Source organism: Rhodococcus sp. P3_B8 (genome assembly GCF_056402775.1).
The window spans coordinates 1-41,134 of record NZ_JBFUGT010000044.1 but is presented as its reverse complement, the minus strand read 5'-3'; the positions used below and the strand labels follow the sequence as shown (position 1 = coordinate 41,134).

Sequence of the window (41,134 nt, the reverse complement as noted above, 5' to 3'; positions counted from 1 at the left end):
GTTCACATCCCCCGGAACGTAGGCCAGTCGCCGATGCACAGGAACGGAATCCTGCCACGGATCGGAACCGAGAACGGACGCCGAACCGCCGTCGGCGCGCAGGAGGCCGAGGAGCACCCGGATGGTCGTGGACTTGCCCGAGCCGTTGGGTCCGAGGAATCCGTGCACCTCGCCCGACTTCACCTCCAGATCGAGGCCGTCGAGGGCGAGGACTTCGCCGAACTTCTTGGTGAGTCCGCGGACTGAGATCGCAAGGTCCATCGGTCGAGCATAGGTGCGCACCCCGTCGCTGTCCGACTCAGTGCGCGGCCGCGGTTCAGGGGCGCGAATCGCGGATCCGCCCCAGTGCCTTACGCACGACTTCCGGATCGGACGTCTCCCAGAACGGAGGCAGCGAGGCGCGAAGGTACCCGGCGTAGCGGGCCGTGGCGAGCCGCGGATCGAGGACGGCCACCACACCCTTGTCGTCGACGCTGCGCAGCAGACGTCCCACACCCTGTGCGAGCAGCAGCGCCGCGTGATTGGCTGCGACGGAGAGGAACCCGTTTCCGCCGCGCGACTCGACGGCCTTCTGCCGGGCGACCAGCAACGGGTCGTCGGGGCGGGGGAAGGGGATGCGGTCGAGAATTACGAGGCTGAGGGACGGGCCCGGCACGTCGACACCCTGCCACAGCGACAGCGTGCCGAACAGCGATGTCGGCTCGTCGCCGGCGAACGCCCGGACGAGGGCGCCCGTCGAGTCGTCGCCCTGGCACAGGATCGGGGTGTCGAGCCGGTCGCGCATGGCCTCGGACGCGGCCTTGGCGGCCCGCATCGACGAGAACAATCCCAGCGTGCGCCCGCCCGCCGCCTCGACGAGTTCGGCGATCTCGTCGAGATACGCGGGGGAGAGGCCGTCCCGGCCCGGCGGCGGAAGCTGCTTCGCGATGTAGATGATGCCGGCGCGGGCGTGGTCGAACGGCGACCCGACGTCGAGGGCGTTCCATTTGAGCGTGCCCGAATCGGACGGCGCCTCGGAGCCGGTGGCCATCGCCGGATCGATCACGACTGACGATTCGGCAGGAAGTCCCCAGTTGACCGCGAGACCGTCGAACGACCCGCCCACAGTCAGCGTCGCCGACGTCAGGACCACGGTCGATTCGGCGAACAGCCGGGAACGCAGCAGCCCGCCGACCGACAGCGGCGCCATCCGCACCACCCGGCGGATCGAACCGCGATTGTCGTCGGCGGCCAGCCACACCACGTCGTGACGCTTGGCCGGATCCGGCTCGTCGAAGGCGCTGAGAACGCGGACGGCGCTGTCGTGGACTTCCTCGACCGACGCGAGTGCGGTGTTGCGCGCGGCGGCGGCCTCGGGATCGCTCAACGCCATGCCGGGACGGGACGGGCCGATGGCCGTGCGCAGCGACCACGCGGCGTCGCGGACAGCGGCGAGTGCGGGGGCGGCGCCGGGCGGCAGTGCCTCCCACCGTTCCGGCCGCAATTCCTTGAGCAGTGCCGCCCAGCCCTCACCCGCGGCCTCGAGACGGTCCGCGTCCTGCTCCTCGACGAGCTTCGCGCAGCGCCGCGCCGCGGCACTGATCGTCGACGCCGCCAGCTCCGCGGTGGCGACGTTGGTGACCCGGTCGACCAGTTCGTGCGCCTCGTCGATGACCACGACGTCGTGTTCGGGGAGGATCGCGATTCCGGTGATGGCGTCGATGGCGAGCAGGGCGTGGTTGGTGACCACGACGTCGACCTGAGAGGCCTCCGCGCGGGCGCGCTCGGCGAAGCAGTCCTCGCCGACCGGGCACCGGGACTTGCCGAGGCATTCCCGGGCGGTGACGCTGACCTGGCGCCACGCCTTGTCGCTGACTCCGGGGGCCAGGTCGTCGCGGTCGCCGGTCTCGGTGTCCGAGGACCACTCGGTGAGGCGCTGGACCTCGCGTCCGAGCCGCGACACCGCGAACGGGTCGAACAACTCGTCCGTGGGAGGCTCTTCGGCGGATCCGGTGTGGATTTTGTTCATGCACAGATAGTTGTTGCGGCCCTTGAGGATCGCGAAGTGCGGTCGCCGTCCGAGTGAACCCTCGAGCGCGTCCGCGAGCCGCGGCATGTCGCGGTCGATCAGCTGACGCTGCAGTGCGATGGTGGCCGTCGAGACGACGACAGTCTTCCCGCTCTGCACCGCGTGCCGGACGCTCGGCACCAGATAGGCGAGGGACTTGCCGGTGCCCGTCCCGGCCTGGACGKCCAGATGCTCCCCGGTATCGATCGAATGCGCGACGGCGGAAGCCATGGTCAGCTGGTTGGACCGCTCGGCACCGCCCAGCGACCGCACCGCCGTGCGCAACAGCTCGGGGACGTTGGGGAGGTTTTCAGGCACCCGAGCAGGTTACTCGGGACCTACGTCAGAAATCGTCACGCGGTCCGAGGGGGTGTCCGAGTCGCGGCCCACGAGGTGYACCCCGGCGGCCCGCATCGCGGTGATCGCGGCCTCGACGGTCGCGGGGGCGACACCGGCGGTGAGGGGGAGGTGGACGCGCGTCGGGAACCCGGCGGCCACGGCGTCGAGCGCCGTCGCGACCACGCAGTGATCGGTGGCGATCCCCACCACGTCGACCTCGGTGACTCCGGCCGCACGCAGCCATTTCTCCAGGCTCTGGCCGTCGGAGTTCCTGCCTTCGAAGCCCGAGTAGGCCGCCGAGAACTCGCCCTTGGAGAACACCGATTCGATGCCGCTCAGGTCGAGGTCGGGGTGGAAGTCCGCGCCGGACGTTCCCGATTTGCAGTGCACCGRCCACGTGTCGACGTAGTCCGGTTCGTCGGAGAAATGGTGGCCCGGGTCGATGTGGTGGTCGATCGTGGCCGCGACGGCGTCGTACTCGTTCGACGCCAGGAAGCGGCTGATCGCGGCCGCGACCGCGGAACCGCCGTCGACGGCGAGGGAGCCGCCCTCGCAGAAGTCGTTCTGGACGTCGACCACGAGCAGCGCCCGCCGGAGGTCGGTGTTCTCGATGTCGGTCATGGTGCCCTCCTGGGTTCGGGTTCGGCGAAGCGCACCGGGATCGCGGGCTCGCCGTGGGAGAGCTTCAGGCCCTCCCAGGGCAGGCTGACGAGGCCCGCCGCCAAGAGGGATCTGCTGTCCTCCAGGGTAGTCGTGTCGCAGACGGTCTCACCGCCCCGCACCAGCGGGACCAGCAGTTCCCGCGCCTCGAGGCCAGCCGAGCCGGGTGCGTCCGAGTGGGCCGAGTACACGACCTCCTCGACCAGGGTTCCGGTGTCCCGGGCGAATCGCAACGCCCGCTTGGTGCCGCCCCGCGACGCCTTGTTGCTGCTTCTCTTCTCGACGGGGATGCCGTCCACCTCGACGAGTTTGTAGACCATTCCGGCGGTCGGCGCGCCGGAGCCGACGACGACGGACGTGCCGACGCCGTAGACGTCAACCGGTTCGGCGCGCAACGCGGCGATGGCGTATTCGTCGAGGTCGCCGGAGACGACGATCTTCGTCCCGGTCGCACCGAGGTCGTCGAGTTGCCTGCGGACCTGCCGGGCCAGCACACCCAGATCGCCGGAGTCGATCCGGACACCCCCGAGTCCGGGGCCCGCCACCTCGACGGCGGTCCTGACGCCCTCGGTGATGTCGTACGTGTCGACGAGAAGCGTGGTCCCGACTCCGAGTGCCGCGACCTGCGCGCGGAACGCCGCCGCCTCGTCCGGCCCGTCCGGGGTGGTGTGCAACAGGGTGAACGCGTGCGCGCTGGTACCTGCACCGGGCACTCCGTGCCTGCGGACCGCCTCCAGATTCGACGTGGCCGTGAAACCCGCCAGATAGGCGGCGCGGGAGGCCGCCACCGCGGATTCCTCGTGGGTGCGCCGCGAACCCATCTCGATCATGGGGCGTCCGTCGGCGGCGCTGACCATGCGGGCGGCGGCGGACGCGATCGCGCTGTCGTGGTTGAGGATCGACAGGCTCAGAGTCTCGAGCAGGACGCATTCGGCGAACGTTCCACGGACGGAGAGGATCGGGGAACCGGGAAAGTAGAAGTCGCCCTCGCGGTAGCCGTCGATGTCCCCGCTGAAGCGATAGTCACGCAGCCACGCGACCGTCGCCTCGTCGAGGAAGCGGGACACGATCGCGAGTTCCTGCTCGCCGAAGCGGAAGTTCGACAGCGCGGCAACCAGACGGGCGGTGCCGCCGACGACTCCGTACCGGCGGCCGTCGGGGAGCCGGCGGGCGAACACCTCGAAACTGCAGCGCCGGTGGGCGGAACCRTCGGCGAGGGCCGCCGACAGCATCGTCAACTCGTACTGGTCGGTGAACAAGGCGGTGCTGTCTCTGGACACCCGGCCACTGTAAGCCGCGGTGTCGCCCAGTGGAGGAGCGTCGTACCCTGGTGTCATGGCTCATTGCTCGACGACAGCTCCATTCGTGGATGCCATGCCGGCATCGCCGCAGGTCACCCCTGCAGAGTCGGAGGTCGCCGAGATCGATGAAGCCAATGATCGTCCCTGGGTCACCGTCGTGTGGGACGATCCGGTGAATTTGATGCACTACGTCACCTACATTTTCCAGAAGCTCTTCGGGTACAGCAAAGCCAAGGCCACGGAATTGATGATGCAGGTCCATTCCGAGGGGAAGGCCGTGGTGTCGAGCGGCTCCCGGGACAAGGTCGAAAACGATGTACGCAAGCTGCACGCGGCCGGCCTGTGGGCCACGATGCAGCGCGACGGCAGCTAACTTTCCGTTCGGACAGTAAGGAACTCGGTACACGACGTGCGGATGTGGAGCAGGAAGAACTCGCTCGGCGGTGTGAAGCTGCGTTCGGAGATGGACGCGCACGAGGCCACGGTGCTGCGATCGCTGGTCGCCTCCGTCCTCGGTCTCCTCGAGGAGCGGGCCGCGTCCGCCCCGGAGGACGAACTCGCGGCGCTCACCGGGATGCGGACCGGCAACACGGCGGCGCCCGACGAGGAGGTCCTCGCGCGGCTGCTGCCCGACTTCCACCGTCCCGACATGGACGCGCCGGACGACGACGAGATCCGCGCCGAATCGAAGGCCGACATCAACGGTGCGCTGCGCGGACTCCACGAACCGGAGATCATCGACGCCAAACTGGCGGCAGGCTCGGTCATTCTCCACACGGTGCCCGAGAACGGCGGCAAGGTACTGCTCACGCGGGAACAGGCCGACGCCTGGCTCAGCGGTCTCAACGACGTGCGGCTGGCACTGGGCACCAACCTGGGCATCGACGCCGACACGCCCGACGAACTCGATCCCGCCGATCCCCGCGCACCGCACCTCGACATCTACCACTGGCTGACCTGGATGCAGGACTCGCTCGTTCAGGCGCTCGCACCGTGACGGCCACGACGCCGGGCCGCACCGATTCGCTCGTCGATGTGGTGGGCCTGAGCGTCGGGCACCACCACGAACTCGACGCGGACGCCGCGCTCGGACGCGGCGCCGCCACCGGATGCACCGTGGTCCTCGCGCCGCACGGCGCGACCGGTGCGGTCGACGTCCGTGGCGGGGGACCGGGCACCCGGGAAACGGACCTCCTCGACCCCAGTCACAGCGTCCGGAAGGTGCACGCGATCGTCCTGACCGGCGGCAGCGCGTACGGACTCGCCGCCGCCGACGGCGTCATGCGGTGGCTCGAGGAGCACGGTCACGGAATCGCCATGGGGGAGCCCGATCAGGTGGTCCCGATCGTTCCCGCTGCCGTGATCTTCGATCTGCCGGTCGGTGACTGGCGCAGGCGTCCCACCGCCGAATTCGGTTACCGGGCAGCAGATTCTGCGTCGCACACCGTGCTCTCCGGTTCGGTGGGCGCCGGGGTCGGGGCGCGTGCGGGCGCGCTCAAAGGCGGTGTCGGAACGGCGAGCGTCGTCGTCACGGACGGTCCGGCGAAGGGCATCACGGTGTCCGCGCTGATGGTGGCCAATCCCGTCGGAACCGTGTTCGATCCGGCGACCGGACTGCCGTGGGGTGTCGCCACCGTGGGTGCAGCCGCTTTCGGGCTCAGACCCCCCGTCGCCGCCGAGGTGTCGGCGGCGCGCGAACTGATCGCCAAGAGCACCGTCCTCAACACCACCATCGGGGTCGTCGCGACCGACGCCGTCCTGGGCAAGGCGGCGCTACGCCGCGTCGCCGTCGCCGGTCACGACGGGCTGGCCCGCGCGATCCGGCCGGCGCATTCGCCGCTCGACGGCGACACGATCTTCGCGCTCTCCACCGGCATCCACCCGGTCCACCACCCGGCGGGAGTGCCCGACGCGTTCCCGCCCGATCTGCCCGTCGTCGACGCCGTCTGCACCGCGGCCGCCGAAGTGGTGGAGAAGGCCATCGTCGACGCCGTCCTCAGCGCCACCCCCGTCGCGGGAATTCCCACCTACCGCGAACTGTTCCCTTCAGCACTGCGTTCCTGAGGTACGCGTTCCTGAGGTACCGGCCGGTCGGTGGCCGACTCGCCGGTGCGCACCTAGGATGGCGCTCACGGAGGTGGATGACGTGCTGGTGATTCGATCGGACTTCGTCGAGGCGATGGTCGCGCACGCGCGCGCCGACCACCCGGACGAGGCGTGCGGGGTCATCGCCGGGCCGGACGGCTCCGACCGCCCCGAACGGCACATCCCGATGATCAACGCCGAGCGTTCGCCCACGTTCTACCGTTTCGACTCGGGTGAGCAACTGAAGGTGTGGCGGGCGATGGACGACGCTGACGAGGTGCCGGTCGTGATCTACCACTCGCACACCGCCACCGAGGCGTACCCGAGCCGGACCGACATCTCCTTCGCATCCGAACCGGACGCCCACTACGTGCTGATCTCCACCCGCGACCCCGAAGTCCACGAACTGCGCAGCTACCGCATCGTCGACGGTGTCGTCACCGAGGAACCCGTCGACGTGGTCCAGAGCTACAAGTTTGCCCACACGTCCGTGGCAGACGTCCCCGACAAGTGACGGTGCCGTCCCTCGCGACGGGCCCGCGGCAGGTAAGACACCCACATCCCGAGGAGCCGACCATGGCTGTCACAGTTTCGATCCCCACCATCCTGCGTACCCACACCGGCGGTGAAAAGCGGGTGGAGGCAACAGGTCCCACACTCTCCGCCGTCATCGACGACCTCGACGGCAACTACGGCGGCATCAAGGACCGCCTGATCAACGACGGCCGCCTGCACCGCTTCGTCAACGTGTACGTCAACGACGAGGACGTCCGATTCTCCGGCGGACTCGACACCGAGGTGGCCGACGGGGACTCCGTGACGATCCTGCCCGCCGTCGCCGGAGGCTGATCGCGGCCGTGGCGCGGTTCGATTCGCTGATCGACACCCTCGGCGACACACCCCTCGTCGGGCTGCCCCGCCTGTCTCCCAGCTGGAACGGTGCTGCGCCGGTCCGCCTGTGGGCCAAGCTCGAGGACCGCAACCCCACCGGTTCGGTGAAGGACCGGCCCGCCCTCCGCATGATCGAGCAGGCCGAGAACGACGGCACCCTGACACCCGGCGCCACGATCCTCGAACCGACCAGCGGGAACACCGGGATCTCGCTCGCGATGGCCGCGAAACTCAAGGGCTACCACCTGATCTGCGTGATGCCCGAGAACACGTCCGTGGAACGCAGGCAACTGCTGACGATGTTCGGTGCGCAGATCATCGACTCGCCCGCGCGCGGTGGCTCGAATCAGGCTGTGGCCGTGGCCAAGGAGCTGTCCGCGGAGCATCCCGACTGGGTGATGCTGTACCAATACGGCAATCCCGCGAATGCGCTGGCGCACTACGAGACCACCGGCCCCGAGATCCTGCGCGACCTTCCCGAGATCACCCACTTCGTCGCGGGCCTCGGCACCACCGGCACCCTGATGGGTGTGGGGCGCTACCTCCGCGAACACGTCGACGGCATCGAGATCGTGGCCGCCGAGCCCCGCTACGGCGAACTCGTCTACGGCCTCCGCAACATCGACGAGGGCTTCGTCCCCGAGTTGTACGACGAATCCGTCCTCACCTCGCGGTTCTCCGTCGGCCCCGCCGACGCCGTCCGCCGCACCCGGCAACTGATCGACAACGAAGGCATCTTCGCGGGCATCTCGACCGGCGCGATCCTCCACGCCGCGCTGGGGGTGGCGCGCAAGGCCGTCAAGGCCGAACGCGCGGCGAACATCGCGTTCATCGTCGCCGACGGCGGATGGAAATATCTGTCGACCGGCGCATACGGCGGTACGGTCGAGGAAGCAGAAGAAGCACTGGAAGGGCAGTTGTGGGCATGACGGCAGGGGTGTGTGGATCATGACGTCGTCGTTCGACTCCTCGCGATTCGACTCGCCGGTGCCGAGGGGTGGCGCGAAGCCGGCGCCCGCGTCGAAGTCGAAGCCGCTGTGGCTGCAGTCCGCAATCCTCATCGGCACCTTCACGATGCTGCTGTACGTCATCGAGATCGTCGACGTGGCGTCCGACGAGCGACTGGAAGAGAACGGCGTCGGGCCGCGCTCCATCGACGGGCTGTGGGGGATTCTGTTCGCCCCGGTCCTGCACGACGACTGGGCGCACCTGTTCGCGAACACCGTCCCGCTGCTGGTCCTCGGGTTCCTCGTGCTGCTGTCGGGCATCGCCCGCGGCCTCGCCGCCACCGGGATCGTCTGGGTGGTCGGAGGTCTGGGCACCTGGTTGACCGGCGGATCCTATTCCAACCACATCGGCGCCTCCGTCCTGATCTTCGGCTGGCTCGCCTACCTGCTGGTCCGGGGAATCTTCGCCCGCAGCCTCGGCCAGATCCTCGTGGGTGTGGTGGTGTTCGTCGTCTACGGCAGCCTGCTGTGGGGTGTGCTCCCCAGCGCTCCCGGTGTGTCCTGGCAGGGCCATCTGTTCGGCGCCGTCGGCGGTGTCGTCGCAGCCTGGCTGCTCTCCGCGGACGCCAGGAAGCAGCGGGCACGGAAAGCGGTGGGGCCACAATCGTTCGGGTGATCCCCCCGGGGTGAGGCGCGTGCGATGCACCGGCGTGTACCGCGCATCCGACCGCTGCGAGTAGGGCCTGCTGGTAGGCTCCACCCGAGATTCGGGCACCCAGGTACTGCCTAGTTCAGAGCTGTCGACAGTGTCGTCACGGAGGGCCGGTGGAGGTGGTCGAACTCGCGGTTCGCGCACACGCCGTGCCGCCGAGGTCCGGGCGTCCCCAGCGGCGGATCTCCGTCGCCGCACCCCACCGCACCCTCAGGAGTTGATCATGGCTGTCACAGTTTCGACCCCCGACGTCGACGGTGAGTGTCCGTCCGTTCGCTGTGTAGTCACGGGAGGCTGATCGCTGCCGTGGCAAGGTTCGATTCGTACATCGACACTCTCGGGAACACACCTCTGGTCGGCCTGCCCCGGCTGTCGCCACGCTGGAACGGCAGCAGCCCGGTGCGGTTGTGGGCCAAACTCGAGGATCACAATCCCACCGGTTCGATCAAGGATCGCCCGGCGCTACGCATGATCGAGCAAGCAGAACGGGACGGCCGTCTCACTCCCGGTGCGACGATACTCGAATCGACCAGCGGCAACACCGGTATCTCGCTGGCGATGACCGCCAAACTGAAGGGCTACCAGCTGATCTGCGTGATGCCCGAGAACACGTCGATGGAGCGCCGCCAGCTGCTGACGATGTTCGGCGCCCGGATCATCGACTCTCCCGCCGCCGGTGGTTCCAACGAGGCCGTCGCCGTCGCGAGGCGACTGTCGGACGAGAATCCGGACTGGGTACTGCTCTACCAGTACGGCAACCCGGCCAACGCGATGGCGCACTACGAGACCACGGGGCCGGAGATCCTGAGGGATCTTCCCGAGATCACCCACTTCGTGGCCGGGCTCGGCACCACCGGGACACTGATGGGTACGGGCCGGTTTCTCCGCGAGCACGTCGACGGCATCGAGATCGTGGCCGCGGAACCACGCTTCGGCGAAATGGTGTGTGGCCTCCGCAACATCGAAGAGGGATTCGTTCCGGAACTGTACGACGAATCGGTACTCACCCGGCGATTCCGGGTACGCCACACCGAGGCGATCCAGCGCACCCGCGAACTGATCGACGTCGAGGGAATCTTCGCCGGCACCTCCACCGGCGCCAATCTCCATGCTGCACTCGACGTGGCGCGGTACGCCCTCGAGACGGGACAGCGGGCCGACATCGCGTTCGTGGTCGCCGACGCCGGATGGAAGTACCTCTCGACCGGCACCTACGACCCACAGGTCCAAGTCCTCGAAGAGGCATGGGAACGGTAACGGCGGCGGATCCGCGGTAGATCGCCATGGTCAGGTCACAGTTCCCCATCGGTTGTGAGGTCGACGCGCCAATTCCGTCGGAAGCTTTTTCCGAAACGGGTCGTCGTGGCAGCATGGCGGGTATGCGCATTACCGTCCTGGGGTGTTCAGGGAGCGTCTCCGGACCAGACTCACCTGCATCGGGTTATCTGTTGACCGCGCCGGACACACCGCCGCTGGTACTCGACTTCGGACCCGGTGTCCTCGGTGCGCTCCAGCGGTTCGCCGATCCCGGCGAGGTCTCCGTCCTCCTCAGCCACCTGCACGCGGACCACTGCCTGGACCTCCCAGGACTGCTCGTCTGGCGTCGCTATCATCCGCACCCGCCGAAGGGGCGCGCACTCGTCTACGGCCCGTCCGACACCGCCCGCCGGATCGGCGTCGCGTCCGCGGAGTGCGGCGGCGACATCGACGACATCTCCGACACGATCGACCTGCACCACTGGACCGACGGCGAACCGGTCACGTTCGGCGACCTCACCATCACCGCGCGCCGGGTCAACCACCCGCCCGAGGCGTACGGGTTCCGGCTGACCAACGGCGCCGGGCGCACCCTCGTCTACACCGGCGACACCGGCATGTGTGACGAAGTGATCGACCTCGCCCGCGCGGCCGACGTCCTGCTCGCCGAGGCGTCGTGGACGCACAGCCCGGACCGGCCCGAAGGGATCCACCTCTCGGGGACCGAGGCCGGTCAGGTCGCACACCGCGCCGGTGTCGCCGAACTGCTGCTCACCCACATACCGCCGTGGACGTCCCGCGAAGACGTCATCGCCGAGGCCAAGGCCGAATTCTCCGGCCCCRTGCACGCGGTGTCCGCGGGCGGCGTCTACACCGTCTGAAGCCGTGTGCCCGCGCCCCGGGCGGGGGCGACTAGGCTCTCTGCCGTGACCACACGAGAAGACGGTAGGGCGGACGACGAACTCCGCGAGGTCAAGATCACCCGGGGCTTCACCACACATCCCGCGGGATCGGTGCTGGTGGAATTCGGAAACACCAGGGTGATGTGCACAGCCAGCGTCGAGGACGGTGTTCCCCGTTGGCGTCAGGGCTCCGGACTCGGCTGGCTGACGGCCGAATACGCCATGCTGCCCGCCGCCACCCACACCCGCAGCGGCCGAGAGTCCGTCAAGGGCAAGGTCGGTGGACGAACCCAGGAGATCAGCCGGCTGGTCGGACGCTCCCTCCGCGCCTGCATCGACCTCGCCGCCATCGGTGAGAACACCATCGCCCTCGACTGCGACGTGCTGCAGGCCGACGGCGGAACCCGCACTGCCGCCATCACCGGCGCCTATGTGGCCCTCGTCGACGCGGTGACCTACCTCCGCGCCGCCGGCCGCCTCGCCGACCCCCAGCCGATCTCCTGTGGCATCGCCGCGGTGAGCGTGGGCGTCGTCGACGGCCGTGTGCGCCTCGACCTGCCGTACGAGGAGGACTCGCGCGCCGAGGTCGACATGAACGTCGTGGCCACCGACACGGGCACCCTCGTCGAGATCCAGGGCACCGGCGAAGGCGCGACGTTCCCGCGGAGCACGCTCGACAAACTGCTGGACTCCGCGCTCGCAGGGTGCGAGCAGCTGTTCGAGATCCAGAAGGCCGCACTCGAACTGCCCTACCCCGGTGCGCTTCCGGAGCCGAAGGTCCCGGAGACGTCGAAGAAGAAGTTCGGGGGCTAGATCGGTGCGGGAAACCACACGGGTGCTGGTGGCCAGCCGCAACGCGAAGAAACTCCGGGAACTGCATCGGGTGCTCGCGGCGGCCGGTGTCGACGGGATCGAACTGGTCGGGCTCGATGCCGTACCCGAGTACCCCGAGGCCCCCGAAACGGGTGCGACGTTCGAGGAGAACGCCCTGGCGAAAGCGCGCGACGGTGCCGCCGCAACCGGTATGCCCTGTGTGGCAGACGATTCCGGAATCGAGGTGGATGCGCTGAACGGCATGCCCGGAGTCCTGTCCGCCCGGTGGGCGGGCGCGCACGGAAACGATCCCGCGAACACCGCCCTGGTCCTGGCTCAGCTCGGTGACGTGCCCGACGACCGCAGGGGAGCGGCGTTCGTCTCGGCGTGCGCGCTCGTGGTGCCCGGCGGCGAGGAATCGGTGGTCCGCGGCGAATGGCGGGGAAGCATCGCCCGTGAGCCCGTCGGCGACGGCGGATTCGGTTACGACCCGGTCTTCGTGCCGGATGGAGATACCCGCTCGGCCGCCCAGCTGTCACCCGAGGAGAAGGACGCGTCCTCGCACCGAGGGCGGGCGCTCGTTCAGCTCGTCCCCGACCTGGCGGCGCTCACCGGGCACTGACAGTCGCTACGTTTCACGGGAGGAGGTTCACATGTCGCCGATGATGGTGCCTCAGACACCGCTCGGCTGGCTGACCTACGTGATCGCGATGATCACCGGGCAGCCGGTCATCATGTGAGAGAGCCGACCGGTTCGGTCAGAGACCGAAGTCGCGGCGGACCTGCTTGGTCCGCTGGTGCTCCACGTAGAACGACAGGAACGGAATGGTGCCCGCGAGTAGCGTTCCGACCGTCCGGCCCGCGGGCCAGCGCACCTTGACCGCCAGGTCGAGCGTCACCAGCAGGTAGACGAAGTACACCCAGCCGTGGACCACGGCGATCCAGCTGGGCAGGTTGTCGACTTTGAAGATGTACTTGGCCACCATCTCTGCGGTGAGGACCAGCAGCCACACACCGGTGGCGTAGGCGAGGACGCGGTAGCGCAGGAGCGCGGGGGCGATCTTCTTCTGCTTCGCGGTGTCTGCGACCGAACCGGCAGTCGTTTCGTCTTGGCCCGTGCTCACGTGGTGCTCCTATCGGTCTCGCGAGCAGACAGCTCGGCGAGGTACTGGTTGTACTGCGAAATCTGCCGGCTCTCGAGGTCGTCCGGGTCGTCCTCGGCCACCGAGGGGCGAGGGGGCAAGACGTCGGCCGGGATCTCCCGCAGTTCGGTGGGAGCATCCGGGACGTCGGCGGGGTCGGCCGGTTCGGCGTCCTCGAGCTGCACGAATCGCCGATAGGCGTAGACGAGGAACGCCGCAAACAGGGGCCACTGGAATGCGTAGCCGAGATTTTGGCCGGTCCCGCCCACCGCTTCGAAACGTGTCCACTGCCACCAGCCGAGTGCGAGGCATCCGACAGCCCCGACGACCACCAACAGGATCAGCGCGGGGCGGCGTTGCTTACGGTTACCGGACACGTAACGACGGTACCTGAATCGCTGAATGCGCTGCTAGGAGAGGTTGCCGCTATGGTGGCGGTCACAGCCGCCGGAGGCGCCCGACGAGCCGTCGATCTAAGCGAAACAGGGCCGCCGAATCGGCAGGGAAACCCGAGAAGTGCGCGAGGGGGGACTTGAACCCCCACGTCCGTTGGACACCACATCCTAAGTGTGGCGCGTCTGCCATTCCGCCACTCGCGCGCGAGGACAGACTACGCCACACCTCGACAGGAGCCCATCCTCGGATCAGCCTGTGTGCTCACCACCCTGTGTCCAGCGATTTCGGCCGGCCCACGTCGGTGTCTGACTGTGACAATTGGGGCAGAGGAACCGGATCTGATGCAAACGTGAGTCGAGGGGATCACCGTCAATGTGGTCGACGTGCAGAGTCAAGGGGCTTCCGCACCAGTCGTCGCCGAGGCCGCAGAGAACACATTTGTATTCGACCCCGGCCTCGATCAGGGCCCGGCGCAACAGATGTGGTTTCACTCGTGCGCTACCTGGTGGTCGTTCCACGAGAATCTCCTCCCACGACATGCGATTGCGAGCCGGCTTGCCCTTGGTGTGTGCGCTCCCGGTGAAGTGCGTCGTATCGATTCCGAACCTCTTGATCTGTCGACTCAGGTGAGCCTGTGTCCCACCCGCGGGTTTCAGGCCGAGGTAGCGCATGACGCCGGCCACGCTCGTCGATTCCGCGACCGCCTGCTCGAGCGCTTCTCGCGTGTACTTCATCTCGCACTTGCCACCCGCCGCTGCGCGCGCTGGTGCCGCCAGACGGCGTGGGTGAAGGTGGCGGGCGTGATCTCGAGCCGCACTGCTGCGGAGGCGACGAGGTGTTCGGCGTCTGCCGTCGATGGGGGTGCTTCGAGATCGAGCGCCTCGCCGAGGAACTCGCACACCAGGCGGTGAGATTCGGCGGTGCGGATGCCGAGTTGCATGGCGAGGCACTCCCAGGTGGCGGCACCGAACCCGGGTACCCCGACGATCGCGTTCCGCTGGGCCTCGTCGTCGCGGAGATCCGCCGAGGTGGTGCAGCCCAGCTCGGTGAGCGAGCGTGCCGCCGAGGCGACGGCCTCGGCCTTGGTGGTGTAGTTCCCCGGTACTCGCTGCCGGTTGTTCAGGACGGCCAGGAGGCCTTCGGGTTCGTCGGCGTGTGCGGCGAGCGCCGTGRGGTCGTCGAGAGGTGCGGCCCGGTGATCGCGCCAGCGGGTGATGACGGCGCGGACCCCCGTGGTGGGCGTGCCGTACGTGGCGCGGGCGGAGAACGCGGCATCGAGCAGACCGGCTTCGATCTCGTGCGGCCAGCCCTCCGTCCAGTGCGGCCACGACTCTCGTGGCAGCTTCGCGTCGACATGATCGAGTAGGGCGCGGACGTGGGCTGTGCTCATTTCTTCCCCCCGGAGAATGGCTGTCGGCTGTTCCTGGATTCGAATATTAGTGCGAGGGTCCGACAGGTTCGGTTTCGCTGGTCGCGGACCCGGGTTCGGGGGCGCGGACCTGCATGAACCTGGGACTTCGTCAAGGTGGTAACAGATTGATAACGATTAATATGAGGCTTTCCTCAGGTTCTTGGACGTCCTCGCACCGCCCTCGTCCAGCACGGACGCGATCTACTCACCGGTCACTTCACGGGAGGGCTGTGAGAGACATCACGCGATATTTCTCCGATGCACGCCTGTGACACCCCGGCGGCATTTGAACGTGAGGAAATCCTCATGATTCTGTGTCAACCTTGAACAGCCCGGAAGAGCTGATCAGAGCCGATACAGCTGGCACACGATGCCGAGGGCGGCAGACACTATCCCCACCTCCCCCTAGAGGGGACCAGGAGAGGACATACGCGTGACGATTGACGACACGACACCCGCAGGAAACGGAAAAAACTCGAAGGGTTCGCGGCGCATCGGCGTAGACCGGGACGACACTCGGTCGTCGAGCAAGGGCACCCTCGTGGATCGTCTGCTCGGAGGTGAGCCGTACGCGCTCGCCTTCGGTGGTCAGGGCGCGCCCTGGCTGAGCTCGCTGGAGGAACTGAGCCGCGACAACGGACTCGAGCCGGCACTCACCACCATCGTCAACGACGCGGCCGACCACCTGGCCCCCGTGGCGCAGGAACTCCTCGTCGTGCGCCCGGTCGGATTCGACCCCATCGCCTGGATCCTCGAGCAGGAACTCGCCGACGAAGAGGACGGCGCCCAGGCGGCCGGACCCTCCGCGGCAGCGCTCACCTCGGCGGCGGTGTCTCTCCCCGGCGTCTTCCTCACCCAGATCGCAGCGCTGCGTGCGCTGGCAGCTCAGGGCCTCGATCCCGCGGTTACGGCTCCCGTGTCGGTGATCGGCCACTCCCAGGGACTCCTCGCCGCGGAGGCCGTTGCCTCCTCGGGTCAGAAGGACGGCGAACTCCTCGCCCTCGCTCAGCTCATCGGTGCGGCTGCCGGCCTCGTCGGCCGTCGTCGCGGAGTGATCGCCGCCGCCGACTCCACCCCKATGCTCGCTGTCTCCAACGTCGACCCGGAACGACTCCGTCAGATCGTCGAGGAGCTCGCCGAAGGCCTCGAGCCCGAGCGCGCAGCCGTCCTCGGCATCCGTAACGCCCGTCGCCGCGTCGTACTGTCCGGCCCGCCCGCCCAGCTGGCACGCGTTCAGCAGCGGTGCGAGCAGATCGAGGCCGACGAGGCCCGTGAGCGCGACGCCAAGAAGCGTGGCGGCTCCATCTTCGCGCCCGTCTTCGAGCCCCTCGCGGTCGAGATCGGCTTCCACCACCCCGCACTCGCGGAGACGATCGACATCGTCGGCCAGTGGGCCGTGCGCTGCGGTCTCGACGAGGAGAAGGCCCGCGCTCTCACGAGCGCCTGCCTCGTCGATCCCGTCGACTGGGTCGCCGCCGTCGACAGCACCCTCGAAGCCGGTGCCGCGTGGATCCTCGACCTCGGACCCGGTGACCTCCTCACCCGCATGACGTCGGCCAGTGTCCGCGGCCAGGGCGTCGGCATCGTTGCCGCCGCGACCCGTGGCGGTCACCGCAACCTCCTCACCCCCGGCGCAACCCCCGAGGTTCCCGCCGCGTGGACCGAGTTCCTCCCGAAGCCGGTGTCGCTGCCGGGCGGCCGCATCGGCGTCGAGACCGCGTTCACGAAGCTGACCGGTCGTTCGCCGATCCTGCTCGCCGGCATGACCCCGACCACGGTCGACCCGAAGATCGTCGCCGCAGCAGCCAACGCAGGCCACTGGGCCGAGCTCGCCGGCGGTGGCCAGGTCACCGAGCAGATCTTCGCCGACAACGTCGAGAAGCTCACCGGGCTGCTCGAGCCGGGCCGCGCCGTGCAGTTCAACTCGATGTTCCTCGACCCCTACCTGTGGAAGCTCCACGTCGGTGGCAAGCGCCTCGTGCCGAAGGCCCGTGCCGCGGGTGCCCCGTTCGACGGTGTCGTCGTCACCGCCGGTATCCCCGAGCTCGAGGACGCCGTCTCGATCATCGGAGACCTCACCGACGCCGGCTTCAGCTACGTCGCGTTCAAGCCGGGCACGGTCGCGCAGATCCGCTCGGTCATCCGCATCGCCAACGAGGTTCCCTCGTTCCCCGTCATCGCCCACATCGAGGGCGGCCGCGCCGGTGGCCACCACTCGTGGGAAGACCTGGACGACCTCCTCCTCGACACCTACGCCGAGCTGCGCACCCGGCCGAACCTGGTCCTGTGCGTCGGTGGCGGCATCGGCACGCCCGAGCGGGCTGCCGACTACCTGACCGGCCGCTGGTCCGTTGCACACGGCTTCCCGGCCATGCCGCTGGACGGCATCCTGGTCGGCACCGCCGCCATGGCCACCCTCGAGGCGACCACCTCTGCCGAGGTGAAGCAGCTCCTCGTCGACACCCCCGGTACTCCGGACTGGGTCGGAGCAGGCACCGCCGAGGGCGGCATGGCCTCCGGCCGCAGCCAGCTCGGCGCCGACATCCACGAGATCGACAACGCAGCGTCCCGCACCGGCCGTCTGCTCGACGAGGTCGCCGGTGACGCCGACGCCGTCGCCGAGCGTCGCGACGAGATCATCGAGGCACTGAACATCACGGCGAAGCCGTACTTCGGCGACGTCGCGACCATGACGTACGAGCAGTGGCTGCGCCGCTACCTCGAGCTGGCCGTCGGCATCGACGCGGCGAAGGCATTCGACTGCGGCACCGACCTCCAGGACGCCATCACCGAGGCCACCGAGAGCCCGTGGCTCGACATCACCTGGCGTGCGCGCTTCGGTGAGATGCTGCAGCGCACCGAGTCGCGTCTGCACCCGGTCGACCGTGGCCCCATCCCCACCCTGTTCGCCGACGACGCGATTCTCGAGCGTCCCGAGGCGGCCGTCTGCGCCCTGCAGGCGCAGTACCCCGACTACGCCACCACGGTTCTGCACCCCGCGGACGTCTCCTTCTTCGTCTCGCTGTGCAAGACCCCCGGCAAGCCGGTCAACTTCGTGCCCGTCGTCGACGGTGACGTCCGCCGCTGGTGGCGTTCCGACTCGCTGTGGCAGGCACACGATCCTCGCTACACGGCCGACCAGGTTTGCGTCATCCCCGGCACCGTCGCCGTCGCCGGCATCACGCGCGTCGACGAGCCTGTCGGCGAGCTGCTGGACCGCTTCGAGAAGGCCACGTACGACGAGCTGGTCACCGCCGGTGTCGCGCCGCTGTCGCTGCCCGCACGCCGTCACGCGGACATTGCCCGCGGCCTCCTCGACACCGTGCTGTCGGCTCCCGACATCCAGTGGGCCTCGCGCCTCACCCTGAACCCGGTTCGCCGGCTCGGTGACCTCGACAAGTGGTCGATCGAGTCCGACACCCTCGCGGTGCACGAGACCACCGGTGCCGAGCTGTCCGTCATCGACGACCAGCAGGTGCTCCTCACTGTCCCGCTGGTGGCAGCCAAGTCCGTCCAGATCACCATCACCGTCCCCGCGTCCGTCGCGGACGGTGGCGCTCCCGTGGTCACCGAGGCCGACGCCGAGAAGTCGATGACCGCGCTCCTCGCGGTCGCGGCCGGTCAGGAACTGCCCGCCGTCAAGAACGGTGTCGCACGCCTCAACCTCGCCTGGACGCCCGACCTGGTCGCCGACCACGCCGGTGTCACCGGCTCGGGTCTGCCCACGACGCTGAGCGTCAGCGGCAAGGCCGTCCCGGACGTGGTCGTCGGCGCTTGCTGGCCGGCCGTGTTCGCCGTGCTCGGTGCTGCCAAGACCGAGGACTCGCTGTCCGTCATCGAAGGCATGCTCGACCTGGTCCACCTGGACCACAGCGTCGATTTCGTCGGCGAACTGCCTTCGGAGACCAGCATTCTCGTCGTCAAGGCCGAGGTCGCCTCGGTTCTCGACACCGACCTGGGCCGCGTCGTCGAGGTCAAGGTCGAGGTCGGCGCCATGCTCGGCGAGGGCCTGGACGCGCCTGCCGTCGTCACCCTGTCGGAGCGCTTCGCGATCCGCGGCCGCACCGGCAAGGGCGAACTGTCCGACCCGGCCCGCGCCGGTGGCTCGCTGAGTGACGAGGCCGTCGACACCCCGCGTCGTCGTCGCCGCGACACCACGATCGTCGCTCCCCGCAACATGGGCTCCTTCGCCCAGGTGTCGGGCGACCACAACCCGATCCACACCTCCGACAACGCGGCACTGCTCGCCGGCCTCGGCAGCCCGATCGTGCACGGCATGTGGCTCTCCGCCGCCGCCCAGCAGGTCGTCACCGCCGTGGATCCGGCCGAGACCAAGACGCCGCCGCGTCGTCTCACCGCCTGGACCGCACGCTTCCTGGGCATGGTTCGCCCGGGCGCCGAGATCGACGTCCGCGTCGACCGCATCGCCGTGGACCGGGGCGCCGAGATCGTCGAGGTCGGCTGCCGCATCGACGGTGAACTGGTGATGGTCGCAACGGGTCGCACCGCCGCCCCGAAGACCGTCTACGCGTTCCCCGGACAGGGCATCCAGCGTCCCGGCATGGGCCTCGACGCCCGCGCCCGCTCCAAGGCCGCCCGTGAGATCTGGGACCGCGCCGACAAGCACACCCGCAAGGCCCTCGGCTTCTCGATCCTCGCCGTGGTCCGCGACAACCCGACGGTCGTCAAGGCCCGTGGTGTCGAGCACAAGCACCCGGACGGTGTCCTGCACCTGACCCAGTTCACCCAGGTCGCGATGGCGACGCTCGGTGTGGCTCAGGTCGCCGAGCTCCGCGAATCCGGTGCCTTCGTCGAGGGCGCCCTGCTCGCAGGCCACTCGGTCGGTGAGTACAACGCTCTCGCCGCCGTCGCCGGTGTGCTGCCTCTCGAAGCTGTTCTCGAGGTGGTCTTCCAGCGTGGCTCCGCGATGCACGCACTCGTTCCCCGCGACGAGGCCGGCCGTTCCGACTACCGGATGGCTGCCATCCGCCCGTCGCAGATCGGTCTGGCCGACGACGACGTCGAGGCGTTCGTCGCCGGTGTCGCCGAGGCGACCGGTGAGTTCCTGCAGATCGTGAACCTGAACCTGCGTGGCTCGCAGTACGCCATCGCCGGTACGGTCGCCGGACTCAACGCGCTGGAGGTCGAAATCGACATCCGCCGTGAGGCTTTCGGTGGCAAGCGCGCGTACATCATGGTCCCGGGCATCGACGTCCCGTTCCACTCGACGGTGCTGCGTGGCGGCGTCGACGACTTCCGTGGACGTCTCGAGGAACTGCTTCCGCAGGACATCGACCCGGCCATCCTGATCGGGCGCTACATCCCGAACCTGGTCCCCAAGCCGTTCTCCCTGAAGAAGGAGTTCGTGCAGGAGATCGCCGACCTGGTGCCGTCGAAGCCCCTCGACAAGGTGCTGAAGGACTTCGACTCCTGGGCGAAGAAGCCGGTTCAGCTCACCCGCGTGGTCCTCACCGAGCTCCTGGCCTGGCAGTTCGCCAGCCCGGTGCGCTGGATCGAGACGCAGGACCTGCTGTTCGCCGACGAGTCCGAGGGTGGACTGGGTGTCGAGCGGTTCGTGGAGATCGGTCTGGGCTCCGTCCCGACCGTCGCGAACCTCGCATCGCAGACCCTGAAGCTGCCGGGCCGCTTCGGCTACCCGGTCGAGGTCCTCAACATCGAGCGTGAAGCGTCCAACGTGTACTCCACCGACGTCGATCCGGCGCCGGTCGAGGACGACGAGCCCGCAGCACCCGCAGCCGAGGCGCCCGCCGCATCGGCCGCACCCGCCGCGGCTCCGGCCCCGGCCGCTGCACCGTCCGGTGGACCGCGTCCCGACGACATCGCGTTCAAGGCCGCAGACGCCACCAAGGTCCTGATCAGCCTGTGGACCAAGCTCCGTCCCGATCAGGTCGGCCCCGTCGACACGATCGAGGCGCTGTGCGACGGCGTGTCCTCACGGCGTAACCAGCTGCTCGTCGACCTCGGCTCCGAGCTCTCGCTCGGCGCGATCGACGGTGCGGCGGACGCCGACATGGGTTCGCTCGCCGGCACGGTCGACTCCCTGGCCCGTACGTACAAGCCGTTCGGCCCGGTGCTGTCCGACTCGATCAACGATCACCTCCGCAAGGTCTTCGGCCCCTCGGGTCGTCGTCCGGCGGCCATCGCAGACCGCGTGAAGAAGGTCTGGGAACTCGGCGACGGCTGGGCGTACCACGTCACCGCCGAGGTGGCGCTCGGAACCCGCGACGGTTCCAGCATCCGTGGTGGTGACCTCGGTGGCCTGGCCGGCGGCGGTCTCGCCGACGGCGCCGCAGTGGACGCCGTCATCGACAGCGCAGTGGCCGCAGTGGCCTCGCGCCGTGGGATCAGCGTCTCCCTCCCGTCCTCGGGTGGCGGAGCCGGTGGCACCGTCGACGCCGCGGCGCTGGGCGAGTTCACCGAGCACATCACGGGCCGCGACGGCGTGCTGGCCTCGGCCGCCCGCCTCGTGCTCGAGCAGCTCGGCTTCGCAGGCGACACGGCGACGGCAGCGCAGCCGACCGACACCGAACTCGTCGACCTCGTGTCGGCGGAACTCGGTTCCGACTGGCCGCGACTGGTCGCTCCCGCGTTCGACGCCAAGCGGGCGGTGCTGCTCGACGACCGCTGGGCCAGCGCACGTGAGGATCTGGCTCGTCTGTGGATCGACGCGGCAGGCGTGGAGTCTCTCGAGATCGAAGGGTTCGCCGGTGCAGGCAAGTCCGTTGCGGCGCAGGCCGCATGGTGGCAGGCCCGCGCAACCGACGAGGGTCGCACGGCTCTGGCCGAGAAGTACGGACGCATCGCGGAGGCGGCAGTCGTCGTCACCGACGAGACCCCGGAATGGGCAGACCAGGTCGCCGTCGTCACCGGTGCCAGCAAGGGTTCCATCGCGGCCTCGGTCGCAGGCAAGCTCCTCGCCGGCGGCGCGACGGTCTTCGTGACCACCTCGCGTCTCGACGACAAGCGTCTCGGCTTCTACCGCGACCTCTACCGCCGCAATGCTCGCGCCGGTGCCGCCCTGTGGGTGGTCCCCGCGAACATGGCGTCCTACACGGACATCGACGCGCTCATCGAGTGGATCGGTGAAGCCCAGTACGAGACGGCCGGTGGATCGAAGAAGCTCGTCAAGGAAGCGGTCACCCCGACGCTGCTGTTCCCGTTCGCCGCGCCCCGCGTGGCAGGCGACCTCGCCGACGCCGGCGCCCGCGCCGAAATGGAGATGCGCGTTCTCCTGTGGTCGGTGGAGCGTCTGATCGGCGGACTGTCGAAGATCGGTTACGACCGTGACGTCGACACCCACCTGCACGTCGTCCTGCCCGGTTCCCCGAACCGCGGCCTGTTCGGTGGCGACGGTGCGTACGGCGAGGCCAAGGCCGCGCTGGACGCTGTGGTCGGCCGCTGGAAGGCCGAGCGCAACTGGGCCGAGCGCGTCACCCTGGTGCACGCTCTCATCGGCTGGGTCCGCGGAACCGGCCTCATGGGCGGCAACGACCCGCTGGTCGAGGCCGTCGAAGGTGCCGGAGTCCGTACCTGGTCCACCCTGGAAATGGCCACCGAGCTGCTGCAGTGGTGCGAGCCCGAGGCACGTCGCCTCGCCTCCACCGAGCCGCTCGCGGCCGATCTGACCGGTGGGCTCGCCCAGGCGAACCTGGACCTGCCCGCGCTGGCGAAGCAGGCTCAGGAAGCTGCGACCGCTGCTGCCGAGGCCGACGCGGATGCGGACGAGCTCGACACCATCGCGGCTCTGCCCGCCCCGCCGCGGGTCTCCGAGTCGGTGGCACCGGCTTGGGCCGGCGTCACGGCGGCTCCGGAAGACCTCGTCGTCATCGTCGGCGCCGGTGAGCTCGGACCGTTCGGTTCCTCGCGTACCCGCTTCGAGATGGAGGTCGACGAAGAGCTTTCGGCGGCAGGCGTTCTCGAACTCGCCTGGAACACCGGACTCGTCGTGTGGGAGACCACGCCGTCCGCAGGCTGGTACGACGCCGAGACCGGGGAACTGGTTCCGGAGGCCGAGATCGCGGACAAGTACCACGACGCAGTCGTCGAGCGCTGCGGCATCCGCCGCTACGCGGACGACGGCGCGATGGTCGAGAACACCGCACCGCTCCTCACGTCGGTCTTCCTCGACAAGGACCTGAGCTTCGTGGTCAGCACCGAGGCGGAAGCACTGGCCTTCGTCGAGGCCGACCCGGAGAACACGGTCGCGACGCCGGTTCCGGACAGCGGTGACTGGCAGGTCACCCGCCGTGCGGGCACCGAGATCCGCGTCCCCCGCAAGATGAAGCTCACGCGCAGCGTGGGTGGTCAGATCCCGACCGGATTCGACGTCACCAAGTGGGGCATCCCCGCTGACATGGCCGACTCCGTCGACCGCGTGGGCCTGTGGAACATCGTCGCCACGGTGGACGCGTTCCTCACCGGTGGATTCACGCCCAGCGAACTGCTGCGGTGGGTGCACCCCTCGCTGGTCGCCAACACCCAGGGCACCGGCATGGGCGGCATGACCTCCATGAGGTCGCTGTACATCGACACGCTGCTCGGCGAGAACCGGCCGAACGACATCCTGCAGGAAGCCCTGCCGAATGTGATTGCGGCGCACGTGGTCCAGTCCTACGTCGGCGGTTACGGCGCCATGGTCCACCCGGTTGCGGCGTGCGCCACGGCCGCGGTGTCCGTCGAAGAGGGCGTCGACAAGATCAAGCTCGGCAAGGCCCAGCTCGTGGTCGCCGGCGGGTTCGACGACCTCAGCGCGGAGGGCRTCATCGGATTCGGTGACATGTCCGCCACGGCCAAGACCGACGACATGCGGGCCAAGGGCATCGACGACCGTCGATTCTCCCGGGCCAACGACCGTCGTCGCGGCGGGTTCGTCGAGTCGCAGGGTGGTGGCACGATCCTGCTGGCCCGCGGTGACCTGGCACTGGAGATGGGCCTGCCCGTCCTCGGTGTGGTCGCCTACGCCGGCTCGTTCGCGGACGGTGTCCACACGTCGATCCCGGCTCCCGGAATCGGTGCGCTCGGCGCGGGACGTGGGGGAGCGGATTCGCAGCTCGCCCAGTCCCTCGGCAAGCTCGGTGTCAGTGCCGACGACATCTCGGTGATCTCCAAGCACGACACGTCCACCGCGGCCAACGATCCCAACGAGGCGGAGCTGCACGAGCGCCTCGCCGGGGCACTCGGCCGCAGCGAAGGTGCGCCGCTGTTCGTGGTCTCGCAGAAGAGCCTCACCGGACACGCCAAGGGTGGTGCCGCAGCATTCCAGCTGATCGGTCTCTGCCAGGTGCTGGACCAGGGCATCGTGCCGCCGAACCGCAGCCTCGACTGCGTCGACGAGAAGATGGCCGAGTTCGAACACCTCGTGTGGGCTCGGGAGCCGCTCCGCTTCGGCGAGCAGTTCCCGCTGAAGGCCGGTCTGCTGACCAGCCTCGGCTTCGGGCACGTGTCCGGCATGGTCGCGGTCGTGCACTCGCAGGCGTTCGTCGAGGCCATCCCGGCCGACAAGCGTGAGGCGTACCTCGAGCAGGCACGCAAGCGCACCGTCGAGGGTCAGCGTCGTCTGGCGAAGGCCATGGTCGGTGGCGGCAGCCTGTACGAGCGTCCGGCGGATCGTCGCTTCGGCGGCGACAGCGTCCCGGCCGCAGCGTCCCGTCAGCTCGAGGCGGACGTCCTGCTCACCGAGGCCGCGCGCCTCGGAGCGGACGACGTGTACAGCTCGGGTCTGCCCGGCTGCAAGTAGGAACGACGGATGGGAGTTCTGGGGATCGGCTTCGATCTCGTGACGGTGTCGGAGTTCGCCGAGCAGCTGGACCGGCCAGGGACGGCAATGCTCGACAACTTCACACCGGGCGAGCGTCGGGACGCCGTGACCCGGAGCTCCGATCCGGCTAGACATTTCGCCGCCCGGTGGGCTGCGAAGGAGGCAGTGATCAAGGCCTGGTCCACGTCTCTCTTCGCCAGCCCGCCGGTGCTGCCCGAGATGATCCACCACCTGATCGAGGTGGTGACGGATGCGTGGGGACGGCCGAGTATCCGCTTACGCGGGGACGTCGCCAAGCATCTGACCGACGTGAGGATTCACATCTCCCTCACACACGACGGAGACATGGCAGGCGCGTTCGCCGTCATCGAGTCCCTGTAGGCGCCTCCGGCGCCCGTGCGCCTTTCTGGTAGCTCCGGCAACCGGAAGGGCGCACAGGCGCGTAGCGGCTAGGTGGAGCGCGATTCCTTCTCGGCGACCAGCAGGTATGCCACCATCAGCCGTTTGAGTTCGGCGACGGCGTCCGCGTGGCTCTGATTGTCCTGCACGGAGAAGTTGAGCATCGAGTACACGACGTGGACGAGCACCTCGGCCATCATCGTCCGCCGCTCCCGCGACGTCCGCGGGGTGAGGGGCGCGAGCATCCGTGACACCTGCTCCGCGAACGCCTTCTCGTGGATGGCGCCGGTGGCGCGGGTCGAGGGCGTCGACTGCATCGCCAGCCACACCTCGCGCCTCGACGGGTCGGATGTCCACAGGCCAGCCATGTGGTCGACGAAGGAATTGAGGAACCGCAGCCAGTCGAGGGACGGGACCTCACCGTTGAACTGGGCGATCTCGTGCTGGACGCCGACGAGGTCCTGCCGGTTGAGTTCGCAGACGATCACGTACTTGTTCGCGAAGAACTGGTAGAGGGTGCCGATCGGGACGTCCGCGCGTGCGGCGACCTCCTCGCACGTGAACGATTCGAATCCCACGTCCACCAGCAACTCCCGCGATGCCGTGAGCAGCGCGTCGAACTTCCGGCGACTACGTTCCTGGGTCGGACGTCTGCGGGGCAGGAGTTCCTGCGGGTCCGACTGCAGCTCCAACGCCGGGTCCACTCGGCGCGGCGCTTGCTTGCTGACTGAAGACTCCACCGCCCCAGGCTATCCGTCTTTCGTCCGGATTCCGAAGATCCCTCCCGGTGACGCGTCGGGTTTCACCTGGGCGAGGAGACTGCTCGCGCCGTTTCGGTGTGAACGATGTGATCGCCCACAAGTTGCCGACCGCTGCGTTACCGACCCACCACAACGCCGGTGACGGACGGCCGACAACATGCAGCCGCCCGTCGCGTCGATCAGACGGACAGGTCCCGCCGCAGTTTCGCGACGTGGCCGGTGGCGCGGACGTTGTACTGGGCCACTTCGATCTTCCCGTCCTCGTCGACGAGGAACGTGGAGCGGATGACACCCTGCACGGTCTTGCCGTACATCTTCTTCTCGCCGAACGCGCCCCACGCCTCGAGCGTGGCCTTGTCGGGATCGGACAGCAGAGGGAACGTCAGTTCCTCGTTGTCACGGAACTTGGCCAGCTTCGCCGGCTTGTCGGGTGAGATGCCGATCACGTCGAGGCCTGCGCCGTTCAGGTCGGCGAGGTTGTCGCGGAAGTCGCAGGCCTGTTTGGTGCAGCCCGGCGTGCTCGCCGCCGGGTAGAAGTACACGACGACCTTGCGGCCGCGGTAGTCGGCGAGCGACACGTCGTTGCCGTCGGCGTCGGGCAGCGTGAAGGCGGGTGCGGTGTCTCCGGGGGCGAGTCTGTTGTTGTCGGTCACGAGAAGTCAGGCTACCGGGAAGGTCTGACCGTGGGCCGCGGCGCGATCGGGGGAGACAGAGTCGCTGGTCGCGTGTTCTCGTCTACGGTTGACGCAAGTGTGGGATCGTCGCGGTAGCGTCGCTCTCGCTGATCGAACCAGTCGAACAAGTTGGAGGACACGTGCCCAGGGACACCGAGAGCATCGAGCGTGAGATCGAGAACGCGCGTAATCAGCTCGCGAGCACTCTCGACGAATTGACGGTCCGCACCAACCCGAAGCGTCTCATGGAGAACACGAAGCGGACGCTGATCGCGAAGCTGAACGAGCCGGCGGTCAAGTACGGACTGATCGCCGTGGGTGCGGTGGCAGGGCTCCTGGTGCTCCGCAAAGCGTTGCGCTGAACGACCCTCGTCACTGACGGGCCGTCGGATGTGAAGTTCGCAGTGACTTCACGTTCCGGCGGCCCGTTCGTCATCCGACCGCCCACTCGGTGCGGTGAGATCGTGACACGAGAAAGGCCCCCATCCTCGTGAGAGGATGGGGGCCTTCGTGCAAGTGCGCCCACAGGGACTCGAACCCCGGACCCAGTGATTAAGAGTCACTTGCTCTACCAACTGAGCTATAGGCGCTCGCTCTTGCGAGACAGAACATTAGCGGGTCGCTTCTCGGGAATGCAAATCGCCTGGTGGCGACCGCCCGTGGCGACCCGATCCGGACGGTGGCGCGTAACAACAGCGCCGCTGGTCACGATTGATATTCGAACGTTATTGAGCGGCTCGGCGCTTGGTTGGAACCGGTCTCCAGTGGCTGGCATCATTGGAGACCACACGGTCTCGACGTGCTGATTCGTCTTGCGAAGGCGAGGGACGTGCCGGCTTGAACGTGAATTCGGAGCGAGGACGTGAAGTGGGGTTATCCATGGGTGTGGGGCGTGGCGGGCGCGTGCGTGCGCAATCGGTGAGATCCGTCTCGAAGACGGTGACGATTGTGGCGGCATCACTCGTATTCGCAGTGTCGATCGCAGGGTGCACCGTCTCCGGTGCCGACAGCGTCACGTCGGAAGGTGAGGCGCCGATCGATTCCAATCCGGTCACCGAACTCATCAAGCCGAAGCTGACGGCGTCGGCCGTCGATGGTGCGGTGGGATTCTCGCCCGGACAGCCGGTGACGGTGACGGTGGCCGACGGCACGCTGGCGGCGGTCACCATGCTCAACCCGGAGGGCGAGCCGGTCGACGGCGCCATCGCCCCCGACGGGTTGTCCTGGGTCAACACGGAGCCGCTGGGCTACGACAAGGAGTACCGGCTCGAGGTGAAGGCGAACGGACTCGGCGGCGGCACCACCTCGACGTCGGCGTTCACGACCAGCGCGCCCGGCAACGTCACCAAGCCGTACGTGATGCCGTCGGAGGGTGACGTGGTGGGCATCGGTCAGCCGATCGCGGTCCAGTTCGACGAGAACATCCCCGACCGCAAGGCCGCGGAGGCCGGCATCACCGTCACGACGAATCCACCCGTCGAGGGCGCGTTCTACTGGGTGAACAACCGTGAGGTGCGGTGGCGTCCGCAGAGCTACTGGGCCCCCGGCACCGCCGTGGACGTCAAGGTCGCCGTGTACGGCCGTGATCTCGGTGACGGACTGTTCGGCCAGGAGGACGTCCACACGGCGTTCACCATCGGCGACGCCCTGGTCGCGACGGCGGACGACAACACCAAGCAGGTGACGTTCGAGCGCAACGGCGAAGTGATCATGACGATGCCCACGTCGATGGGTAAGGACGACACACCCACCGACAACGGCGTGTACATCATCGGCGACCGGTTCGCGAACCTCGTCATGGACTCGTCCACCTACGGTGTGCCGGTCAACTCCCCGCAGGGATACAAGACGCCCGTCGATTGGGCGACGCGAATGTCCTACAGCGGCATCTTCTTCCACTCGGCGCCGTGGTCGGTGGGGCAGCAGGGGTACTCGAACGCGAGCCACGGCTGCCTGAACCTGAGCCCGTCCAACGCGAAGTGGGTGTACGACAACACGAAGCGCGGCGACATCGTGATCGTCAAGAATACGCTGGGCGGCACGCTGTCGGGCACGGACGGCCTCGGCGACTGGAACATCCCGTGGGATGTCTGGAAGGCGGGCAACGCCAACGCCTGACGGCGGGCGTCAGACCAATCGCAAAGAGGAAAGCCCCCGGCCGAGGCCGGGGGCTTTCCGTGTGGGGTGAGTGACGGGACTCGAACCCGCGACAGCCAGGATCACAACCTGGTGCTCTACCAACTGAACTACACTCACCATGTGCTTCAGGCACCGCCCGGGGGCAGTAACTTCGGCGAGGAAGATACTAGCGCGTCCGGTGCCCGAGAAGCCAATCGGTATCTCAGGCGGGCCCGAGTTCCTCGACAACTGCGGCGATGTCGCTGGTAGACGGTCCGGGCTCGGGCACGAACGCCGTCTTCCGGTAGTACTTCAGTTCCCGGATCGACTCCTTGATGTCGGCCAGGGCGCGGTGGGCGAGACCCTTTTCGGGCTGACCGAAGTAGATCCGCGGGTACCAGCGCCGGGACAGTTCCTTGATGGAGCTGACGTCGATCATCCGGTAGTGCAGGTAGGTGTCGAGGTCCGGCATGTCGCGGGCGATGAATCCGCGGTCGGTCGCGATCGAGTTGCCTGCGAGCGGCGCCGTCCCGGCGACCGGCACGTGCTCGCGGATGTAGGCGAGCACCTGCTGCTCGGCCTCGGCGAGCGTGACCGTGGACTTCCGGACCTCGTCGGTCAGCCCCGAGTTCTCGTGCATCTTGGTCACCACGTCGGGCATGGCCGCGAGCGCGTCGTCGTCGGCGTGGATGACGATGTCGACACCCTCACCGAGCACGTTCAGCTCGCTGTCCGTGACCAGAGCTGCGATCTCGATCAGCTTGTCGGTGCCGAGCCGGAGCCCGGTCATTTCACAGTCGATCCACACAAGTTTGTCCTGCACCAGGAACACAGTAGTCACGTGAGTGACGGGATAAGGTCTGCGGTGGACACTTTCTCCCGACGTGCGTGATTCGAGGAGGGCTTGGATGACCCAGCAATCGCAGGACGGCGACGCGACCTCGACCCCGGCGGAAAGGGCGGCGGCGGCGAGGGCGGCGGCCGCCGAAGCGGCCAGGATCGCGGCGGAGGCTGCGGCAGCGGCAGAGGCGGCGGAGCAGGAAGCCCGGGACGCGGAGGCCGCGGAGAACCGTGCTCCCGCAGACGTCGCCGCCTCCTCCGGTGCCGCCGCGGACATCGCGGCCGGATACTCCTCGGAGGGTGCGGCTCTGGAGCTGGGAACGGTGGTGCTCGACGGCGCCGTGGATCCGGCGGCCCGGGTGCGTATCCCGCTCGCGACGGTCAACCGGCACGGACTCGTCGCCGGCGCCACCGGGACGGGAAAGACGAAGACGCTGCAGGGTATTGCCGAGCAGTTGTCGGCTGCAGGGGTTCCCGTGGTGATGGCCGACGTGAAGGGCGACCTGTCGGGCCTGTCGCAGCCGGGTGAGGCGGGCGACAAGATCACCGCCCGAGCGTCCGAGACGGGTGACGACGAGTGGCGGCCGGCGGGATCCCCGGTCGAATTCCTCTCGCTGGGAACGGAAGGCTTGGGGATTCCCGTCCGCGCGACCATCACGGCGTTCGGGCCGATCCTGCTCGCCAAGGTTCTCGGGCTCAACGAGACTCAGGAGTCCACGCTGGGGCTGATCTTCCATTGGGCCGACGTTCAGGGGCTTGCGCTGCTCGACCTGTTGGATCTGCGATCGGTCATCGCGCATCTCACCAGCGACGAGGGCAGGGCCGATCTGAAGGGGATCGGCGGCGTGTCCCCGGCCACGGCGGGTGTGATCCTCAGGGCCCTCGTCAATCTCGAAGCCGACGGCGGCGACACGTTCTTCGGGGAGCCCGAGCTCGAGACCGAGGACCTGCTCCGGGTGATCGACGGCAGGGGCGTGATCACGTTGTTCGAGTTGGGCGCCCAGGCCGCGCGCCCGGCATTGTTCTCCACCTTCCTGATGTGGGTGCTGGCCGATCTGTTCCAGACGTTGCCCGAGGAAGGCGATCTCGACAAACCCAAACTCGTCTTCATCTTCGACGAGGCGCACCTGCTCTTCGCGGACGCGTCGAAGGCGTTCCTGCAGCAGGTGGAACAGACCGTGAAGCTCATCCGCTCGAAGGGTGTGGGGGTCTTCTTCTGCACCCAGTTGCCGACGGACGTCCCGAATGCGGTGTTGTCACAGCTCGGCGCGCGGATCCAGCACGCGCTGCGCGCTTTCACTCCCGACGATCAGAAGGCGCTCACGAAAACGGTACGGACGTACCCGACCACCGAGAACTACGACCTCGAGAAGGCTCTCACCTCACTGGGCATCGGTGAGGCGATCGTCACGGTCCTGTCGGAACGGGGGGCACCGACGCCGGTGGCGTGGACGAGGATTCGGCCTCCCCGCTCGCTGATGGACACCATCGGCAACGACGCGATCACCGCCGCGGCGTCGTCGAGTCCGCTGTCGGCGAAGTACCGGCAGACCGTCGACCGCGAATCGGCGTACGAGAAGCTGACGGCCAAGGTCGCCGGGGCACCGGCCACGGAACCGGGCCTCGACCTGCCCCCGCTTCCCGACCTGCCGCCCCCGCCGCCCGCACAGCGGGAGGGTCCGAACATGGCCGAACAGATTCTCGGGAACTCCGCGGTGAAGAGCTTCCTCCGCTCGGCCGCGTCGGCCGCCGGCCGCGAGATCTCCCGCAGCATCTTCGGGACGGGCAAACGTCGCAGGCGCTAGAAACGCTGGGCGAATGTACCTTTCAGCGCCTCGGCAGGGGTGACCGGTACATTCACCCGGGGGTCATCCGCCCAGCTTCTTGTAGAACGTTCCGACGATCGGGGCGACCACCGCGCGCGGGCTGTACTGCCCGGCAACGGACATCGCCTTGCTGATGATGCCGGGCACGACGCGCATCTTGTTGTCGGCCAGACCATCGAGTGACACCTTGGCGGTGTATTCGCTGGAGATCCACAGGAAGTCGGGCACCAACTTGTCCACGATCGACGCGTCCGCCGGATCGGGCTCCTCGGTGCGGACCGGGCCGGGTGCGAGCAGCGTGACGTTCACTCCCGTTCCCTTGAGTTCGCCGCGCAGCGACTCGGAGAAGGTGTTGACGAACGCCTTGCTGGCCGCGTAGGTGGCGTTGTGGGGGATGGGCATGTTGCCTGCCGCGGAGCCGACCATGAGGATGGCGCCGGACTTGCGTTCGAGCATCCCGGGCAACACCGCGAGGGTGAGGTCGTGCACCGCAACGGCGTTGAGTTCCACCTGGGCCCGCTCGTACGCGGGATCGAGTCCGGCGACCGGGCCGAACGTGGCGATGCCCGCGTTGTTGCACAGGACGCTGATCTCACGTCCGGACAGTTCGGTGACGAGGGTGGCCCGCGCGTCGCGATCCGACAGATCGCACGCGCGCACGTCGACCTCGACGCCGTGCTTGTCACGCAGGGCCGCAGCGAGTGAATCCATCACCTCGCCGCGGCGCGCGACGAGGATCAGGGAGTGGCCCCGGGAGGCCAGGTCGGTGGCCAGCGCCTCGCCGATTCCGGACGAGGCGCCGGTCACGACGGCGCGGGCACTGGGGGTGGGGTTCGGCAAGCTCACGGTCAGCAGCGTAGTGCGTCAGATGCGCGCGGCGAGCCGGGTGCCCTGCTCGATCGCGCGTTTGGCGTCGAGTTCGGCTGCGACGTCGGCGCCGCCGATGACGTGGGTGGTGACGCCGGCGACGGTCAGTTCGTCGACGAGGTCACGCACCGATTCCTGACCTGCGCAGATCACGACGTTGTCGACGGCGAGGGTGCGGGGCCTCTCGCGTTTGGCGCCGAACGTGATGTGCAGGCCGTCGTCGTCGATGCGCTCGTAGTTGACCCCGGACAGTTCCTGCACGCCCTTGTTCTTCAGCGCTGCCCGGTGAACCCAGCCCGTGGTCTTCGCGAGTCCGGCGCCGATCCGGCCGCTCTTGCGCTGCAGCAGGTACACCTCGCGCGGCGACGGTTCGGGAATGGGTGTGGTGAGGGCGCCCGCCGCCGCTTCGGGTTCGGTGACACCCCACTCCTGCTTCCACTCCTTCAGGTCGAGCGTCGGCGAGTGCTCGTGGGTGAGGAACTCGCTGACGTCGACGCCGATCCCACCGGCCCCGATCACCGCGACCGACTGCCCGACGGCCTTGCCGCCCCGCACGACCTCCGGATACGTGAGCACCTTCGGGTGGTCGATACCCGGAATGGACGGAACCCGCGGCGTCACCCCGGTCGCGACGATCACCTCGTCGTACTCGCCGACCAGCTCGGTCGCGGTGACACGGCTGTCGAGCCGGACGTCGACACCGGCGAGCGGAAGCTGGCGGTTGTAGTACCGGATCGTCTCCGCGAACTCCTCCTTGCCGGGGATCTTGCGGGCGATGCCGAACTGTCCGCCGATCTCCGAATCCGCCTCGAACAGGGTCACCGAGTGGCCGCGCTGTGCCAGGCCCAGTGCTGCCGACAGGCCCGCGGGTCCGGCGCCGACGACGGCGACACGCTTCGCGGCCCGGGTGGGGGAGAGTGTCAGTTCCGTCTCCCGGCCTGCACGGGGATTCAGCAGGCACGACACGTGCTTGCGGACGAAGGCGTGGTCGAGGCAGGCCTGGTTGCACGCGATGCACGTGTTGATCTCGTCGGGGGTGCCCGCTTCGGCTTTGCGCACCCAGTCGGGATCGGCGAGCATCGGGCGCGCCATCGAGATGAGCTGCGCGTCACCGCGGGTCAGGATTTCCTCGGCGACCTCCGGCATGTTGATCCGGTTCGACGCGGCCACGGGGATGCTCACGTGCTTCTCGAGCTTGCCGGTGATGTCGGCGAACGCGGCCCGCGGCACCGACGTCACGATCGTCGGAACACGGGATTCGTGCCAGCCGATGTCGGTGTTGATGATGGTCGCGCCCGCGGCCTCCACTTCCTGTGCCAGCGCGACGATCTCGTCCCACGTCTGACCGCCCTCGACGAGGTCGGCCATCGACAGGCGGAAGATGATGATGAAGTTGGGGCCCACCGCCTTGCGAGTGCGGCGGACGATCTCGACGGCCATCCGCCTGCGGTTCTCGGGAGTGCCGCCCCACTCGTCGGTGCGCTTGTTGGTGCGCTCGCACAGGAACTGGTTGATGAAGTAGCCCTCGCCGCCCATGATCTCGACGCCGTCGTAGTTCGCCTGCTGCGCGAGCCGGGCGCAGCGGACGAAGTTGCGGATCTGCCAGCGCACGCCGCGGCCCGTGAGTTTGCGGGGCCGGAACGGGTTGATCGGGGCCTTGATCGACGAGGCGGAGACGCTGAAGGGCTGGTAGCCGTACCGGCCGGCGTGCAGGATCTGCAGGGCGATCTTGCCGCCCTCGTCGTGCACCGCCTTCGTGATCGCGCGGTGCCTGCGGGCCTCGACTCGGTGGGTGAGCTTGGCGCCGAACGGCAGCAGCCAGCCCGTCCGGTTGGGCGCGTAGCCGCCGGTGACGATCAGCGCGACACCTCCGCGGGCGCGCTCGGCGAAGTACTCGGCCAGACGGGGAATGTCCTTGGCGCGATCTTCGAGCCCGGTGTGGATGGAACCCATGATCACCCGGTTCTTCAGCGTCGTGAAACCGAGGTCGAGGGGAGCGAGGAGCTGCGGGAACTGGGTCATTGGCGGCGTGTCCTTACTGTGCGAGCGCGTCGAGTACTTCTTGGCACCAGTCGGCGAATCCCTCTTCGACGCGGATTCCGCCGCGCAGGACGAGGTACTGGTGCAGGGCTGCCCCGGAGAGCTGGTCCGGTGCGGGAAAGTCACGTTTTTCGATCATGCGGTAGACCTCGAGCCGGGCGGCGTGGCCGTCGCGGTGGCGAGCGACCTCGGCCGTGAGTGCGGCGATGTCACCGTGCTGAGCGGCGCGGATCTTCACTGCCAGCTCGTTGCGCAGGTGGTTGGGCTCGGTCGGTTCGGCGATCCAGCGCTCGAGTTCCGCGCGCCCGGCCGCGCTGACCCGGTACACCTTCTTGTCGGGTCTGCTGTCCTGCGCCACGACCTCGGCGTCGACCCATCCGGACTCGTCCATGCGTTTGAGGACGCGGTAGATCTGCTGGTGGGTGGCGCTCTGGAAGAAGCCGATGGATTTGTCGAACCGGCGCGCCAATTCGTAGCCCGAGCCGGAGTGCTCGGTGAGGGAGACGAGGAGCGCATGTTCGAGTGCCACGAACCGAAGTATGTATGCAACGAGGTGCGTATGCAACTGAGTGCATGCTTAGTAGTTCCGTCCGAGCGGGACACTCGTCGCGTCGGACCGTACGAACTCCCCGTTCGCTCGCATAGGCTCGCGGACATGAGCACCGACGTTCGTCCGCCGGCCGGGATCGGCGAGGCCGCGACGCGCAGACAGGTTGTCGCGTGGGGGTTGTGGGACTGGGGATCGGCCGCGTTCAACGCCGTGATCCTCACGTTCGTCTTCTCCGTGTACCTGACGGACGCCGTGGGGGAGGACCTGCCGGGGTCGATCTCCGCGAGCACGTGGCTCGGGTGGTCGCTCGGCATCGCCGGTTTCCTCATCGCCGTGCTCGCCCCTGTCACCGGTCAGCGATTCGACGCCGCCGGACGACGTAAGTGGGCGCTCGGTGTCCTCACGTTCGCGACGGTCGGGTGCATGGCGGCGATGTTCTTCGTCCGCGACTCGTATCAGTACCTGTGGCTCGGACTGGTGCTGCTGGCCGCGGGTTCGGTGATCTTCGAACTGGCCGGCGTCCCGTACAACGCGATGCTCAGGCAGGTGTCGACGCCGGCGAACATCGGCCGGGTGTCCGGGTTCGGCTGGGCGATGGGCTATTTCGGCGGGATCGTGCTGCTGCTGCTGTGCTACTTCGGATTCATCTCCGGTGACGGCGACAACCGGGGATTCCTCGGGCTCACCACCGACGGCGGACTGAACATCCGGATGGTGGCGCTGCTCGCCGCCGTCTGGTTCGCGATCTTCGCGATCCCCGTCCTGCTGAAGGTCCCCGAGCTACCCCGCCCCCACGCGGATCCGGGTGCCGACAAGGCCGGTTTCGTCGAGTCGTACCGGGTGCTGTGGCGCGATCTGCGCGACCTCTGGGTCGCCGACCGGCGCACCGTGTACTTCCTGGTGGCGAGTGCGCTGTTCCGCGACGGACTGGCCGGTGTCTTCACGTTCGGCGCCGTCCTCGCCGTCAACGTCTACGGCATCGGCGCGGGTGACGTGCTGCTGTTCGGCGTCGCGGCCAACGTCGTCTCCGCGCTCGGCGCGCTCACCGCCGGCCGGTTCGACGATCGGATCGGACCGAAGACCGTCATCATGACGTCCCTGATCGCGATGATCGTGGTCGGCGTCGTACTGACGGCCGTCTCCGGACCGGCCATGTTCTGGATCTTCGGACTGCTGCTGTGCCTGTTCGTCGGTCCCGCGCAGTCATCCGCGCGGACGTTCCTGGCCCGGATCACACCGCCAGGCCGGGAGGGGCAGATGTTCGGTCTGTACGCGACCACCGGTCGCGCGGTGTCGTTCCTCTCGCCCACCCTCTTCGGGCTGTTCGCCTGGTGGTTCGCGGCGGATCGGGCCGGGATCATCGGACTGGTGATCGTGCTCGCGATCGGGCTCGCCGCGCTGACGGTGGTGAGGGCACCCGAGCGCGACTAGCGCCGCGCGCGATTGTCATCGATCCGGAGCTTCTCCGGGAACAGCCGCCGCTGTGTCAGCCAGCCCGCCGCCGCCACGACGATCCAGATCAGCGTGGCGAAGAACTGCTGGCTGCCCTCGTTCGGATCCTCCAGGAAACCCAGCGGGGGGATGGCCAGGCCGAGCCCGGTCAGGACCATGCTGGCGCCGCCGAGCGCGGTGAGCCACAACAACGCCCGCGCCCGGTACCGGTCGGCGAGGAAACCACAGGCGACGGCGAGCGCGACGATCACGACTCCGCTGAGGAGCCAATTCGCGTCGTCGGGTTGCAGGACACGACTGAGCTTGGCCCCGATGACGGCGCCGGTGATGATCCCGAGAAAGAATGCGGCGAACTTGAAGATCAGGGTGGTGGCCACCCACGCCACGACTGCCCCGATCGCCGCGACCAGGAACGTCGTCTCGAGCGACAGCGACAGCAGATCGGCCAGGAGCCAGCCGAGGCCGAAACCCGAGGCGAGAACGGCGACGTGGAGTGAACCGACACCGGCGAAGCACAGAACGGCGCCGACCAGAAGGATTGCGATGCCACTCATGGTGCCCTCCCACGGTGCACGAGACGAGTAGTGCCATCAAACCAGAACGCACGCCCCGTCGAGGGGAAGAGCGGATTTCAGTTCAGTTCGGTGCGGTTCCGGTACGCGTGAGGATCGCGTCCGCGAGGGCGTCGGGCCGCTGCTCCGGGATCCAGTGCGTGGCACCGTCCAGGACGACGAACTCGTAGGGCGCATCGACGAACTCGCCGCACCTTTCCGCTCCCGCACGCCCCAGCGCCTGGTCACCGGTGCTCCAGACGTAGGTCGTGGGAACGGTGACGGCAGGCGTCTGCTCGAAGTCGCTCGTCATCGCGCGGTACCAGTTCAGCGCGCCGGTGAGCGCGCCCGGTTCGCCGAGCAGCGCGACGTGCCGGTCGACGAGCGCCGGCGCGACGACGTCACCGAACATCGCGCGCAGCGCCCGCGCGTTCTCCTCGAGGAGGACCCGCTCGGCCTTGCCTTCCGTCCTGAGGAGACGAATGTAGGAGGAGCGTTCCTTCTGATCGGCGTCCTCGCGCAAGGCCCAGCCGAACGCGCCCGGATGTGGCACCGACACGGTGGTGAGCGAGGTGATCCGGTCGGGGTGCCGCGCCGCGACGACCCACGCCACGGCGGCTCCCCAGTCGTGCCCGACGAGATGTGCCGAGTCGAGACCGAGTGCGTCGAGCAATCCGATTACGTCCGCGACGAGGTGGTCGATCCGGTAGGAGTCGACTCCGTCGGGTCGCGCACCGGGCGAGTATCCGCGCTGGTTCGGGGCGAACGTCCGCAGACCGGACTCGTTCAGCAGGGCGCTGACCGGTTCCCAGGACGCGGCGCTCTCCGGAAACCCGTGCAGGAGAACGACGGGGACGCCGTCGGCCGGACCGCTGGTGGTGACGTCGAACGTCAGGTCGCCGAGGGTGATGTGCGCGTGTTCCGAGGTTGACAACATGCCCCCACCGTACGGCGAGAGCGCCACTACTTCGCGGGATTCCACCCGCTCATGCCGAGCATGATCAGGCGCAGTTGCCGTTCGGCACGCGCGACCACTTCGGCCTCACTTCGGCTTCCGGGACGATCGGCCTCGAGCAGATCGACGACGACGGCGAACATGGTGGACACGATCAGGTCGGCCGCCATCTCCAGGTCGTCGTGGTCCCAGGACTGCAGACCGTCGATGCGGGACAGGTCAACCGTGAGTTCGCTGACGAACAGCTTCATCTCGGTCGCGATCGCCCGGCGAATTTCCGGGACGCCGCCGTAGCGTTCGCGGCTGAGGAACCGGAACTGCGCCTCGTGGGTGCGGACCTGCCGCACGAGGATGTCGAGGGATGCGCCTGCGCTCTTGGTGCTCGGGGTGCGGCGGGCGTCGCGGAGCATCTGCCGCAGAATTCGCATGCCCTCCTCGACGAGCACCACGCCGAGCTCCTCGATGGACGCGAAGTGGCGGTAGAACGCGGTGGGCACGATTCCCGCGGTGCGGGCGATCTCGCGCAGGCTCACGCCGGCGAAACTACGGTCCGCCATGAGTTCGAGTGTGCCGTCGAGAAGGGCCTTCCTCGTGCGCTCCTTGCGGGCTGCCCTGCTCTCCGGTTCGGCGCCGGTCGACTGACTCACGGCAGTGAGTGTATTCGCGGCCGCGCCGACACCCGTCATCTCCGGGTGCTCGTACTCGTCATCCGGCATGCGTATCCGATCGCTGTCTGGGGTGTGCGTGCGGTCACATTTCGATTGACAAGTTCCTGTCTCTCTCTGTCACACTATTGTCAGTGTACAACCGTGCACTCAAATGGAGGAGGCTGACGTGTCAGTTGCCCACACCAGTCGTCCGGCGGAGGGACGCAGGTTCTCGCTGCTGTCGTTGTTCGAGGCGATGGCCACTCCGCACCAGCTCGACCGCTACCTCGAACTTGTCACTCCCATGGTCACCGTGCGCGACCTGCGAGCCGAAGTGGTCGAGGTCCGGCGGTCCACCGCCGACACTGTCACCCTCACGCTGCGTCCCACCCGTCAGTGGCGGGGATTCCGTGCGGGGCAGTTCGTGCAGGTGGGCGTCGTGATCGACGGGGTTCGGCACACCCGGTGCTACTCACCGGCCAATGCACAGGCGTCCACCGACGGGCTCGTCGAGCTGACGATCAAGGCGCACCCCGACGGTCTGGTCTCGCAGTACCTGCACGCCCACGCGCACCCCGGTCTGGTGCTCGACCTGTCTCAGGCGGCGGGCGAATTCACCCTCCCGTCTCCGCGCCCTCGCCGGCTCCTGCTGGTGAGCGGAGGCAGCGGAATCACCCCGGTTCTGTCGATGCTGCGCACCCTCGTCGACGAGCAGCACTTCGGAAGCATCACTTTTCTGCACTACGCGTACACCGAAAACGACGTCGCGTACCTCGACGAGTTGCGCGCACTCGCGGACGCGAACGCCAACGTCTCCCTCGTGTTGGCGTACACCGATCAGGAAACCGGCGGCCATCTCCACGGGTTCTTCGGTCAGGAGCACCTCGACGCGGTTGCGCCCTGGTACGCGGACGCCGAAACCTTCCTGTGCGGCCCGCCCGGACTGATGCGTGGCGTTCGGGAGGTGTATCGCGAACTCGGCATCGAGGACCGTCTGCACACCGAGGAATTCGCTCCCGCCGCAGCCCCGGCGGAGGGTGAGGCCGGTGGCGAGGTGTCCTTCACCGCCAGCGGTGTCACCGCGGACAATTCCGGCGCCACGCTGCTCGAACAGGCGGAGGCCGCCGGGCTCCATCCCGAGTACGGGTGCCGGATGGGCATCTGCTTCTCCTGCACGACGGTGAAGAAGTCGGGGTGCACCAAGAACGTCCGCACCGGCGACGCCGACACCGACCCGGACAAGGCGATCCAGCTGTGCGTCTCGGTTCCGGTGGGCGACGTCGCCCTCGACATCTGACTTTCACAAGACATTCAACGCTTGGAGACCGACATGTTTGGACTCTCACTCTCGTTCCTCCCGTTCGTCGACGGCTCCGACGGTTCCCGCAACGACGCCCCGGTGGTGCTCAGTCACGACCAGGTCGAAGAGATCGGCCGGGAACTGGACGCCCTCCGCGACCGGACAGTTGCGGACCTCGGCGCCGAGGACCGCGAATACATCTACAAGATCATCAAGGCGCAGAGGGGATTCGAGGTCGCCGGCCGCGGGCTGATGTACCTCGGCTTCTTCCCGCCGGCCTGGATCGCCGGGGTCGGTGCTCTCGGTGTGTCGAAGATCCTCGACAACATGGAGATCGGCCACAACGTCATGCACGGCCAGTACGACTGGATGCGTGAACCGGGCCTGAACTCCCGCGTGTTCGAGTGGGACACCGTCTGCCCGGCCKATCAGTGGAAACATTCCCACAACTACATGCACCACACGTACACCAACATCCTCGGCCGGGACCGGGACATCGGCTACGGCATCCTCCGGATCGACGAGGCGCAGAAGTGGAACCCCTACTATCTGGGGAACCCGGTCTACGCCTTCTTCCTGATGATGCTGTTCGAGTGGGGCGTCATGATGCACGACCTGGAAGCGGAGAACGTGATCCAGGGCAAGCGGAAGTGGCACGACGTCAAGCCGCTACTGAAGGGCTGGTGGCGCAAGGCCGGTCGGCAGGTACTCAAGGACTACGTGATCTTCCCGGCGCTCACCGGGCCACTGTTCGTCCCCACACTGCTCGGCAACGTGACCGCCAACCTGATCCGCAACGTGTGGGCGTACTCCATCATCTTCTGCGGCCATTTCCCCACCGGCGTGCAGAGTTTCACCGAGGACGAGACCGCGGAGGAAACTCGCGGCGAGTGGTACGTCCGGCAGATGCTCGGAAGCGCGAACATCGAGGGGAGYCCGCTGTTCCACATCATGTCGGGCAACCTGTCGCACCAGATCGAGCACCACCTGTTCCCGGACCTGCCCGCCCACCGGTACCCGGAGATGGCACCCGTCGTGAAGGCGCTGTGCGAGAAGCACGGGCTGCCCTACAACACCGGTGGCTTCTTCAAGCAGATCGGCTCCGTGTGGGGGAAGATCTTCAAGTTCGCGCTGCCGCCCGGTCTCGTCTCGTCCGACACCCCTCCCGGTGTTATCGTCGAGCGGCAGAAGACTGCAGCCTGAGAGGCGAAAAACATGGTGGGGAAGTTCGAGCGGCGCAAGGACACCGTGCAGGAACTGACGGAGTCCGCGGCAACGCACGTGGGCCAGATCGCGACGATCATCGCGGGCGCCGTCCGGGACGTCACCCGGGAGATCGGTGACTGGGTGTCCGACGGCATCGAGATGCGCGAGGCCGCGAAGAAGGCCCGTGACGACGAGGGCGAGGCCGAACCGGTCGACTGAGTAAGCCGACCGGGCGTTTCGCCCAGGTAGAGATCCGGCCGCCGAGGG

At 68.0% G+C, this 41,134-nt stretch carries 37 protein-coding genes and 3 tRNA genes; 20 read left to right on the top strand and 20 right to left on the bottom strand.

Annotated features, from left to right (window positions below; translation table 11 throughout):
• The 4 genes from AC1D1G_RS17210 to AC1D1G_RS17195 form a co-directional block, all read right to left on the bottom strand.
• Nucleotides 1-261, bottom strand: a 261-nt coding sequence (locus tag AC1D1G_RS17210; protein ID WP_477952992.1) for an ATP-binding cassette domain-containing protein, incomplete at its 3' end; no start/stop codon positions are given.
• Between the two features lie 55 nt (nt 262-316).
• Complete coding sequence (locus tag AC1D1G_RS17205; RefSeq protein WP_477952991.1) at nt 317-2,365, bottom strand: ATP-dependent DNA helicase; 2,049 nt, start codon at nt 2,363-2,365, stop codon at nt 317-319.
• 9 nt (nt 2,366-2,374) lie between these two features.
• A complete protein-coding gene (locus AC1D1G_RS17200; RefSeq protein ID WP_477952990.1) occupies nt 2,375-3,007 on the bottom strand; it encodes an isochorismatase family protein in 633 nt (210 codons plus the stop codon).
• Complete coding sequence (locus AC1D1G_RS17195; protein WP_317567549.1) at nt 3,004-4,383, bottom strand: nicotinate phosphoribosyltransferase; 1,380 nt, start codon at nt 4,381-4,383, stop codon at nt 3,004-3,006. The genes AC1D1G_RS17200 and AC1D1G_RS17195 overlap by 4 nt, the downstream gene beginning before the upstream one ends.
• Here AC1D1G_RS17195 and clpS point away from each other — a divergent pair.
• The 11 genes from clpS (at nt 4,382) to rdgB (ending at nt 12,576) form a co-directional block, all read left to right on the top strand.
• On the top strand, nt 4,382-4,720 hold the full coding sequence (gene clpS, locus AC1D1G_RS17190) for an ATP-dependent Clp protease adapter ClpS (RefSeq protein ID WP_039950843.1): 339 nt from the start codon (nt 4,382-4,384) through the stop codon (nt 4,718-4,720). The genes AC1D1G_RS17195 and clpS overlap by 2 nt on opposite strands.
• A gap of 36 nt (nt 4,721-4,756) precedes the next feature.
• On the top strand, nt 4,757-5,344 hold the full coding sequence (aosR, locus tag AC1D1G_RS17185; protein WP_283333542.1) for an oxidative stress transcriptional regulator AosR: 588 nt from the start codon (nt 4,757-4,759) through the stop codon (nt 5,342-5,344).
• Complete coding sequence (locus tag AC1D1G_RS17180; RefSeq protein WP_418341121.1) at nt 5,341-6,411, top strand: P1 family peptidase; 1,071 nt, start codon at nt 5,341-5,343, stop codon at nt 6,409-6,411. The genes aosR and AC1D1G_RS17180 overlap by 4 nt, the downstream gene beginning before the upstream one ends.
• Nucleotides 6,412-6,526: 115 nt before the next feature.
• On the top strand, nt 6,527-6,946 hold the full coding sequence (locus tag AC1D1G_RS17175; protein WP_283353815.1) for a M67 family metallopeptidase: 420 nt from the start codon (nt 6,527-6,529) through the stop codon (nt 6,944-6,946).
• 62 nt (nt 6,947-7,008) lie between these two features.
• Entirely contained in the window at nt 7,009-7,281 is a 273-nt protein-coding gene (locus AC1D1G_RS17170) for a MoaD family protein (RefSeq protein ID WP_009474135.1), read from the top strand.
• Nucleotides 7,282-7,289: 8 nt separating this feature from the next.
• Complete coding sequence (locus AC1D1G_RS17165; protein WP_005262003.1) at nt 7,290-8,252, top strand: PLP-dependent cysteine synthase family protein; 963 nt, start codon at nt 7,290-7,292, stop codon at nt 8,250-8,252.
• A 19-nt stretch (nt 8,253-8,271) separates the two neighbouring features.
• Complete coding sequence (locus AC1D1G_RS17160) at nt 8,272-8,946, top strand: rhomboid family intramembrane serine protease (protein WP_011594448.1); 675 nt, start codon at nt 8,272-8,274, stop codon at nt 8,944-8,946.
• Between the two features lie 342 nt (nt 8,947-9,288).
• Nucleotides 9,289-10,239, top strand: a complete 951-nt coding sequence (locus AC1D1G_RS17155; RefSeq protein WP_283333545.1) for a PLP-dependent cysteine synthase family protein — start codon at nt 9,289-9,291, stop codon at nt 10,237-10,239.
• A 122-nt stretch (nt 10,240-10,361) separates the two neighbouring features.
• The gene (locus AC1D1G_RS17150; protein WP_477952988.1) at nt 10,362-11,120 is read left to right on the top strand and encodes a cyclic nucleotide-degrading phosphodiesterase; all 759 of its coding nucleotides are present in this window, start codon (nt 10,362-10,364) and stop codon (nt 11,118-11,120) included.
• A gap of 45 nt (nt 11,121-11,165) precedes the next feature.
• Nucleotides 11,166-11,954, top strand: coding sequence for a ribonuclease PH (rph, locus tag AC1D1G_RS17145; protein WP_007296580.1), 789 nt, complete (start codon nt 11,166-11,168; stop codon nt 11,952-11,954).
• Nucleotides 11,955-11,958: 4 nt separating this feature from the next.
• Nucleotides 11,959-12,576, top strand: a complete 618-nt coding sequence (gene rdgB, locus AC1D1G_RS17140; protein WP_283353795.1) for an RdgB/HAM1 family non-canonical purine NTP pyrophosphatase — start codon at nt 11,959-11,961, stop codon at nt 12,574-12,576.
• Nucleotides 12,577-12,712: 136 nt separating this feature from the next.
• On the opposite strand, the gene AC1D1G_RS17135 is transcribed toward rdgB, so the two are convergent.
• The 5 genes from AC1D1G_RS17135 to AC1D1G_RS17115 form a co-directional block, all read right to left on the bottom strand.
• Nucleotides 12,713-13,078, bottom strand: coding sequence for a DUF3817 domain-containing protein (locus AC1D1G_RS17135; protein ID WP_037236425.1), 366 nt, complete (start codon nt 13,076-13,078; stop codon nt 12,713-12,715).
• Nucleotides 13,075-13,473 (bottom strand): transcriptional regulator, encoded by a 399-nt coding sequence (locus AC1D1G_RS17130; protein ID WP_283353794.1) that lies wholly within the window; start codon nt 13,471-13,473, stop codon nt 13,075-13,077. The genes AC1D1G_RS17135 and AC1D1G_RS17130 overlap by 4 nt, the downstream gene beginning before the upstream one ends.
• Before the next feature lie 140 nt (nt 13,474-13,613).
• Nucleotides 13,614-13,695, bottom strand: a tRNA-Leu gene (locus AC1D1G_RS17125).
• A gap of 45 nt (nt 13,696-13,740) precedes the next feature.
• A complete protein-coding gene (locus AC1D1G_RS17120) occupies nt 13,741-14,226 on the bottom strand; it encodes an HNH endonuclease signature motif containing protein (RefSeq protein WP_283353793.1) in 486 nt (161 codons plus the stop codon).
• Nucleotides 14,223-14,882, bottom strand: coding sequence for a hypothetical protein (locus AC1D1G_RS17115; RefSeq protein WP_477952987.1), 660 nt, complete (start codon nt 14,880-14,882; stop codon nt 14,223-14,225). The genes AC1D1G_RS17120 and AC1D1G_RS17115 overlap by 4 nt, the downstream gene beginning before the upstream one ends.
• 454 nt (nt 14,883-15,336) lie before the next feature.
• Between AC1D1G_RS17115 and AC1D1G_RS17110 the strand changes: the two genes are divergently transcribed.
• Both AC1D1G_RS17110 and acpS read left to right on the top strand, forming a co-directional pair.
• Nucleotides 15,337-24,660 (top strand): fatty acid synthase subunit beta domain-containing protein, encoded by a 9,324-nt coding sequence (locus tag AC1D1G_RS17110; RefSeq protein WP_477952986.1) that lies wholly within the window; start codon nt 15,337-15,339, stop codon nt 24,658-24,660.
• A 9-nt stretch (nt 24,661-24,669) separates the two neighbouring features.
• Nucleotides 24,670-25,062, top strand: coding sequence for a holo-ACP synthase AcpS (acpS, locus tag AC1D1G_RS17105; RefSeq protein WP_037236411.1), 393 nt, complete (start codon nt 24,670-24,672; stop codon nt 25,060-25,062).
• Nucleotides 25,063-25,130: 68 nt separating this feature from the next.
• On the opposite strand, the gene AC1D1G_RS17100 is transcribed toward acpS, so the two are convergent.
• Together AC1D1G_RS17100 and bcp are read right to left on the bottom strand one after the other, a co-directional pair.
• Nucleotides 25,131-25,820 (bottom strand): TetR family transcriptional regulator, encoded by a 690-nt coding sequence (locus AC1D1G_RS17100; protein ID WP_011594442.1) that lies wholly within the window; start codon nt 25,818-25,820, stop codon nt 25,131-25,133.
• Nucleotides 25,821-26,020: 200 nt separating this feature from the next.
• Entirely contained in the window at nt 26,021-26,494 is a 474-nt protein-coding gene (bcp, locus tag AC1D1G_RS17095) for a thioredoxin-dependent thiol peroxidase (RefSeq protein WP_007296587.1), read from the bottom strand.
• Between the two features lie 161 nt (nt 26,495-26,655).
• Between bcp and AC1D1G_RS17090 the strand changes: the two genes are divergently transcribed.
• A complete protein-coding gene (locus AC1D1G_RS17090) occupies nt 26,656-26,877 on the top strand; it encodes a DUF3618 domain-containing protein (RefSeq protein ID WP_005248277.1) in 222 nt (73 codons plus the stop codon).
• 155 nt (nt 26,878-27,032) lie between these two features.
• Here AC1D1G_RS17090 and AC1D1G_RS17085 read toward each other — a convergent pair.
• Nucleotides 27,033-27,105, bottom strand: a tRNA-Lys gene (locus AC1D1G_RS17085).
• A 289-nt stretch (nt 27,106-27,394) separates the two neighbouring features.
• Here AC1D1G_RS17085 and AC1D1G_RS17080 point away from each other — a divergent pair.
• Nucleotides 27,395-28,633, top strand: coding sequence for a L,D-transpeptidase (locus tag AC1D1G_RS17080; protein ID WP_283333553.1), 1,239 nt, complete (start codon nt 27,395-27,397; stop codon nt 28,631-28,633).
• Between the two features lie 62 nt (nt 28,634-28,695).
• Here the strand turns inward: AC1D1G_RS17080 and AC1D1G_RS17075 are convergent.
• Nucleotides 28,696-28,771: transfer RNA gene (locus AC1D1G_RS17075), tRNA-His, on the bottom strand.
• A gap of 85 nt (nt 28,772-28,856) precedes the next feature.
• Nucleotides 28,857-29,456 (bottom strand): oligoribonuclease, encoded by a 600-nt coding sequence (orn, locus tag AC1D1G_RS17070; RefSeq protein WP_005570251.1) that lies wholly within the window; start codon nt 29,454-29,456, stop codon nt 28,857-28,859.
• An 85-nt stretch (nt 29,457-29,541) separates the two neighbouring features.
• Here orn and AC1D1G_RS17065 point away from each other — a divergent pair, with 85 nt between their 5' ends.
• Nucleotides 29,542-31,278 (top strand): helicase HerA-like domain-containing protein, encoded by a 1,737-nt coding sequence (locus AC1D1G_RS17065; RefSeq protein ID WP_283333554.1) that lies wholly within the window; start codon nt 29,542-29,544, stop codon nt 31,276-31,278.
• Nucleotides 31,279-31,341: 63 nt separating this feature from the next.
• Here AC1D1G_RS17065 and cmrA read toward each other — a convergent pair whose 3' ends face one another.
• The 3 genes from cmrA to AC1D1G_RS17050 are packed head-to-tail and all read right to left on the bottom strand — an operon-like array spanning nt 31,342 to nt 34,735.
• Nucleotides 31,342-32,145, bottom strand: a complete 804-nt coding sequence (gene cmrA, locus AC1D1G_RS17060) for a mycolate reductase (RefSeq protein WP_283353790.1) — start codon at nt 32,143-32,145, stop codon at nt 31,342-31,344.
• A gap of 18 nt (nt 32,146-32,163) precedes the next feature.
• On the bottom strand, nt 32,164-34,188 hold the full coding sequence (locus tag AC1D1G_RS17055; protein WP_477952985.1) for an FAD-dependent oxidoreductase: 2,025 nt from the start codon (nt 34,186-34,188) through the stop codon (nt 32,164-32,166).
• A gap of 13 nt (nt 34,189-34,201) precedes the next feature.
• On the bottom strand, nt 34,202-34,735 hold the full coding sequence (locus tag AC1D1G_RS17050) for a PadR family transcriptional regulator (RefSeq protein ID WP_280784716.1): 534 nt from the start codon (nt 34,733-34,735) through the stop codon (nt 34,202-34,204).
• A 126-nt stretch (nt 34,736-34,861) separates the two neighbouring features.
• Here AC1D1G_RS17050 and AC1D1G_RS17045 point away from each other — a divergent pair, with 126 nt between their 5' ends.
• Entirely contained in the window at nt 34,862-36,187 is a 1,326-nt protein-coding gene (locus AC1D1G_RS17045) for an MFS transporter (protein WP_477952984.1), read from the top strand.
• Here AC1D1G_RS17045 and AC1D1G_RS17040 read toward each other — a convergent pair.
• From AC1D1G_RS17040 to AC1D1G_RS17030, 3 genes are all read right to left on the bottom strand, one after another.
• Nucleotides 36,184-36,762 carry a DUF4203 domain-containing protein gene (locus tag AC1D1G_RS17040; RefSeq protein WP_280782320.1) on the bottom strand — a complete coding sequence of 193 codons (579 nt, stop codon included), beginning with the start codon at nt 36,760-36,762 and terminating at the stop codon, nt 36,184-36,186. The two genes, AC1D1G_RS17045 and AC1D1G_RS17040, sit on opposite strands and share 4 nt — an antisense overlap.
• Nucleotides 36,763-36,844: 82 nt before the next feature.
• The gene (locus AC1D1G_RS17035) at nt 36,845-37,696 is read right to left on the bottom strand and encodes an alpha/beta fold hydrolase (protein ID WP_280782321.1); all 852 of its coding nucleotides are present in this window, start codon (nt 37,694-37,696) and stop codon (nt 36,845-36,847) included.
• 26 nt (nt 37,697-37,722) lie between these two features.
• Nucleotides 37,723-38,430: a TetR family transcriptional regulator gene (locus tag AC1D1G_RS17030; RefSeq protein WP_283333559.1), complete on the bottom strand. Its 708-nt coding sequence runs from the start codon at nt 38,428-38,430 to the stop codon at nt 37,723-37,725.
• 118 nt (nt 38,431-38,548) lie between these two features.
• Here AC1D1G_RS17030 and AC1D1G_RS17025 point away from each other — a divergent pair, with 118 nt between their 5' ends.
• Genes AC1D1G_RS17025 through AC1D1G_RS17015 form a run of 3 tightly spaced genes read left to right on the top strand, consistent with a single transcriptional unit; the run spans nt 38,549 to nt 41,086 of the window.
• Entirely contained in the window at nt 38,549-39,658 is a 1,110-nt protein-coding gene (locus AC1D1G_RS17025; RefSeq protein ID WP_477952982.1) for a ferredoxin reductase, read from the top strand.
• A gap of 33 nt (nt 39,659-39,691) precedes the next feature.
• A complete protein-coding gene (locus tag AC1D1G_RS17020; RefSeq protein WP_477952981.1) occupies nt 39,692-40,864 on the top strand; it encodes a fatty acid desaturase family protein in 1,173 nt (390 codons plus the stop codon).
• A 12-nt stretch (nt 40,865-40,876) separates the two neighbouring features.
• On the top strand, nt 40,877-41,086 hold the full coding sequence (locus AC1D1G_RS17015; RefSeq protein ID WP_009474106.1) for a hypothetical protein: 210 nt from the start codon (nt 40,877-40,879) through the stop codon (nt 41,084-41,086).
• Nucleotides 41,087-41,134 lie beyond the last annotated feature (48 nt).

What these genes read in the sequence shown, in the direction of transcription:
- AC1D1G_RS17055 (WP_477952985.1), bottom strand. Translation starts at nt 34,188, where the DNA reads ATGACCCAGTTCCCGCAGCTCCTCGCTCCCCTCGACCTCGGTTTCACG.
- AC1D1G_RS17045 (WP_477952984.1), top strand. Translation starts at nt 34,862, where the DNA reads ATGAGCACCGACGTTCGTCCGCCGGCCGGGATCGGCGAGGCCGCGACG.
- AC1D1G_RS17170 (WP_009474135.1), top strand. Translation starts at nt 7,009, where the DNA reads ATGGCTGTCACAGTTTCGATCCCCACCATCCTGCGTACCCACACCGGC.
- AC1D1G_RS17120 (WP_283353793.1), bottom strand. Translation starts at nt 14,226, where the DNA reads ATGAAGTACACGCGAGAAGCGCTCGAGCAGGCGGTCGCGGAATCGACG.
- AC1D1G_RS17160 (WP_011594448.1), top strand. Translation starts at nt 8,272, where the DNA reads ATGACGTCGTCGTTCGACTCCTCGCGATTCGACTCGCCGGTGCCGAGG.
- clpS (WP_039950843.1), top strand. Translation starts at nt 4,382, where the DNA reads ATGGCTCATTGCTCGACGACAGCTCCATTCGTGGATGCCATGCCGGCA.
- AC1D1G_RS17040 (WP_280782320.1), bottom strand. Translation starts at nt 36,762, where the DNA reads ATGAGTGGCATCGCAATCCTTCTGGTCGGCGCCGTTCTGTGCTTCGCC.
- AC1D1G_RS17065 (WP_283333554.1), top strand. Translation starts at nt 29,542, where the DNA reads ATGACCCAGCAATCGCAGGACGGCGACGCGACCTCGACCCCGGCGGAA.
- AC1D1G_RS17080 (WP_283333553.1), top strand. Translation starts at nt 27,395, where the DNA reads ATGGGTGTGGGGCGTGGCGGGCGCGTGCGTGCGCAATCGGTGAGATCC.
- AC1D1G_RS17175 (WP_283353815.1), top strand. Translation starts at nt 6,527, where the DNA reads ATGGTCGCGCACGCGCGCGCCGACCACCCGGACGAGGCGTGCGGGGTC.
- AC1D1G_RS17035 (WP_280782321.1), bottom strand. Translation starts at nt 37,696, where the DNA reads ATGTTGTCAACCTCGGAACACGCGCACATCACCCTCGGCGACCTGACG.
- acpS (WP_037236411.1), top strand. Translation starts at nt 24,670, where the DNA reads ATGGGAGTTCTGGGGATCGGCTTCGATCTCGTGACGGTGTCGGAGTTC.
- AC1D1G_RS17015 (WP_009474106.1), top strand. Translation starts at nt 40,877, where the DNA reads ATGGTGGGGAAGTTCGAGCGGCGCAAGGACACCGTGCAGGAACTGACG.
- AC1D1G_RS17030 (WP_283333559.1), bottom strand. Translation starts at nt 38,430, where the DNA reads ATGCCGGATGACGAGTACGAGCACCCGGAGATGACGGGTGTCGGCGCG.